Source organism: Parendozoicomonas callyspongiae, from assembly GCF_023502345.1.
Taxonomy (GTDB): Bacteria; Pseudomonadota; Gammaproteobacteria; order Pseudomonadales; family Endozoicomonadaceae; genus Sansalvadorimonas; species Sansalvadorimonas callyspongiae.
On record NZ_JAMFLX010000009.1, the window covers coordinates 1 to 57,671 of the forward strand.

A 57,671-nucleotide genomic window follows, 5' to 3' on the forward strand; every position below is an offset into this window, starting at 1 on the left:
TTGTACTAATCAGGCTCGTTAGGCTCGGCTATCAATGTTTCACAGTTTTTTCAATCAAACCCTTGCCTACATCAGCGAACTGGTAGGGGTTCCAGACTTTCAAAGCCTCATCAATACATTGACTGAAAATTACCAACCCTTCAGAAGTGGTTGCTACACACCTGATTTGGTCTTTAAGCCCTGCCAAAGTGGCAGCACACATATCACCTAAAGCCCTGGTCGTGTCCCAGATTTTCAGGGTCTGGTCATTGGAACCAGAGATCGCCCGCCCATCGGGGGCAATGACCACACAGCTGACCAAACCTCTGTGCCCTGCCAGGGTGGCGATACACTCCTGACCGGGCTCCCCGGTCAGATCCCAGACTTTCAGGGTCTTATCATCAGAGCCTGAGATCACCTGCTCGTTGGCGGCGATGGTCAAACATGCAATCGTCCTGTCATGACCTTTAAGGGTGGCGATACACTCATGACCAGGCTCCCCGGTCAGATCCCAGCACTTTATGGGCTCATCAGTAGAGCCCGAGAACACTCGTCTATCTGAGGCGGCGGCTACGCACATGATCCACTCGTTAATATCCAGGGTGGCAATACACTCATGGCCTGGAATCTGGGTCAAGTCCCAGAGTTTCAGAGTATGATCATCAGAGCCAGAAATCACCCGCTCGTTGGAAGCGATGACCACACATCTGACCCGATCTCTGTGCCCTGTCAGGGTAGCGATACACTCCTGACCTGGCTCCCTGGTCAGATCCCAGATTTTCAGAGTATTATCACAAGAGCCAGAGACCACCTGCCCACCGGGGAGGATGGCCACACATAGCACCCAGCTACTGTGCCCTGTCAAGGTGGCGATACACTCTTGACCGGACTTCCTGGTTAGATCCCAGACTTTCAGAGTCTTATCATAAGAGCCTGAGAGCACCCGGCCGTCGAGGAAGGTGGCCAGGCATCTGATCATTCCTGTGTGCCCTTTCAGGGTGGTAATAGTTTCAACTCCCCCGGCCCTGTTGCTCAAATAGCGCAGCAGGGCACCTTGCCTGAGCACGTCCCGCATAACCCATGCCCGCTCTTTCTCAGTAAAATGCTTTTCCAGCCACCGCCCGAAAGGAGCCTCGGGCTGGCATTCGCGGGAAAATTTTGACGGCATGTTGTTACGGAATCGGGACTGAATTTTCGGGCTGCTGTGATAATATTTTTCCACCAGATCACTGGTCAGACATTGATTCTGGCTGATTCCAAACGGATTCTCTTCAGTGTCATTCAAATAAAAATATTTGCAGACCTGCCGGAGTTCTCGTACATCTCTGGCGGTCAGGTATGTCAGTATGTGTTGCCAGCAGTCATAACCGAGCAGGTTAAAGAACTGCTCGCCTTTTATCTTGTCGCTCTCTTCGCCTGGCTCCATCACCCTGATAGCTTTGCGACCATTACTGGAACAGGGAACAGGAGATTCGGTTCGTTTGCTTTCTGGCTGGTCAGGCGATGGGCCTGCCACTCTGGCAGGCTCTCTAACTGGTCCCATAGCACTGTTTTCCCGTTTTCTTTATCGTTGGTTTTATTGGATACAAAAAACAGTCTTACAGTCTCTTTTTGGTAACCTGTCTAACTGTCTGGTTATGGGACAGGTTTGAAACCGGACCCTCTTGCAATCAACTTCGTACAGAATAATTTCACGACTGGTTTTGTTTATTCAGAGAGTTTGACAATTGTACTAATCAGGCTCGTTAGGCTCGGCTATCAATGTTTCACAGTTTTTTCAATCAAACCCTTGTCTACATCAGCGAACTGGTAGGGGTTCCAGACTTTTAAAGTCATATCAATATAATGACTGAAAATTACCAACCCTTCATAAGTAGTTGCTACACACCTGACCTGGTCGTCTTTAAGCCCTGCAAAAGTGGCAACACACATATTACCTAAAGCCCTGGTCGTGTCCCAGATTTTCAGGGTCTGGTCATTAGAACCAGAGATCGCCCGCCCATCGGGGGCGATGACCACACATTTGATGATATCGCTGTGCCCTGCCAGGGTGGCGATACACTCCTGGCCCGGCTCCTGGGTCAGATTCCAGACTTTCAGGGTCTTATCATCAGAGCCTGAGATCACCTGCTCGTTGGCGGCAATGGCCAAACATGCAATCCTCCTGTCATGACCTTTAAGGGTGGCGATACACTCATGACCAGGCTCCCCAGTCAGATCCCAGCACTTTATGGATTCACCAGTAGTGCTCGAGAACACTCGCCTATCGGAGGCAGCGGCTACGCACATGATCCCCCCGTTAAGATCCAGGGTGGCAATACATTCATGGCCTGGAGTCTGGGTCAAGTCCCAGAGTTTCAGAGTATGATCATCAGAGCCAGAAATCACCCGCTCGTTGGAAGCGATGGCCACACATAGCACCCAGTCATTGTGCCCCATCAGGGTGGCGATACACTCTTGACCGGACTTCCTGGCCAGGTCCCAGACTTTCAGAGTCTTATCACAAGAGCCAGAGATCACCTGCCCACCGGGGAGGATGGCCGCACATAGCACCCAGCTACTGTGCCCTGTCAAGGTGGCGATACACTCTTGACCGGACTTCCTGGTCAGGTCCCAGACTTTCAGAGTCTTATCATAAGAGCCTGAGAGCACCCGGCCGTCGGGGAAGGTGGCCAGGCATCTGATCATTCCTGTGTGCCCTTTCAGGGTGGTAATAGTTCCAACTTCCCCGGCCCTGTTGCTCAAATAGCGCAGCAGGGCACCTTGCCTGAGCACGTCTCGCATAACCCATGCCCGCTCTTTCTCAGTAAAATGCTTTTCCAGCCACCGCCCGAAAGGAGCCTCGGGCTGGCATTCGCGGGAAAATTTTGACGGCATGTTGTTACGGAATCGGGACTGAATTTTCGGGCTGCTGTGATAATATTTTTCCACCAGATCACTGGTCAGACATTGATTCTGGCTGATTCTAAACGGATTCTCTTCAGTGTCATTCAAATAAAAATATTTGCAGACCTGCCGGAGTTCTCGTACATCTCTGGCGGTCAGGTATGTCAGTATGTGTTCCCAGCAGTCATAATCGAGACAGTTAAGGAATTGCTCGCCTTTTATCTTGTCGCTCTCTTCGTTTGGCTCCATCACCCTGATAGTTTTGCGACCATTACTGGAACAGGGAACAGGAGATTCGGTTCGTTTGCTTTCTGGCTGGTCAGGCGATGGGGCTGCCACTCTGGCAGGCTCTCTAACTGGTTCCATAGCACTGTTTTCCCGTTTTCTTTATCGTTGGTTTTATTGGACACAAAAAAACAGTCTTACAGTCTCTTTTTGGTAACCTGTCTAACTGTCTGGTTATGGGGTGGGTGATAACGAAGGCCTGTTTATGAAATGAAATTTAATCCAGAAAATGACGGCTGAGTTGTTTTCCGGGGCCGGAAAAATATTCTGAAAGCTTCGCCTGACCCGGCTTCCACAATGTCCATTCACCACTATTGAGTGTAAACAGCTTTCCGGTAGGCATACTGTGCTGATCAAGTTCCATAAGAATAGCCGGACACTCTGGATCAAAAATACTGAGAACTTCTTGCCCTGATTCGCTGATCTCATCCTCAGCATGGATCAGGGTCACATCATCGGGAACTTCAATTGTGACGGGGAAGACCAGTTGCAGGCTGGCCGTTTCATGATGGATATAGAAGTTAACAGGCCACTCTGTAGAACGACCACTGAACGTTAAGTTTTCCTCTGAAAGGCTTCCAATGAAAGGGGCTTTTAAGACTGGCAGCCAGTTTTGGCGCTGAAGCTGGTAAGGGTCTGGCAAAACTTCTTCAGCCACAGAGAACCCGAAAAGACCTTTATCAGAGACAGACAAAACCTCTTCCATCAGTTCAGCCCAGGCTGTTTGCAACGGATTATCAAGCTGGTCTTCAGGAACATACCCCGACACCAGTTTCAGAATATCTCTCTGCTGAACCAGTGCAAGAGCCTTCCGGTCTTTATGTTTGATAACAAGCTGAAGAGAGACACCAAGATTGGCAAAGATCTGGGTGTTTCCCTTTCTTTCAATCTTGCCGGTTTGACGCAGCGCCTGTAACTCTGAGAATGTCAGTGCCTGCCCGACAGGCTGGATATTCCAGCCATCAACGGTTTGCTCAAGGCTAACCCGCCGTGTCCGGAAGTGGTCTGCAGGCTCCCTGCGCAGGCACTTCTTTTTCATCTATGAAATTTTTTCCTGTCTACTGTTAACTGTCTACAGAACATGCAGCCTGAACAGCGGTAATATTCTGGCGCATATGGTTCGGGTTAATTGTTCCAAGTACGGCACTGGTCACACCCTGGTGGGAGAAGACAAAGTTCATGCTCTGCTGAACAGGGTCTTCACCACTGGTACAGAGATGTCCGCTTGCCAGAGCCTTCTTCACCAGAATAGCTTTGCCATGTTCAGCCGCATAATCCAGAACAGCCTTTTCACCCTGTTCGTTCAGATTCCAGGTCACCATGGCGCAGTCAGACTGCTCCAGAACCATAATGCCGCCATCCACAGTTTTGGTGGACATACCGGTAGCTCGGATCAAGCCCTGTTGCTTCATCTCTTTCAGGACTTCCAGTGCACCGTACTGCTTTAGAATCTCAACATCATGACCGTCCGAATGAACCAGAACCATATCCAGATAGTCCGTGTTCAAGCGCTTGAGGCTGCGTTCAATGCTGAAGCGAATATGCTCGGGAGTGAAAATGTACTTTGATTCACCATTCTCGAACTCTTCCCCAACCTTGGTGCAGATCACCCAGCGGTCACGCTGCCCGGCCAGCAAAGAGCCAAGACGCTCTTCGCTGTTGCCATAGGCAGGAGCAGTATCCAGCAGATTGATACCAAGATCATGGGCCAGAGACAGCAGATCAGCCGCCTCACGATCATCAGGAATACGAAAAGACGATGAATATTTAACCTTCTCGTTCCGGCCCAGCTTAACGGTACCAAACCCTACCGGGGAAACCTTCAAACCTGTTTGTGCAACCGGACGAAACCAGTTATCCATGCTCATGCCCATAGCCAAATGGCCCATAATTAAAAATTCTTGAATCAATCTTCCAGATGGCCTTCCCAGAAAGGACGGGTCACTTCAGGGCGGGGCAGGTTCTCGGCAACAAAACCTTCATTTCCTTCCGGCTTGATACCCTGCTCTTCAAGGTTTTTGATTACCTCGTCAGACAGGTTTGGTGCCAAGGCCAATTTAGTTGGCCAGGTGACCATGCCGTTCTTAATAACTTTGCAGTAGGCCGCATCAGGACGAAGCAACTTGTTCTGCTTGGGTTCTGCACGGTTTACCCGCAGGGTTCCCCAGCGAGCTCCGCCCAGATCAACCCAAGGCATCAGCTTCTTCAGCTCTTTCTTGGCCTTTTCGATCAGATCTTTCGGGTCGCGCTTAACACCAGACTCAGCCAGATCAGCGCCCATATACCAGACCCAGCGGCCATTTTCAGAAGGATGACTGGTCAGGGTCAGGCGGGGAACGATATCGGTGCTGACACAGTGGGCGTAAACAGGGTGAGGATAATCATGCTCAACCATCACCATATGCAGCGGACGCAGCTGCATTTTGGGAGATTCAAGGCCCCAGCGGTCCAACAGATCTCCGGTACCTTCACCGGCAGTAAAGACAAAGTTCCTGGCTTCAATCAGGCAATGATCATCACCACGAGCAATCTCAATACCGACAATGGATTTATCATCATTTAATTTCAGGGTGGTATCGTTTTCCCAATCGACCTTGATAAGACGATCTTCCAGACCATCAATCAAAGCACGAACAACGGACTCAATATCCACCACGCTCTCATTCAGCTTGTAAAGCTTGCCCTTGAATGCCGAAGTATTAAACGCTTCTGGCAGCTCACTCTTGGAAACAGGGTCAACCCGGCCTCGCAGGGCCTTACTTCCGAAGAAAGCAGCCATGCGGGAACCGAAGCCACCAGGGGTCCACATAAACTGGTGATCAGACAACACTTTTACCGAAGTCAGATCCAGCTCACCTTCACCCTGCATACTGGACAGCCAGCGGGCAGGCATACCGGCAATGCATTCGGAAGCTTTGGTCAGATTACCTGACAGGGCATATTTGATACCACCATGGATAATGCCCTGGGATTTGACCGTCTGACCGCCTCCAAGCGTTTCATTTTCCAGCAACAGGGCTTTGTAACCCATGTTGTTCAGACGTCGGAATAACCAAAGACCGGCGATACCACCTCCAATGATGGTGACGTCGGCTGTGATGACACGTTTCATAGTTGCCTGTCAGGTAAAGAATTTTCGCTGTATATATAAGGGCGAAGGGGGTGATATACAAGGAAAAGAGAACCGCAACCACCCTGATAGCCGTTTTTCACGAGAAAATGCCTTCTATCCAGAAGGCATCTGAAAGGGCCTCACCAGAATGCCACAGTCAATGATCACCAAAGCCAATAACATCATTCCTCGCCACGAGTGCTTACACGCACAGATCCTTCTGGGGCCAGGAGCCTGTCGGACTTAACCGACCGTAGCGAGAAAAAGTCCGACAGGCTCCTAGACGAAAACGGACCAGCCCTGAGTGAAATAGAGGTGGCCGAGGTTTGTGCAACCTCAAAGAAGACCGTTCAAAGAACACGTAATCATGAAGGCCGCTCAAAGTGGACTATGGAACTGTTGGCTGGCAAGTTGGTTAATTTGCCTGTTTCGATATCTTCAGCCACAAAACTTTCAGACAAATCATTGTTATGGGGACTCCTGGAGTGATGACCCTGATCAACAGTCACCATATTTCTTCACTTCCAGAGTCTGTTGACATTTTTCCCCATTCCCCTCCTTCGTAAGGCGGGTATAATCCCGCCTTTGATTTTTTCCTGCTCGAGAGGAGCCATGTCAGACTTTATCCAGGAAGTGGGCAGACGCCGAACTTTCGCGATTATCTCGCACCCGGACGCCGGTAAAACCACTATCACCGAGAAGCTGCTTCTGTTCGGAAATGCCATCCAGATGGCAGGCACCGTGAAGGGCAAGAAATCCGGACGTATGGCCACCTCTGACTGGATGACCATGGAGAAGGATCGTGGTATCTCCATTACCACCTCCGTAATGCAGTTCCCCTACAACGACCGTATGGTCAACCTGCTGGATACTCCCGGACACGAAGACTTCTCCGAGGATACCTACCGAACCCTAACGGCCGTAGACAGCTGCCTGATGGTGATCGACGGGGCCAAGGGTGTCGAGGATCGTACCATCAAACTGATGGATGTCTGCCGGATGCGTGAGACTCCCATCTTTACCTTCGTCAACAAGATGGACCGTGAAGTTCGGGATCAGATCGAGGTGATGGATGAAATTGAGTCCATCCTGAAAATCGACTGCGCACCCATTACCTGGCCCATTAGCATGGGTAAGAACTTTAAGGGCGTGTACAACCTGTACACCGATACTATCCATGTCTTCCAGCCTGGTATGGGGCACACCATTCCTGACGATGTCCGGATCAAGGGTCTGGAATCCGATGAAGCCAAAGAGCTTCTGGGCGAGATCCACGAAGAGTTCGTTGATGAGATTGAACTGGTTCGCGGCGCCAGCCATGAGTTCGATATGGAAGAATTTATGGCCGGTCAGCAGACTCCGGTATTCTTCGGCACCGCACTGGCCAACTTTGGTGTGCGGGAAATGCTGTACTACTTCACCGAGTGGGCACCAGCACCTCTGAAGCGCCCGACTGATGCACGTGAAGTGGAACCCACCGAAGAGAAGTTCTCCGGCTTTATTTTCAAAATCCAGGCCAATATGGATCCGAAACACCGGGACCGTATTGCTTTTATGCGGGTCTGCTCCGGCAAATACACCCGTAATATGAAGATGAAACATGTGCGGATTGGCAAGGATGTGAAAGTTGCTGACGCAGTAACCTTCCTGGCTGGTGACCGCTCTCAGGTTGAAGAGGCGGTCTCAGGCGATATTATCGGTCTGCATAACCACGGTACCATCCAGATCGGTGATACTTTCACCCAGGGTGAGAGCCTGAAATTCACCGGCATTCCTCACTTCGCACCGGAACTGTTCAAGCGCGTACGCCTGAAAGATCCGCTGAAGCTGAAGCAGTTGCAGAAAGGCCTGAAGCAGCTCTCTGAAGAAGGTGCTACTCAGCTGTTTATGCCCCGTCGCAACAATGACCTGATTCTGGGTGCTGTGGGTGTGCTGCAGTTTGATGTGGTTCTGCAGCGCCTGAAGGATGAGTATAAAGTTGATGCCATCTATGAGGCGGTCAACGTCAATACGGCCCGCTGGATTGAGTGTGACGATCCGAAAATGCTGGATGACTTCAAGCGCAAGAACCAGGAAAACCTTGCTATCGATGGCGGTGGTCACCTGACTTACCTTGCACCGACACGAGTGAACCTTTCTCTCGCGCAGGAACGCTGGCCTGATGTTGCTTTCCGGAATACCCGGGAACACTAAGCTGGATTACAGCCTGTGATAAATAGAAAGAGCCGCAAACTGCGGCTCTTCTCTTATTGTTTTTGTTTAGAGCCACTCTTCCTTCAGCCCGAAAGGTTTCCCTTTTCCAGTACTTGCTTTTTTACCGGAGCTTTCACAGTGATGACTTCACCATTGCTGAAATGAAGATCCAGTGAAACCTTCTCACCGGTTACCAGTGTTTTGCTCACTTTCATTATCATGACATGAAGGCTGCGGGGCTGAAGCTTAACTCTCTTCCCGGCAGGAATAATAATTGATTCCTGCTCCACCATACTCATTTTTCCATCTTTCTTAATGGTATCGTGCAGCTGAATATTGTTAGAAATGGAGGATGTCACCTTTTGCAGCGAAATATTGGTCTTGCCAGTATTTTTGATATTCATATAGGCAGCAGTATTGCTGGTTCCGGGAGGCATGGCACGAACTCTTGGCTCAGTCACCATAATATTACTCTGTGCTGCACTTGCTATTACGGAGCCAAGAAAAAGCCCCAAAAAAAACACTCCGGTAATAAATCTTTTGATCATTGACATACCCTTGTAATCCCCGGCTCAATACCGATGTTGTAGTTTAGGCGGCGAAATCCATGCCGCGCACAAAACTATAACCAAGTACCCAGTCATGTGAAAATATATATTTGTGACCGGGCACTCAAAAGTACCCAGGCAGAAATGTAGACAGGTAAAAGCATGCTTTTTGACAGCCATTGCCATCTTGATTTCCCGGCCTTCAACGAAGACAGGGATGATCTGCTGCAACAATGTTTTGCAGGTGGCATTGGTCATATCTGTATTCCTGCAACAGAACAGAAACACTGGAACCGTCTTGAGAACTTACTTGGATCACACTCCAGCGGAGTCAATATCTGGGGGGCAATGGGGTTGCACCCGTATTTTCTTGCATCGCACAAAGATGAATACCTGGAAGAGTTAGATAACAGGCTGGATAACAAACCTGACAACATTGTCGCTGTGGGTGAAGCAGGCCTTGACCTCCATATAGACAACCCCAACCTCCCCCGGCAGCAAGAATTACTGGCTGCACAGATTCTTATAGCCGCTCACCATAACCTTCCCCTGATCCTTCATGTCAGAAAAGCCCATGACCAGACAGCCAGTCTTTTACGACGTTTAAAGTTCCAGGAAGGCGGCATTGTTCATGCCTGGTCAGGCAGTGATCAGCAAGCTGAAGCTTTTGCTCGTCTGGGATTTAAGCTGGGTATTGGCGGAAGTCTGACTTATGAAAGGGCAAAGCGGCTGCGTCGCCAGGTTACAGAGCTACCGCTTGATTACTTTGTTCTGGAAACAGATGCCCCGGATATTCCCCTGGCAGGGCTGCAGGGTCAACGCAATTCTCCACTTACAGTACAGGAAGTCTTTTCAGTTATGGCCAGCCTGCGCAATATAGGTCCTGAGGAACTGAAACAATCCCTGTTTAAAAACACTCTGGATGCTTTACATATTGCCAACCCCTGATAAGGGGTGGTGGTTAAAAGCCTGGGAAACAAACCCCAAATGGACCTTCAGTTATCATAATAAAGATCCATTATCCCTTGCAGGATAGAGACTCTATTACTCCCCAGGTAACTGTTCTCTTATGTGTTCTGGGTAACAGAGCTGTTGGTGATTATTATTACCATATCCTGAACAGTTACCTGTTCCAATACAGGCAACTACACTGACTGCTTACCTGACTGTCATGAAACTTTTTCACCTCTCCCCCATTCCAATTACCGAACTCAATAACCCAGCCGGATCTTGGAACCGAAAGGTATCCTGAAACCGACAATTTAATAACAGGTGGGAGCATGCCAGAGCTTGAGGCACATTATTCCTTCCGTCACACCCGGGATTATCGTGTGGCTCAAACCTGCAACCGGATTGTTTGGATAGACTACAAAACTGGACAGCATGAACTCTTTGTCCAGGATATTCCTGATGGCAAGCGCCGCCTGCTTCATACCAGCCATGGCGATGATGGTGAACCCTTAAGGCTGGTTACACTCTCACCATCAGGGCGCTATCTTCTGATTACCCAGGGAGACTTCTCTGGCGTAAACAGCTGTACCAACCCACGCAGGAAAACCACTCCGCCAGCTGGTTTTTTGCAGCTGGTTGATACTGATGGAGAAACACCACCCAGACCAATTGCCAATACCCTGGTCGCTGCGATCAACCCGAATGAGTCCAGTATTACCTGGGCCCGTCATGGCTGTGTTTATTCTCAGACGATTGAAGACTCTCCAGTTAAAGAGCTGTTTCGAATCAGAGGTGATATCACTGATATCAACTGGAGGCCTGATGGATCCCGCTTGGCTTTTGTCTGCGAACGTGATGAGCATGCCCTGCTGGGTATTTATCAGCCCGGGATATCTGCTATTTCCTGGATATCACCTGACTTTGACCGCAAAATGAATCCGGTCTGGTCGAAAGATGGGCAGCATCTTGCGTTCTTGCGCTTCAACGGTCCCAAACCCGATATCGCCGAACAACTGTTTTCAAACAAGTCAGATAGCTTTGCCGTTATGGTAACTAATATCTCAACAGGCGAAACCAGAGCCGCCTGGGAGAGCAGCCTTGAAGAAGGTGCAGGTTTTTCCCTGCAATACGGAAACCGGCCCTTAACCTGGCTTGATGGACAGAGATTGATTTTTTCCCACGATGCCAGTGGCTGGGATCACATCTACCAGTACGATATCGCTGACAACTCCTGTACTGCCCTGACAGAAGGCTACTGGCTGATTCAGGATTATTGCAACAGCAGCGATGGCAAACTCGTTGTCGCCAGTCACAATGGTCGAAGGCGCTATCTGTATCGTCTGAGCGTACTGGATACTGAAACCAAAGAAAAAAATGACCTGCCTCTTTGTCAGGACAGCCAGTTCTGGCGACCGAGTTTTTCAGCTGATGATAAATATGTCTTCTTTGTGATGGGAAGTGAAACATCGCCCTGTCATATAGCTTATCTTGACCGTGCATCAGGAAAAACCATAAGACTCTCCCAGCAGACACAAAGATTCAGCGATACATCCAGACATTTCACCACTCCGAAAATCCACACTCTGAAGTCACTTGATTCCCGCCTTTTCCACAGCCAGATTTTTATGCCCGAAGGCCCGGGTCCATTCCCTGCAGTTCTGAATATTCACGGCGGCCCTTTCGTACAAAGCCTGCCGGGGTTTCATCCTCATCTGGGTATGAGCTTTCAATATGCCTTCTGCCAGCTGCTGGCTAAATGTGGTTTCCTGGTTATGGATATTAATTACCGAGGCTCCAGCGGCTTCGGCAAAACATTCCGCCAGGCTCCGGAGAGAGGCTGGGATGGCGCAAGCGATTACCAGGATGTACAGACGGCAGCACAATGGCTGACCCGTCACCCCAATGTTGACCGCAGGCGTATTGGCGTAATCGGAGAATCCTGGGGAGGTTATCTTGGTTCGCTGGCCCTGGCCCGTGACAGTGGACTGATACGAGCCGGTGTCGTTATCAACGGCTGCCATAACTTCCCAAGAGAGCTGAGTCGCCCACACTGGGGATCCAAATTGTTTACCAGTGATAAGGGAGAAACAGCAACAGAAACTATTGCCCGAGCAAAAATTGCCGAAGATTCATCGCCTTGGGGCTGGCTTGATCAATGGATGAGCCCGGTATTGATTGTCCATGGAGATGATGATCACTGCGTTGCTTTTGCTGAAAGTCTGCATCTGGCCCATGCACTCAGATACCGATCTGTCGAAGTGGAAAGTCTTGTCCTTCCTGATGAGGGCCATGAGTTTCTGCTGCATGAGTCCTGGCTGACCATTGGAAACCGGGCTCTGGCGTTTCTTAAAAGGCAGCTGGAAAGCTAACCGCTGCCTACGTTGCCATTTAATCCAGCTTGTTCTTTTTACGAAACTTCCTTGATTTGGTCTGCAGCATTTTCTTTTTCAGTGGCTGCAGATGATCAATAAACAGCTTGCCCCGAAGGTGATCAATCTCATGCTGAAGACATTCAGACAAGACACCCTCGCCTTCCACTTCAAATGGCTTACCATGGCGATCCAGAGCCCGAACCTTGACCCAGGCGGCCCTCTTCACCTTGCCATAAGAGCCGGGAACAGACAGACAACCGGCTGTCATTTCATGAGTTCCGCGTGTTTCAATGATTTCTGGATTAACAATCACGAATTGCCCGGATTTGTCAGCAGAGACATCAATCACTGATAAAGTCAGGGAAATACCAATCTGAGGAGCTGCCAGACCACACCCCTGGTTGGCATACATGGTTTCGAACATATCGTCGACTAGAACCTGGAAATCTTCCCCAAAATCCGTAACCGGCTTGGCTTCAGTCCGCAGTACCGGATCAGGTTCATAGACCATTGGTCTTATCGCCATGGCTTATTCTCTTGCTTTGCGATAACCCTAAAGATAGAACAAGGGTGAATCTAAAAGCGGCCATCTGCTGCGTCGGGCCGCTTTTAAAGTCACTGAGTCGATGTTTAATTGAGAACGCCCCCTAGTTCTGCCGTAAAAGCATGGTGTCCAGTCCCTGGGAGGCCAGGGTAGTCTTGGCCTTATCCACAGCACTGCGGGTGTCATAGGGCCCAACCTGAACCCTGTGCCACTCTTCTCCGCCTCGCACGGAAACCCTGGCAATCTTGGCCTCATAACCAGAGAGAATCAGACGAACACGAAGTCTTTCCGCGTCCTGACTGCTGCGAAACGAGCCTGCCTGCAATAAAAAGAGTTCACCACCTTTGGATGCCGAAATGACCGGTGGTCCATTCTGGGCAGGTTTACTGGGAACAGGAGCTTCCTTTTTGGCCACCTGAGATGCGTTCGACCCTGATTTTTGATTAACGGGTTTAGGCTTGGGTACAGATTTTGGTTTTGCCGGAGTGGATTTCTCGCCTGGAGTCAGGACTTCAGATTCTGGCAAAAGCGTATAAAAGTCGAAAACCGGCTCATTATTTTTGGGTTTCTGGCTTGAGCTTGCCACGTTCTTTTTACTGGGCGCTGCAACATCAGGCTTTTCATCAAGATGCGGTAACAGATTGTTTAATCCAAAAATCAGTGCACTGATAGCCACACCTGCGGCCAGCCATAACCTTGCTGGTACCCTGTTTGCTGCCCTGGTTTTTTTGCGTCTTGCTCCGGTTCTCTTTTTACGACTGCCAGCCATGTTTCCCTCAAAGGCCAATCAAATCCAATCATATTCCAATAATCGACCATCCTGCCATAATCCAAAATCTTCTGCACAGCTTACTGCACAAAGAAAAACAGGATTTTTCCCGTCTTGTCGCTTCGCTGGATTTCCGATAGCATGCAAGCCATGATGACGGAATTTACCAGCGTGACCGAATACCAGGCTGTATCCGGTACCTCTGGTACTGGCACCGTTTCTCTTGCTCGTAAAAACAGTACCCGCAAAATCGCCCTCTCCCAGCGACGACGATCCTGCTGATCAAGTTCGCCCTGGTTTGTAATTACAACTTGTAACTGCAACCCCCAAACACAGCAAACAACTGTAAACTTACTCTCATCATCAGAGCCTGATTGTTTTTAAGGATTGCCCCAAATGAACGTGCTCAAGTTCCTTGACCAGAAGATTACTGCCGCATTGGTAGCCGCCGGTGCCCCGGAAGGCAGCCCCGCGATGATGCGCCCAAGCGCCCGCGCCCAGTTCGGTGATTACCAGTCCAACGGTGTAATGCCTGTGGCCAAGAAACTGGGCATGAATCCTCGTGAAATGGCGCAAAAGGTTATCGACAGCCTGGATCTGTCCGAAGTGGCTGACAAGGTTGAAATCGCTGGCCCTGGTTTTATCAACATCTTCCTGAAGCCTGAGTGGCTGACCCAGGTTCTGAGTGGCTACGTTCAGGACGAGCGTGCCGGTGTTGCCAAGGTAGAAAAGCCTCAGACCATCGTTGTTGACCTGTCTGCTCCCAACGTAGCCAAAGAAATGCACGTGGCTCACCTGCGTTCCACTGTTATCGGCGACGCGGTTTCCCAGACTCTGGAATTCCTGGGTAACAAGGTCGTGCGTGCCAACCATATCGGCGACTGGGGTACCCAGTTCGGTATGCTGATTGCTCACCTGGAAGAGCTGCAGAAGACCAACCCTGAGGTTATGAACTCCGAGCTGGGTGACCTCGAAAACTTCTACCGTCAGTCCAAGAAGCACTACGATGAAAACCCTGAGTTTGCTGAGCGTGCCCGTAACTACGTAGTAAAACTGCAGGGCGGTGACGAATGGTGCCGTGAACAGTGGCAAAAGCTGGTTGACGTAACCATGGAACAGAACCTGAACACCTACAAGCGTCTGGGTGTAAAGATCACTGCTGAAAACACTATGGGCGAGAGCATGTACAACGACATGCTGCCCGGTATCGTTGCCGATATGAAAGAGAAAGGCCTGGCCGTAGAAGACGACGGTGCGATGGTTGTTTATCTGAATGAGTTCCAGAACAAAGACGGTGACCCCATGGGTGTTATCGTTCAAAAACGCGATGGCGGTTTCCTCTACACCACCACCGATATTGCCTGTGCCAAGTATCGCTACGAAACTCTGGGTGCTGACCGTGTCCTGTACTACATCGATAAGCGTCAGTCTGATCACCTGAAGCAGGCATGGACTATCGTTCGCAAGGCTGGCTATGTTCCCGTGAACGTCTCTCTTGAGCACCACTCTTTCGGTATGATGCTGGGCAAAGACAACAAGCCGTTCAAGACCCGTGCCGGTGGTGTTGTAAAACTGGCTACCCTGCTGGACGAAGCAACTGCACGTTCCGAGAAACTGATCAATGAGAAAGGCGCAGATATGACTGCCGAGCAGAAGGCTCAGGTAGTTAACGCTGTGGCTATGGGTTCCGTGAAGTACTCCGACCTGTCCAAGAACCGTACCAGCGATTACGTGTTCGACTGGGACAACATGCTGTCCTTCGAAGGCAACACAGCTCCTTACATGATGTACGCCTACACCCGTGTACAGAGCATCTTCCGTAAGGCTGGTGTTGATGCTGTGTCTCTGTCTGGTGAAATCAAGATCACTGAACAGCCTGAGCGTGAACTGGCCATGAAACTGATGCAGTTTAGCGAGGCGGTTGACGGCGTTGCCCGTGAAGGTATGCCTCACATTCTGTGTGCCTACCTGTTTGAACTGGCTGGTGCCTTTATGAAGTTCTACGAGTTCTGCCCTGTGAACAAGGACGACGTAGCTGCTGATGTAAAAAACAGCCGTCTACAGCTGTGCGCACTGACTGCCCGTATTCTGAAGCTGGGTCTTGGCTGCCTGACTATTGAAACAGTTGAACAGATGTAATTCTGTTTCAGATATTTATCGCTGTCCTGTTACAGGGCAGCGATACTAAACCTTCCTATACCTCTCTTTTTCAGCCACTGAAAAACAGGCCTCAGGTACACTTGTTCAAATAGGTAATAGATATTTGTGCCAGGTAATCGGTTACTGGCCAACTGTCTAGGAGCCTGTCGGACTTAACCGACCGTAGCGAGAAAAAGTCCGGTTTGAGCCAGTTTTTAGAAGCACTTGAGGATAATAGTGGTTCTATTTGACGAAAGTGGTTCTAAAAACTGGCCAAATCCGGCTTTTTCGCAGTAGGTGCGCGTTAAGTCCGACAGGCTCCTAGCATGGAGTAAGACTTAATAACTGAAGAAAAACCCGGTTAAGGGTAAGAAGCAATAAGCCTTTGTTCAGCAGGAGTGAGCGCCAACCTCGCAGCCTCGCTTGGAGAAAACATGCTGACATCAGTCTCTCCACGCAGGCTGTAGATAACTCTGAAGGCCAGCACATTCTGTACATAGCGACGGGTTTCATCGTAAGGGATCGTTTCTATCCAGATATCAAGCGGCAGGTGTCCACGATCTCGCAGCCAGCGTCTTACTGCTGTTCCACCTGCATTGTAGGCAGCTGTCGCAAACACCTTGTTCCCCTCAAACTGGTTGGAAAGCCATGCCAGATGCGCTGTGCCGATAGCGATATTGGTTTCAGGTTTATACAGTTCGGAAGTGCGCTTATAGGGAACCCTGCTTTTTCGGGCAGCCTGTTTGGCTGTAGCTGGCATTAACTGCATTAAGCCCCGCGCCCCGGCATGGGATCTCGCCGACGGATTAAACGCACTCTCCTGACGGGCTACGGAAATAACCCAGGGGTAATCAATCTTGCGCCTTTCAGCATACTGATGGAAAAGATGCCCTTGTGGAGCAGGAAAACGCAGCTCCAGATCATTCCACATTGCTTCACGTGCTGCTGACATAATGGCCTGATGATGCCAGCCAAAGCTTCGAGCCACATAAGGAAGAAGCTTGCGCTCTTTCCCCGTCAATTTGGGTTTAATTAAATTCAGTTCAGACTGAGCACTGCTGACACGCTTAAGCTTCAGCCACTCTTTGATCCGGGCAAAACCGTCATGTTTAGCGATTAACTTACCCAGCTCAGAAACATGATGGGCTGGTGTTTCATGATTCAACTGAAATGGTCTGTTACTCAGATCGGCAACCAGGAACCCATAAAAGCTTCGCTGCTGGCTAAGCCGGCTCAGGATATTATTTTCCAGTGTCTGCTGAGGTCTGCTGTTCAGTTTCAGAAGAGCGACTGCATTCCAGTAGCTCCAGCGGTTACTTTTGCGTTCATGCATTGGCAGTTTGTGAATACGGTACAGCACCTCTGCCCAGCTTTGTTCAGCAAGAGCGAGGCGGATACGCCACTTGGTAATATCCGGGTACTTGTAATCAGGGTCGATTCGAGCAATCTGGTTCTCTGCATTCTCCGTGAAGTTTTTTGCAAACTTCATGGCCAGCCGTTTATCAATACTGGCTACCTGTTTTTGCTCGAATGGGTATTTATTCCTTAGCTTCAGCCAGATATCGAGAGCTTTACCACGATCCCGCGAAACCAGACGCTTGATACCGTGTAACATAATCTGTCGATGGGTTTTCCTGTTGCCATCCAGTGAGGCTGTTGCATCCAGAAGGTATGGCCCACTGTGAATACGCCAGAACAGTTTGGTAGAGTTCTTATACAAAGGCTTGGAGATGCTGCGGTCTATATACCGGGCCAGGGAAATCTTGCCATTGGCGACAGCCATCCAGAACCTTTGAGCCGCCAGGCTTTGAGTAAACTGCCCTGCCTTTTTCCAGCTGCTGAAAAGCGGATCACAGGCTTTATCCTGGGATTTACCAACCAGCCACAGGCTCTTTGCTTCCTGCCAAGCCGCTTTTGTATGACCAGTTGCCAGCAGGGCTCGACCATTCAGACACTGATAACGCCCGCCACTAATATCTATCCCGGCATAGGCCTGAAGATAGTGGGTCCAGCGCTGTTTTCGGGCCAGCCAGCTAAGCCACTTGTATTGCAGCTGAGAAGCCTGGGGCAAGTCTGGATGAGAGGAGACAAACCGATTAATATCTTTCTGGTTAATCGAATTGAACCGGGTACTTAAATAAAGGTATTCGAGATATCCACTCAATGGATAATCTTCCAACTCGGCCCGGTTCTGGAGGTATACCTTGATGTCGCCTCGTTTTAATGACTTCTCTACAGACAGAAATAGCGACTGCTGATCACTGGCCTCAGCAAGAGTAATACCCGGAAGCAACAGGCTGAGAATCAACCCGAAACAAATAGAAAGGTGGCGTAACTGGTTAAGCATCATAAAACTGACGTTTTTGAATCCCTGTCAATCAAAAGCATCCCGACAATCACTGCATACTGGCTTCTTTCATTATGATTTTTCTTAAAGCCGAAGCCAATTCATCGACATTATGAATTATTTTTTGAGCAATGATTTAAGCGTAGTAGTCAGTATGCCAAGATGGCTCCATATCTCAACCGAATTCAGATTGTCGGCGTCAGTTACCTGAAACACGTCCAGAATTGGAGAATATGCCGGTACATCTGCCTTTTTAACGCCTGTAAAAAAACCTCCAGTTGAATAACCGGAGGCTTAGTATGTGAAGGGAAGCAGGGCTGTCGGCTTGGGGAGAGGACAGGAAAACCCCAATCAACTGTTCAGTTGCTTCCGGTCAGCCCTGCAAAAATCAACAATCAAATCACTGACAGCAGCATAGAAACCAAAGCTGTCGCATTTCTCAACCCCCTGGCTCCAGTCATCCAGCCAGCTCAGGAGACAAGTATCCAGACAATTCAGCTGCTCCTCTGCAGAAGCACCCTGAACCGCAAGATTACCCATAAAATCCAGAATCACCGCCAGGTGATCAGCAGGTTCCTTGTATTCCTTAGTCTGGGCAAAGCCGTGCTTTTTGAGCAGAGCCACCATGTTATGGTGAGGCTCCTGCATCATCAGGCCATCTTCACTCAAATAGACGGATGCATAAGGCTGAACTCCGCTTCGGCCGGCTCCCAGAAACAGTCCTGCATAGTCAGCGGCCAGTTCCAGCTGCAGATCTTCCCGCAGCCTGAGTTTGCTGACGGCTCCCATCAGTTTTTCCGCAGACTGCTTCAGCTCAGGCTCCTGAGCCAGAGACCCCATAAACTGGTTCATTTTGTCGCTGAACAGAGCTTCCAGCTGCTGCTCATCGAACTCCATGGCAACCAGACTGGAGAGCCACCAGTACATCTGGGCACGATTCTGGGATGTGATATCACTCATGGTAACTGCTCTTGAAAACGAAGGTATGGCTATTGCCATACCTTCTGGGTTGCATGCATGTCAGAGACTGATTATCAGGCCTTAACCATTTCTGGACCGTCGAAAGCGGTAACCTTCAGGGCAGGACCAGTGTACTTCTCAACCTGAACCAGTGCAGTGTGAGCTGTGGTCGCCTGAGCCAGCTTTGAGCTGCGCAGGTCGCGAGTCAGCACGTTAGGATCACCATTCTTACACAGTGTACCGATCTTGCCGCCTTCGGCAGGGTTATACCAAGCGCCTTCAAAGATACGGATTACGCCATCCTTGTAGCGATCGCTGACCACTGCACCAGCCAGTACCTGACCACGGTCGTTGAATACACGAACCACATCACCGTTTTTGATACCACGGGCCTTGGCATCTGCAGGGCTCATGTAGACAGGCTCACGACCAGCTACTTCATAGCTCTCACGCAGACCCTTGGCACCACTCAGCTGAGAGTGGATACGGTCTTTCGGGTGACAGGACTGCATGTGCAGCGGGAACTTCTTGGAGCCGGCACCACCATGGGAACGCTCAACAGGTTCCATCCAGGTTGGGTGTGCAGGGCAGTCTTCGTAGCCCAGCTTGGCAATCTCTTCGGAATAAATTTCGATCAGGCCGGAAGGAGTACCCAGCGCTTCCAGTTCAGGTTCTTTACGGAAGGCTTCGTGACGAACCCACAGTTTCTCAGAAGCCTTGTCGAATTCGAAGTAGCCTTCGCCACCCCAGAATTCTGCGAAGGATGGCATCTTGATGCCCTTGTCCTTGGCGCCTTTCTGAGCCTGAGTGTACAGGTGCTCCAGCCATTCCATTTCGTTACGACCTTCGGTGAAGGTCTTCTCCTGACCAAAGCGCTTGCACAGGTCAGCAAAGATTTCGATATCGTTGCGCGCTTCGAACAGAGGCTCAACAATCTTGCGGTTCGCCAGGATACCGCGGCGGGAGTGGTTACCGAAACCGTCGATATCATTACGCTCGTAAGAAGTCGTTGCAGGCAGAACGATGTCAGCGAAACGGCAGGTTGCAGTCCAGTGGTGATCAATGGCAATAGCGGTTTCCAGCTTCTGCCAGCCCTGGATCATACGGTTACGATCCTGGTGGTGGTGGAATGGATTACAACCAGTGAAGATCGCCATCTTGATAGCTGGCAGAGTCACTTTACGACCATTGAAGTCGATAGTCTTGCCTGGCTCCAGCATGGAGTCAACAAAGCGGGCAACAGGGATGGTCTTGGAGAACTTGCCGAAGTCACCATTGTACTTGGGCTTGCCATTCGGTGCAGAACCGGTGAAGCCTGGAACCTTTACGTAGTTACGGGTTGGAACACCTGCGCCATTGTAGTGCCAGCCGAAACCGAAGCCGCCACCTGGCAGGCCAACCTGTCCAGTCATGGCAGACAGGACAACCAGCATCCACGCCCACTGCTCACCGTGGTGCATACGCTGCACACACCAGCCACCGATGAACTGTGTACGCTCTTTCGCGCAGGTACGGGCCAGAGACTTGATGGTATCGGCAGAAACGCCACAGATCTTGCTTGCCCATTCAGCGGTCTTTGGCTGACCGTCGGACTCACCAGTCAGATAAGGAACAAACTTGTCGAAGCCTTCACAGTAATCATATACAAAGTCTTCGTCGTACAGTTCTTCAGTGTACATGGTGTGAGCCATACCCAGCATCATAGGTACGTCAGTCTGTGGGTTAACAGAGATCTGCTCACAGCCCAGGTAAGCCTGAGTATCAGAAACAACTGGGTCAATGCTGATCGCGCGGATCTTTCCAGCACCAACCATATCTTTCAGCTGTTTGTAGTAGCCATATACGTCATGAGCAGGAGTGCTCCAGCCAGCCTGCAGGTTCTTGATAGGATCAGAACCCCAGAACACGATGTTCTTGGCATTCTTCATTACCAGCGGCCAGGAAGTCTGCTGTGCATACACTTCGGTGGAGCCAACAACGCGAGGCAGGATAACCTGGGCAGCACCAGTGGAGTAGTCGCCTACTTTCTTGACGAAGGTACCGTGCAGGCCAACAGCACGCTGCATGGCAGCAATACAGTTGTGGTAAACACCGTTGGCTTTCCAGCCGGTGTGACCAGCGTACAGGCCAGCAGGACCGTAAGTTTTCTGAACGCGTTCCAGTTCTTCGTAGAAGAAGTCCAGAGCCTGATCCCAGCTTACACGGACGAAGCGGTTGTCACCGCGCTGAGTAGTATCGCTGTTGTGACGCTTCTTCAGCCAGTCCAGGCGAACCATTGGGTAGCGGACACGGGCAGGAGAGTACAGATCATCACGGATACCCATAAGCATATCGCTGGGGAAGATGTCTTTTTCAAACGGCTTGACTTCAGTCAGCTTACCATCGACAACGCGGGCACGGAATGCCCCCCAATGGGTGACGCCAGTCAGGTCAGCAGCCTTAGTCTCAGCGGCAAAAGCCTTGCCGGTGATCAGGCTGGGGCCGATCATACCTGCAGCGGCGCTAGTCAACATGCCGCCCAGGAAACGGCGACGGCTCAGGGATACGGTCTTTTCACTCACAGTTTGACTCCATTATTCCCATTGGGGAATACAACATTGGATTGTGTGTTGCTGTTTAAGACTGATCCGGCTTTATTTCTCGGAGGCAAGCCGGATCATCTGGGCATCAGTGATTCTGACTGCCATTTGCCGAATCAGAGGCATGGGTTTGCAGATACTTCAACAGTGTGCGTTCTTCACGCTTATCAAGATCAACAAATCCCATCATGCCTTTGAGCTGGGCAATCCATTCAGTAGAACTGAAGTGGTTGATATCAGGCGCACCATGACATTCAGAGCAAGAGGCCTTATAGAGCTCATCGGTGTAATCCCAGATGGGCTTCAACTCGGGAAGGAGGTTCTCGTTACGAATCCAGGCCTTGCTGGACACCTTCTGCCACTCTTTGTTTTTATCGCCGATCTGTGTCGTTTCAAGAACTTCAACTTTGCGGGAAAAAGAGCCTTTCAGAGTCGCAGCAAAAATACGCTTACCGGCTTCCTGAGTCAGTACACGTCCACGGCCAGATTTTTCTTTCCAACCCTGCACTTCGACTTTCAGCATATCGCCTTTGCTTTCCAGCACTTTGACTTCAGTGGCAGGAAGAAGTTTGCCTGCTTCTTTCTTGGCACTTTCTGTTTTAAACAGTGGCATTTCAGTCAAAGCATAAAGAATTTCTGCGTCTGCCGGTTTGGCAGCAAGCTTTTCCAGTTTCTTGAAGGATTTGCGATAACCACCACTCATGTCAGGCATTTTGTGCGCAACACCTTTGTGACAAGAGATACAAGTCTGGTCAGACTTGGCAGCTTCCAGCATCTGCTTGGCAGCCTGAACAGGCTGTTTACTGTGGTCCATCGCTTCGTAGCTGTGACAGCTGCGGCAGCCAGAAGAATCATTCTCTTCCATACGTGCCCAGACGGTCTGCGCCATATGAAGACGCTGCTCTTCATACAGTTCCGGGGTATCAATGGATTTCCCGATATACTGTTCATAAACATCGTTGGCAGCCTGCAGTTTGCGTTCCATCTGGCCAGCAAAATCCTGAGGCATATGGCAGTCAACACACTCAGCGCGAACGCCACTGGCATTGGTGAAATGAATAGATTGTTTGTACTCTTCCAGTGGCTGCTTCATGGTATGACAACTGGTACAGAACTCAGTTGTACCGGTCAGTTCCATAGTTTTATGCCCGGTAAAAACCAGAGCCACTCCAATAATAATTCCCACGACCACCAGAGCCAGTACCGAGTACCTCCCTGTCGGACTGGTTAGAAAACGCCAAGCATTCTTCATAGACATCACAAACAGCAATAATTTTTAGATGCTGCAACTCTATGGAGATGTTGTGAACATATCTGCTTGCACGAGTGAACAACTCAAGACAAAATGTGAATAGATGTGAATAGAAAAGATCTTTGCCTAATATTCACCTCGATATACCGAACGAATCGCGCCACAACCCTTTACAATACTGCGCGATTACGCAACTTTCATTATGAAGAACCAGAGTCAAAACCTGTTTAATGAGTTATCACGTTCTTGTTGTTGAAGATGAGCCTGTCACCAGAGCCAGATTATCTGGTTACTTTCGCAAGGAAGGCTACCAAGTCAGTGAAGCCGAGGATGGCGAGCAGATGATGACAATCTTCCAGCAGGAGAATATTGATTTGGTCATGCTGGATATCAACCTGCCAGGTGAAGATGGAATATCCCTGACCCGACAGCTTCGGAGCCAGTCCCACGTTGGCATTATTCTTGTGACTGGCCGAACCGATATGGTCGATCGCGTCGTCGGCCTGGAGATGGGGGCTGATGACTATGTGGTGAAACCATTTGAGCTGCGGGAACTGCTGGTTCGTGTCAAAAACCTTCTATGGCGTATCTCACTTGCACAGCAGCCAGTTGAAGACGTTCAGGAGGAAAAAGAAGATTACATCCTGCAGTTTGACGAATGGCAGCTGGATACCCGCCGTCGCGAACTCAGCAGGGATGGGCAACAAGTCACTCTCACTGGTGGAGAGTATGAACTGTTGCTGGCGTTTACCATGAATGCAGGAACTGTTCTGAGCAGGGAACGATTGCTGAATTCAATCAGCCATCGTCGTGAAACCCGCGGAGACAGGACCATTGATACACTCGTTCGCCGCCTGCGCCATAAACTGGAAGAACATCCCGGGCAACCAACGCTGCTGAAAACCGTACACGGCGAAGGCTACTTATTTACCGAGGAGGTTTTCTGAACAACTTCATACACTGGTCGCCAGTTAGCAGGTGAAAGACTCTGGGTCATATCCAGCCCCTGGTTGATAAGTGCCGGACAGAGTTCCACAATACCCGGCCCCAGATCTTGAACCCATGCTTTACCCTCAAGGTATTTCACCGCCTGATCAACAGACAGGCGCCCCTGCAGCACCATATGATCATCATTGGCCAGATCAATTTTATTGCGAAGCAGGCCACGATAAACACCATGACTAAGATAGGTTGAGACCAGCTTGACCTTGTCAGTCAGCCTCCTGCGTTTCAACTCTCCAATGGCCACCTCGGTCATCACCGCCCCGCCTATCAGATAGTTAACGTCAGGGTATTGCTCAAGCACTTTTTGAATAAGATCCCGCTTAACTGCGTGGTCATTATCACCATAGGATTCTTTAACCACGACAACAGAGCTATTGTGCAAAGCATCCCGCAGCCCCCTCAGACTAACATCACTCCCCCCACGCCCGGTGGGTGATGAGAACCACGCAGCAGTTACTCTCTGACTCTCTTTCGGGTGCCGTTTTGCAAGCACCCGCCCAACACGAAACCCCATTTGGTACCAGTCAACGCCAACCTTGCCTGTGACTCCTTTCGGAGAGATATTATTCACCAGACCAAAAACGGGTATATCTTGTGAAAGCAGCGCAACTTTCTGTTCCAGCAGGTTATAACCAACGCCTCCGAGCAGGATGGCATCAGCTTTCCAGGCCTGACAGACATCAAGCTGGGCTTCCTGTCGACTTGCATCTACATAGCCATCAGCCGCCAGAACCTTAAGATCAATACCCAGCTTTCTGGCCTGGTCAACCATTCCATAATTGACACTCAACCAGTAAGAATCTTTCAAATGGGGATAGAGAGCACAGAGTCTCCATGACCTGGAAACCTGTTTCACAGGGGTGATCTGCGCTTCTTTCTGTACCGAAAAATCAAACGGAGTCACTGCCTCTTCAACCATCCAGGCAGCATTGGCAACAGAAGAAGACATAACAACAGGCGCGATAAAAGGCACTGCAAAAAGGAGCGATAGAAAAGGTCTGGCCAGTGTATGAATCACTCTCCATAACTCCTTATGGACTATGGTGACAGGAGTCGCCATAGTAGCGGCTCTTAAAGCTGTTGCAATAGATGAAACCTCGTGTCACTACGATCCAGGCTGTTTCCAACCGGTTTTCCATGCCCTTCCATTGGTCTCGGGGGAAAGCTACTGTTGTCGTTTGGTGTTATGGCCGGACTTGCAGTCACGATGGGTCTGGTGGCATGGAATGGATTTTCCCAGCTCGCTTCCAGGGAAGAACAGGTGACCAGTCGAACCCTTCCCGATCTGGTTACAGCCCGGCAGCTCTCGGAAATATCATCAGATATAATTTTTTCTGCCCAGGATCTTTCAAACGCCAGAACTGAACTCGAACGTCTGAAAAAAGGCCAGGAACTAACAGTTTCCGGACAGGTTCTTGCTGATATGCTTTCACGCTTCAGCCAGCGCCCTGTCAGTATGAAAGAGCTGGATGGTCTGCGGGCTATTACCCTGAAAATTATTGCCAACCTTGCCATTCTTGGAAGACAGGTTGGTGAAAGAATTGAGCTCCAGCAGAGCCTATCTCTTCAGCGGGAAGCTTTATTGAAAGCCATCACGGAATTCACCCGCCTGTCCCGCTCTCAGGTTGCTAACGCCAACACCATCGTTATGGCCAATATTGCCAGACTTTATGACCTGGCTCCTGATAACGACTCCCGGCAACTTTATTCTGTACTGGATCAGCTAGTTGATACCGATATTGATCAACTGCAGCGGGTCAGCAATCTGGAGCTTCGTGCTTATCGCATTCACAGCCTCCTGACTCACCTGGAAAAAGTTGAAACCAGAACGGAACTGATAAAGCTGCGGCAGCAGTACAACACCATGCTGGATGGTATCCGCTATCTTGCTGACAGTGTTGAAGATCCAGACAGACGACAGAAACTTGTTACCGAACTCAGTATGCTGGAAAAAGCAAATACGGCATTTGAAGCAACATCCCGGCTGTTTGATGTTAATAATGAAATTGCCCAGTTGAATGAAGGTAACGTCTTTCTTCTGGCTCACCTGAATCAATATGCTGACAACATTGTCAAAGAGTCTGAAGGACTTGCAGTCGAAGCAGGAGAACAGCTGCGTACCAGCCTTAACTACGGTCGGTCACTGGTCATGATTATGACTGCCATCACTCTTGTTGTGATGGTGTTGATACTCTGGCTGGTTGTCTATCGTCATCTGATAAGCCGCCTTGCCCGCCACACTGAAGTTATGGAGCACCTTGCCCTCGGTGATTTAACAGCACAACCGGAAGACTCCAGTGAAGATGAACTGGCCAAGATGGCATCCGCTATTGAGGTTTTCCGCCAGAACGCTATTGCCAAATCCCGACTTGAACAGGAGCAGATTGCCAGCCAGCAGGAGCTTAAGAACCACAGAGACAACCTGGCACACATGGTTCAGGAGAAAACCGAGCAGTTACACATAGCCAATGAAGAGTTAATCAAGAAAGCAGCCATGCACCGGCAGGCACGAGCCGAAGCCGAGCAGGCCAGCCAGGCCAAAACCCGTTTCCTGGCCCATATGAGCCATGAAATCCGAACGCCTATGAATGGTGTACTGGGTATGCTCACACTTCTGAAACAGACAACGCTTGATAAGCACCAGAAAGAGTATGTTAATGCCATCGGTTACTCCGGCGAGATTCTGCTGGATATCCTGAATGACATACTTGATTACTCAAAAATCGAAGCGGGTGTTCTGGAACACAGGCCCATCAGTTTTTCTCCCCGTACTCTGCTGAACGAGCTGATCCAGTTAATGTCGGGCCGTGCTCAAAACAATAAGCTTTCCCTTGATTTATTGATAGACAACAGCATCCCGGAGTGGCTCTGCGGTGATGCGGTCAAAATACGACAGATTTTGCTTAACCTGATTGGCAATGCCATTAAATTTACCAAATGTGGCGGCATTACCGTTTTAATGAGCAGAAGCGTCGACGCTGACGAATACTGTTTCCAGGTTCTGGATACCGGCTCCGGTATTGCGGAAGACAAGATCCAGCAGATATTTGAAGCCTTTTCCCAGGCCAGTCCGAACCTCAGGCAGCCGGGAACAGGGCTGGGCCTGACCATCAGCCAGAAGCTGGTTGATGTTATGGGTGGTGAGCTGGAAGTCAGCAGCACAGTTGGAAAAGGCAGTATGTTTCAGTTCACCCTGACCATGCCTGAAGGTGAAGAGGTGCAACCTGAAATCGCGGCCACCTGTCCGATCAGAAAATACAATATCCTGCTGGTTGAAGATAACCCTCTCAACCGGACCGTGGCCGAAGGGTATCTGTCCCACCTTGGGCAGTCGGTGACATCCGCACCATCCTGTGAAGACGCCAGAAAGGCCGTGCAGGAACAATCCTTCGATCTGGTGCTTATGGATATTAACCTGCCGGACGGTGACGGTGTCAGCCTGACCAGAGAACTGCGCCAGATAACCTCTGACGACCTGCCCGTCATCGCCATTTCCGCCCATGCCTTCCGGGAAGACCAGGAGCGTTTTCTGGCCAGCGGAATGAGCGCCTGTCTGGGCAAACCGTTACGCCTGAACGAGCTGTCCCATAAAATTTCAGACGTTATGGCTTCCGGGAGCCATGCCAGCCTATCCTGCGCTGCGGAACCTGATGAAAGCCTTATTAATCTGGCGCAACTGGAAAGCGACAGGGAGATTCTCGGAAACGATGCCGTAGACAGGATGATCCAGCTGTTTATAGACACCTCACAAAAGACGGTTTTGTCTATTGTCAGCGTTCTCAAGAATCCTGCAGATTCGCCAGAGACAACGGATTTTGACACACTTCAGAACAGGGCTCACGAGCTAAAAGGTGCTGCCGCAAGCATGGCTCTGCCCCGGTTGCACAAGCTGGCTTCGGATATTGAAATCCAGGCCGGAAACCGCAAGCTGGCTGGCCTGAAGGCCGGGCAATTGAAGGGGGTTTATTCCGAGTCAGTCAAAGCCCTGTCCAGGAATCTTATAAAGAAAGAGGGGGCTGCCTAACCCCCCCTCTTCCACAATTTACCCGCAACGCTCATGGCTGTTTGATAAGATGATTCTGCCGTTACCGAATTCCCGTACAGAATTCATTCAGATGTCGTCTTAATTTCTGAATCTCGCCGATACGGTACTGCTTGCCACACTTTGTGCAGACCAGGTTAGGGTCGTATGGGCGATCATCATTTTCATCGTCTTCATTGAAGATAACTTCTTCCGTTGAAGGGCCTTGGGAGGCTTTCCTGGCTGCGTCTGCAAAGTATTTGATTTCGGTACTAAGCCCCTTCATGAGTACGTTCTCAGGAATTTCACCGCTGTCATGCTTATGACGCCCTCTACTATCTCTACCAGCATACGCGTCTGGACGTGTGTCATCTTTCTGAGTAGCTTTAGATTCTAACGTTTTCCGTTTACACTCATCATAAAAATCAAGATCTGCTTTACATTTCTCCTTAACCCTTTTAATTATTGCCAGCCCTTCAATAGTGAGAGATGAGCAATCCACGTCTGCTTGATCCAGCCGTCGGAATTTATTTTCCGCAACTGTAAGCGCTGCATCCTTTTCTTGCACTTGCTGAGCAAGATTCTGGGCGCCAACAGTGACTTCTTGAACCTCTTTGTTCAATTTTTCAACCTGATTTCTCAACATTAAATTGATTTTACCTAAGCCTGCAGCATTATCTGTTGCAACTTTCAATTCCTCGCCAGCTTTATCTAATTTCTCAGATAAATAATTATTGTCTTTTCTTACTTTAGACACGCGCTCTTGAAACTCCATGTTACTTCTTTTCAACTGTTCATTAAATGTGTCTTTAGCATTACTCTCTTGTTGTAATTGTTGTATTGTATCTTGGGCTTTACAAAGTTCGGCATTCGCCTCCCTAAGTTTTCTCATCAATTCTCTATTTGCTTTGAACAAACCTTCATTTCTTTCAATTTGATGTTGTAATTTCTCTCCCATTTTCTGGCAACAAACCAATTGTTCATTATATTCAGCAGTGGCTTGTTTTGATTTTTCCTGTTCCTTCTCTACAAGTCCTTTCTGTCTTTCAACCTCTCTTGAATACGCATTCACTTGTGCCGTTAAAACATCCAAGGCTTCAACTATGGCTTTTTCATTACTTTTGCCTTCTTCAGAATCAATATTATGCGCCTTCATTGCATCAATAAGGACACACTTGATATTGTCCAGTTCATCTCTTGTATCCTGATGTCGTTTACTATCCTGTTCAACACGAGCTTTTAACGTATGGATTTCTTGTTGCGCTTTGCAGATGCTTTCATCTTTTTTTCCAGAAGTGGCGATAATTTGCTCAAGGAGTTCTTGATGTTCACCCTCCATTTTCTTAATGGCCTTTTCATGTTCAGACTTCATTACCTCAAGCTGTCTCTCAAGTTTCTCAACCTTGCTGGTACTGCGATCAAAGATTCTTTTTCCCAGGTTTTTAGCAGCCTGGTAGCAATTGCTGATAACACCAGACGCCAACCTGACAACCACTACTGCGGCTATTGTAACAACAGTTCCTACAAAAAGTTTTTTTACAACGACGGGGTCAAAAGGGAGGTTGCTGCCCTGCGATGAGCCTGAAAGTGCTGACATAATCATCTATATGCTCTCCATAACATCCATGTATGACTATATGGAGATATATTGTGCAGAAAAGTTCCACCTGTTTCGGAAGCACTTTCACCCTGAACACTTAACCATTTGATTTTAAAGGATTTAATAACATGAGCCTGTTGTATTACTCGAATTCAGCTTAAACCGGCTGTACATCACGATATTTGGTTGGATTCACTTTCACATGGGAATTCGGTTGTAAAATCGGCCGGGCAATAATCGGCTCATAGCCGCCATGCTGCATAAGCCTTTCATTAATCAGAGAAGCCAGCTCCAGCTTCTGATAAGAGCCTGGGGATATTACCCACGAGCCTTTATTCGCATCATCAACGTAATAAAACGCCTTTGATTCATCATGAGACCACTCCCGATGGACAGCGATGAAATGGCCACCATGACCAAGAAGGGCCAGGCCACACGTGGAAATGAACGCTTCAAACTTATCTATGCACAGTTCAGGTAACCCATTTTCTATGCGGGAAACTTCAGATTTTTCGCCCAGAAATATTTCACAGTTCCTCTGTAAGAAATCCAGCTTTTCCAGCCGATTTGTATTCTCCTGCTGCCCGGCTCCCTGAAGTTTTTCGGCCAATTCCTTGCGCAGTCTCATGGGATGTTTATCCAAATGCTTGAATCGGCAGTGACTGATATATATTGCCCACCCAGAGCAGATTCCCCCCAGGCGGGCACGCCAGCCGAGAACATCACCCTGGTTCCATGGAATATAATCGGGCCAATCGTGCCTGAAGGGCGTTTTGACCAGGTCGTAATACTTCTTAAGAAAATCACTCTGATTCTCCAGTGAGCCAGAGTCATCCGGAGAGACACAAGGGGTCAAATAAACTTCATTAGTCTCCTGGGGATTATCAACACGTTCTGACTGCTGGTCATGCTTCTTATCAGAAAAAAATGGATATTTCTCCTGCAGTTCCTGCCGCTGCTCAGGAGTAAACCGGGCAAAGACATCTGGTTTCTCACCCAAGGCTTCAGCAAATAATGGCTGGGCAACAGCCAGTTTGAACAGGCTTTCATTAGAGAATTGATCCAGTTTTCCCAATCTGAATTGCTTTACAGCATTGTATTTTTGATGGGGATACAGCAGTAGAGACAGTAATGTTTGCTCTTGAAATAAGTTGGATGATTCCTTGAGATATGTTTCCGGTTTTTCTAAAAGCTCCCTCAAGGTTTCGACAAATAAACCCGCGACTTTCAGTTTTGTTTCATCGCTGTATTGCTTGAGCCCCATAACTTTTTTGCATCCTGCCGCGCTTCGCTGGAAAGATGCCTGCAGCAAATCATCGGAAAGAACGTTGTCTTCCTGGTCTCTTCGATCCATATATTGCATCAGGATGGCAGGATAGGTCTTGAGTATCCGAAGCTGTTCAGGAGTCATATTGTCCTGAGAGTCAGGCAATGTCATTTGCATGGCCCTGGCATCCTCCCATGCAGGTTGCTGCTGATGAACCAGAAACTGGCCTGTTCTTTCCCTTAAATGTCTTTTTGCCCAGGGGCTTACCAGATCATATTCCAGGCGGCTCTTTTGATCTGTTTGCTGCTCTGGCTGCTCTGGCTGCTGTTCTTCCGGATAAAGGCATTGAAAATAATAGTTTGAAAATTCTGCGTATTGATTGCAAAGGTCTGCCAGCTCTGGTTTGTTGTTTATCAAACCGTTATTCTCTGGTTTTATCAAGGCACTGACATAACGAGGAAACCGGCAGGCAAGCTCAGCCAGGTGCTGGGGTGTGAATCCCTGCAAAATTGTCTGTATGGTATTGCATATAGCCGGATACTGACGTTTGATAAGCTTTGTGGCACAAATCTGCTTTGTTTCCTCATGGCAAAGCCATTCGAAATTTCCATAGGTATACAGCAGAAAGTCAGGATGCCAGGAGTATATTTCCAGCAGAATGCCCGCCATTTGATCGCCATTTCTGGTCTTAAATAATGTATTGGCCAGCTCAACATCATTATAAAGCACACGATTCGCACAGCCCTTGTTTTTCACCAGCACCATCATGGCCAGCAGATCATCTTCCTGGCACTCTTTGGTGCTAATGATTTTATTGCGAATATCCTCATATAAGGCCTCTACCAGCTCCGGGTGATAACTGGCAATAGCCGCCATATGGGCAAGATGAATAGCTGGATGAAAATTTTCTCGATTGTTTAAAACCTCTTTTGCATTTCTGATGGATTTCCAGCACAAGGGAATCAAAAGGGACATGGGGTCCTGACTCCGAAAACCATCTTTACTTTTCATGGTGTCAAACACCAGCTCCGGGTGAGAATCCGCAATGGCGAGAAAATCACTCTCCTGCAGTTTATTCTGATGAGTCAACAGGATATTCTCTGCTGTTTCCGGTTGGGAGTGACGGGCGATATAAACGAAATCTGCCAACTGAAGTGAATCCTGATACAGGTAAAGCTGTTCCAGTCGTTTTTTATCATCAACCAGCATGGCAATCAGCCGTCCTCTGCGAAATGCCTGGGCACGTTTGCTATCACCTTTCATACTGTTGATATTTCGAATCAGGAATTGATCAAAATCCTCCACACTTGCAACAGTGACAATGGGGCCATGGCCACTCGGCCATGTTTCAGAAAGCCAGTGGCAGTTGCGCAGAAATTGACTGTAAGTCTGGGAAAGCTGCTGACAGAGCCTGCCTACTACAGGCTTCTGAACAATCTGACCCGGCAGGTTCTGTTTGTTATAGACATTCACCTGAATCCGAAGATCATCCCGAATCCAGGCAACAGCGCCCCGCTCCCTGAATTTCCCCCAGTTTTTCGGATCACATATCTGATTCGGAGCTAAACCAGAAATCTGACCTGTTGAACCAGGCCCTTTACTCGCTGCAACCTGCATAAAAATCCCCCCTTGTCATTCCGGCAAGAATAAGGATTTAAAGCGGCAGACAACATAACATTGCTGTTAGAAGGAGTATTGGGATGGGTAACGAGAATACGGGTCTAAGTCTCCAGAAGAAACGTGACAGGGCCATCGTTGAGGAGACTGACTTTCATATCAGCACCAAAGCGACCACAGGCCACCGGCCGGTGCCTTTGCCGGGCCTCCTCAACGAACTTGTCATACAGCGCGTTCCCCTGCTCCGGTGAGGCCCCCGAGCTGAAGCTGGGGCGCAGGCCCTTGCGGGTATCAGCAACAAGTGTGAACTGGGAGACAATCAGCAAACCACCGCCAGTATCAGTCAGACTGCGGTTCATCCTGTCGTTTTCATCGGGAAAAATCCGGTAACGCAGAACCTTGTCCAGAAGTCTGCCTGCCTTTTCCGGGTTATCGTCTTTCTCTACTCCCAGAAGAAGCAGAATACCGTTTCCAATCTCGCCAACGGTTTCTTCATTGACAACAATACTTGCCTGGCTGACTCTTTGAATCAGTCCTTTCATTCATTTCTCCAGCACACGGCGAGCCGCCTGTTATTTTCCTAATTGGAAGCTTCTAAAGAATCTAGTTACGCGGTGAACAAGCGCCTGTGATTGATCATACTGCCTGCAGCCATCACCCAAAGTCTCACGCAGGGAAACATCATCTCGAAACATGTCACCGAGGGTGGCACCTGATTGCTTCTCTACACACCCCCGACAGCGGGCTCCTGGCCCCACTGGCCCCAGAGCCGACAGGGGTACAAAGTACGTCGCATTTTTGTCTGGGATATGAGATGAGAACAGTTTTTTACACGTATTACACGTGGCGTATTCCCTATCGACTGGCATTGGATTTTGAGCCGCTGCAGAGGAAGGCACTGATTGAGCACCACCGTCAGGTTTAACAATCAGATTACTTAATTCATTTATCTGCGATTTAATAGAGGCAATGCTGGTATCTCCCTTCATCAGCTCAATCGCATGAGATAACAACCTGTTCTTCAACCACGATTGAAATGAGCCCAGCAGATCTTGCTTCTGCTGTTCTTCAGCTGCACGCAGCGCAGCCTGATAATCTTCCTGCTCCTGTCGCAGAAGACACTCAATCATCAACCTTCCAAAGGAGAGACCGTCAGCTTGTTTTTCTTCATCCCAGTTTTTTCCCTGGGTGTGTAACAAACTGTTGCCCGATTGAGCATGGATGAAGGATGTGCATACCGCTTTTCCCCGCCCATTAATGCGGATATTGGCAGGTTTCAGAGCGGTTTCCACATTGAAAGCTTTATACGTGCTGAAAACAATATTCCTTTTATGGGCCCAGGTGATGTCGCTTGCGATCTGTTTAAAGATTTCAATTATTTGCAATAGGCTCTTTTCATCATTAAGAATCATGGCTTCCTTGAGAGATAAACCAACAGCTGGCAAAATCAGGCCTGTCAGTTCATAATCCCTGTCGCCGCCGATGTCCAACAGTATATGTTCGACAGCAGGTATGAACGCTTGCGCAACCCACCCACGGCCTCTCGCAAAAATAGCTTTATCAATACTCCGATAGAAGGCAAGCTCCTCTTGTCGCTGACTCTGGGTGATCTCTTGGTGCCAAAGTTTTAAAGTGACCGTTTCCCGAAGCGGAGACAGATGTGCCTCTTTGTAAACGGAAAAAGTATCCACACTGGTATTCCCACTACGAGCATCTGTTATTTCATGAAAATACATCTTATCGTAAGGGAAATCCCGGGGGAGCATGACCTGTCTTCTGGCCCCACCTTTGCTGTCAAGCTCCCACCAATCTGATAACTCTTTGACATTTTTGTTCAGATCTTCCTGTCTTGGGATAGCTGGCGGGTGCCTGTGACCATAAAGATCATGAAGCAATTTCCGGGTGAACCTTCCTTTAGGTATCAAATATTCACTGATTGCCATGAGCCAGCTGCCGTGACCCATACTGCTCGCAAAATCACTAGGGACCAATGAGTTGACATCTGGATTCCCTAAGTAGAAGAGTGCTCTTATACTACCATAATCACGAGTACTGGGACCTAAATCTATCAAAGCCTTAAAATCATCCCGACTGAGAAAATAATCTGGAACAGCACCCAGCCTGGTAGCTACTTGCCGATCAACGTATATTTTCAACAGATTTTCCCCGACCCAGGGGCCAGGTATTGTTCGTGCCGCACCTAAAGCACCTGCCTTAATCAACGCACCTTTGACAAGTGGCTTTGGCAGATCAGCCAGCAAATTTAGCAACACATCCAATCCTTTTTCTCGTTCACCTTTACTCTTTTGAAGGTCTCCGTAAAAATATTGTTCGATAACGTTCCAACCCAGGCCAGAATGAAACCACCAACGTAAATGGTAATATGAACCTAACTCTAGAGATGCCTTGGCATATTCAGCAATCCTCTGCTGTCGCGCTGCTACATCATCGGCACCCAGGTTAAGAGGCCCTGACTCCGCCCCCCTGTCATGATCACGAAAGTCACGAAGGCTGTGATAAAAATCTCTTAATAGATATAGGTTATTCGGCACTATGCTTTCTGCCGGTGATTCGCCACCTTCTGAGCTCTCGCTTCCCTGCTCCTTGATCTTTGCAATATCATCGTCTTGTAGAATATTCACATGCACTGCGTTCGCTTCAGACTGCAAGTCGAAGATGGTACAGGAAGGGGATTCAGGTACCTCCATTTTATTATCACTTTGCGTTTCGGGCATAACAAACAGCCACTGAAGCTGACCTGGCAGCGACTGCTCATTAGCGATCTTAAGATCCTGCCAGATTTGACCTGCCTTTAATTCTGGAACAGAAATAGTAAAGTGGCCGTTTGGCAACAACGATGGAGGCCTGTAATAGTAACGTCCATCTTCTTCTGCTTTTCTCTGAAGGTCGGTGAACTTTTCATCCACTGCATAAGGGAGGCTCAGCTTTTTTACCAGACTATGCACTGCGCTAAACTGCTGATAACCGTCTGGGGCAGACTCTGTGCCATCTGGCTTTTCCCTTGATAATACAAGCCCTTTAGCTTTTATCATGCCCAGAATTTCATCAGTAAAAAAATGGTTGTCTGGCAGACTGACTACAACCTGAGACCCGCCCTTTGCAATCAACACCGTATAGCCAGAGTAGGCAGGTTGTGCACACATCATAAGGGTGGCCAGTATACCGAGTGTTTTTACACACCACTGAGGACACAAAATGTACAGCGATTTCATAACGACAGTCCGATAAACGCAGCGTCATAATAACGCTTAAAAACTCTTAAAGAATCTTGCATAACGGTCATTGTCAGCACTCGTTTGCAAGAGCAGCGATAATTGTGAAGGGCTGAAGTTATAGCTGTGATTAAAAGCTTCAACAACTTTGCCAACAGCTTTGTCAGCAAAAATAACAGCACCCTGACCATATTCTGATGTCTAATACGTCAGGATTTGGAGAGGGTTGTCTATATGCCTACAGTTTTCGGCCCAGGCCCCAACTACAGCAGGCCCGAGCCAAGAAGCAAAAAAGAGAAAAAGGCATTCAAAAAGCAGCGACAACAATCGCGACTGGCCGAAACTGTCACAGCTCAACATCGTTTTTTCCTGCGCAGGTGCTGCAAAGCATGCGTGAGTTCACTGAAACTGCTGGCCGTAAGTGAGCGAAGCGTGGAAGTTATCTCTGTCTCGGCTGGAGTCGTCGCAGGATGGGTGGGTTATTTTGGCTGCCGCTTCATCAACCCTCTCATCCACTCTCTATCAATATACCTGCCAGACGGGTACGAACAGCCTGTTACCAAGGTAGCCAAATACGCTGTCAGTATTTTATGCAGCTGTCTAACTTACCATTACACCCGGCATTGCCTGAGCCACTTTGTCCACCTGGCTTCTGGTGATGAAGATCACCAGAAGATTTACCACCAGAAGCTGCCCTCTCTGATTAAGATTTTTCAGGATCGCTTATATCAACAAGACAAAGTAGCTAATGCGCTCAAGCGTATGAAGGTCAGCCATCTACAAGCCCTGATAGCGGATTACCTGGGAAACATATACCAGAAATACACATATCTTCGTCAAGCTGATGAGGATCAGCAACTGGAAGCAATACAACTCCAACTTGATTATGACCTGATAATGATGTCGCAAAATAACAATCAAAAAGGTGAAGAGAGCCCCATTTTCGATAACTTAATCTCGCAGGTGTCCTTACGGCTTGAATCGATAAGGACCAAAGAGAAAGTAGCAGCTGCATTCATGGAGGCTTATCTACACCTCAAAGAAAATGATGTTGAATTTAACCGCGCATTTACAGCTCTGTTCGGAAATTTATCAAGTACTTCGCCAGCAGTTATTAGACACCTGGCCGAACAGATTGAGGACCCAGATCTCTTTGATCAACAAGCCAAACTGGCTACTATGATCAAAACACACCCACTTGTGAAAACAACACTAAAGGATGCAGTGATAAACCATATTAAAGCCAAAATGGCAAAAGCTAGAAAAATTGAACAGCGTCAGAAGGAGAAACAAGAGCAAAAACGCACCCAACAGCCTTTACTTCAATCCCAGCCTCCCGGTACTTTAAGCCCTCCCCAGGAACCAACTGAACCTAAACCTGTAAAAAAGAAACGTTCCAAAAAAGATATAAAAGTGGACGAGACAGAACTGGCAACACCAACACCACTTCAGCCTTCTCAGCCAAGACCTTTTATAGAGCAAGACAAAGATATGGAAAATAGAATTCTCGCCACTACGACTGAAGCTGAAAGAAAGCAACATCTTAAGAAATGCTTTGAACGAATTAACGACTGTGTTTACTGGGATTCCATAGCGCTTGTCAGTACAGCCGGCGATGGCTGGGAAGCCAGAGACAAGAATGGAAATATCAGGCAGATTTACCATATGTCCGCAGGATTCAAGGACAAAGGAGAGAGAAACAAGGCAACCTTGCTGTTTACACGCTCCGGTAACAAGGTTGAACCTATCGCTATCGCTGCCCATTTAGACCGCTCAACCATTGAGTATAAAATCATAAACTGCCTCGGTGGCTGGCAGTTAAATACAAAAACTGTCGACCTGACCCAAAGCCTTGTTGCCACAGGCCCCACCCTTGAATCACCTCCTGACATCTGATGGGGGCATTACTTATATCTAAAAAATCTCGTCACGCGGTTCCATAAGCCTTGAGGTGCAGGATCTCTCTCGCGGGATATTCGCAGGCCGCCCATGTCTATCGAGAGTTCATCTCCACCACAATTAAAATCAATCACCACCTCTTGGGCTGTTGCTGTTGCTCCTGTTCCAACAGCTCCTGAGTTTGCTGCATCTTGCTTCCTCAATGTGCCCCCCAACGCCTCAAAACCAGAAATATCATCTCGTAATACTTGATCGCCGGGATCTTGACTTCTACCTCTAAGGTCCGATAAACACGCCCGGCAATAAGAAAACTGGTATGCATTCATACCATTCGGAAACAATGGACGCATCGCATTTTTGTCACGATCTTCAGATGAATAAAGTGAGTCACATAAAGTACAACTCGCAGCCCTTTTTAAAACTGCTTTTGGATTCTGGAGCATCTTATGTTCTGGCAGGGTGAGTACATTACTACGCTGGTTGTGGTATTTCTCAACACTTAAATTCGACAGCCGATGAAGCATGATGTCAATTCTGTCCCCTCCCTCTATCAGCGTAACGCCAAGCGCTAACAACCTATCTCTCAGCCATACGCTAAACAACTTCTCTTCACTATCCTCCCCTTGATGGGGCTTTGCTGCTGTCAGCGCATCTTGAAAAGATTGAAATTCCCTCCCTAAAAGGCATTCAATCATCAACTTGCCAAGGAACATGCTGTCAAGTTCCTTCTCTTCATGCCACTCATTCTGATGAGAAGGACGTTGACTTCTGTTCCATTGCGCATGCTGGAAGGATGTACAAACAGGATTCCCCTCATCATCAATACGAATATTGGCCAGCTTCAGAGCTGTTTTTTCCTCAGACCTTTCGCTATGACTGAAAACAATATTCTCTTTATGAGCCCACTGTATAGCAGACGTAATCTGTTGGAAGAGACCAATTTTCTGCCAAAGGTTCAGTCTATTAGACAGGATTAAGACATCCCTGAGAGATAACCCCACTCTTGGTAAAACCAGGCCTGTCAGCTCGCTATCAACGCCTCTTTGAATGCTCAGCAGCCTGTTTTCAACAGTCGGTATGAAAGATTGTGCCAACATGGGGGGATTCATCGCAGAAATTAATTTTGCGATATTCCGGTAGAACGCAAGCTCCTCCTGCCGCTGGCTCTGGCTGACCTCTGGATGCCAACACTTTATGGTGGCTTCTGGTTTGCCTGCAATCGGTTTTGCCTTCACGTATGCTGAAAAATCATCACTTCCATATATAAAACCACTAACGGGCTCTATGGTATTGAAATAAATATTCTCGGAAGGGCAGTCTATGGGAAGCATGACCTCGTACTTGCTTGTGATCTCCCGGAGGAACAACCATTCAGTTATTCCTTTATGACTCTCGCGAAGGGCTGACTCACAGGGAATATCATATGGCCAGGTACTGAGATATTTTTTATAACAAGCCACGTTAAAGTTTCCGCGAGCCCTCAAAAATTCACTGGCTGCCATGGACCAGTGCTGCTTGCTTACTTTTTCAATATACTGCCTGGGAATATGCAAGTCGGCGCTGGGGAAGTTTGTGTAGAACTCTGTTCTTCTTTTTAAATCCCAGGCAGGACACCGATAACAATTAGTTCTATCAGTACAATAAGTCATATCATACCGGCTGATAAAAACATCTGGTAAAGCCCCCAACCGGTCAACCGTAAACCGGTCAACGTATTTCTTAACCAATTCTTTCTCGAAACAGGGCCCTTTGAGCCTGTCTCCATGGGCAGAAGATACTGACTTCAGCGCACCTTTGACAAGAGGCCTCGGCAGGGCAGCCAGGGCTCTTACCAAATGCTGCACCGCTGATTCTCTATTGCTTTGCTCCCTTTCAATCACTGCGTCAGAAAATGGTTGCATATCAGTCCAGGTCAGACCGGCGTAAAAACACCACTTCATAAGATCAAGATCACTTAGGTCATTAGCTAGCCTGGTATATTCATCAACCGTTTCATGATATTCAGTCTCAGAGACAAAGCTCCCATTTATTTCATTAACAATAACCTCAGGCCTGCCAAGAAGGGTACGATAAAAATCCACCAGCGGCATAAGATCGTCACAAAGCTGCACTTGATCATCCCCTTGTGCATTCTGACATCCTTTCTGCCTGATATTTGTAATTTCATCGTCTGTAACAGAGCTTGCCTGCACCGCCCTGGCCGTATCGGGCGTATTGGCCAATCTGACGTAAGAGGGGGCAGTTATCTCTTGCGTGCCGGTCACCTGCGCATCGCCTGTTGAAGGAGGGGCTACAAACAGCCAACGAAGCCTGCCAGCATATAGCGGCGCACGCTCAATAGACAGATCCTGCCAGATTCGGTCGACATTTGATTTTGTCACAGAAATCACAAATGAATGGTTTGGCAATAATGAAACTGGCTTGTAATGAAAACGCTCGCTCTGGCCTGGTATGTGCTCAAGATCACTGGCATGACTCGGTAACTCATAAGGGAGACTCAACTCTTTTACCAGACTGCTCACTATCTCAAGCTTCTGAAGTTCCACTTGAGACTCTTCCTGAAATTCTTGCTGGCGCTGTTCAAGTGCTGACAGAAGATCTCTAGCGCGCATCAAACCCAGAATTTCTTTGGTAAAAGGGTGACCTTTCGGCAACTTTACTGCAATCTGAACTCCGCCCTTATCAATGACCAAAGAATAAGAGCCGGAATAGGCGGATTGCGAACACACTATGAGAGCAAACAGCATAAAGAGTGTTTTTTTAAAACACCAATGCGCACACATAAAAAACAGTAATTTCATAACAACAGCTTCAAATCAACAGCTTCATAATAGTCGTTGCAAGAAGAATGGTTATTACAAATAATCAGATTTTAAAGTTGTGATTTTGGGTTTAAACAACTTTGCCAGAAAAGGAAAGGCTACCTTGATCGATATTCTTGTAGCAGCTACCTGGCAAAACTTCTCAAGCCGTTTATTATGACTGATGCGCAGGCACCTCCCTTGAAACGCCTCCTGACATTCGGCGCGAACATAACTACTTTTTATTAAAGAGCTTTTTATTAAAAGAGCTTTTTACGTGAGGTACAGTACCTTGCTGAACCTGCCCTGCTGCACCGGATATGTTTAAATCTCGAATAACGTCTGTTATATCTTCGTGGCTAGAGTTAGCCGTTGCACCTCCGGTTTGCGCCCTTCTTTGTAATTCCTGTTTTACCCTTAAGATATCACCCACATTCTCAAACCCAGAAATATCATCCCGTAATATTTTAGCGTCAGAATCTGCTGATGAATTTTCACGCTGCAACGCACATGTCCTGCAAAATGACTCTGTTACACTCAAACCATTCTGAGTGACTGCCCGCATTGCATTTCTGCCATTATCATCAAATGAATAGAGGCTGGAACAGAGACGACAACTGGCGGCTGCTTGTGTTGATGCTTGCGAGAGAATTTCAGACACTGACCGGGTGTGTAAGGCAACACTATCGGAATAAAAATTCATGGCGCTGAATGTCTTCAGCTGCTTTTCAACATCGGCAATGCTGGCACGTTCCTCTATCAGCGCAATCCCATAAAATATCAACCGATCTCTCAGCCATACGCTAAACAACTTCTCTTCACTATCCTCCCCCTGAGGGGACTTTGCTGCTGTCAGCGCATCTTGAAAAGATTGAAACTCCCTCCCCAGAAGACACTCAATCATCAACTTGCCAAAAGCCATGCGGTCAGCTTCCTTCTCTTCATGCCACTCATTCTGCTGAGAAGGGAGTAGACTGCTATTCGATCGCGCATGCTGGAAGGATGTACAAACAGCATGCCCCCGTTCATCAATACGAATATTGGCAGGCTCCAGAGCTGTTTTCACATCAGTACCATCACACCAACTGAACACAATATTCTTTGTATGGGCCCACTGTATGGCACCAGCAATCTCTTTAAAGAGGCTAATTTTCTGCCACAGGTTCAGCTTGTCAGACAGGATTGTGACATCCCTGAGAGATGAGCCGACCACTGGTAAAACCAGGCCTGCCAGCTCGTCCCCTCCGTTTCCTCCAGTGCGCAACAGTTTGTTTTCAACAGCAGGTATAAAAGCCGGAACAAAATAAAACCTATCCGTAGTAAAACTGGATTTTGCAAAATTTCGATAGAACACGAGTTCCTGTTGTCGTTGACTCTGGCTGATTTCTGCGTGCCATAGCTTGACAGTGACTTCTGGCTGGTCGGGGAGCAGTTTTGTCTTTATGTAACCTGAAAAATCGTCGGCCCCATATACCGGACCATTAACGGGATTTATAGCACTGAAATAAATATCCTTGAAAGGGCAGTCTCTGGGAAGCATGACCAGTTGCCTTTCTTCCATTTTCCTGAGAGTCCACCAGGCCGTTAATTCCTCATAATTCCTGTCCAAATCCATCTTTTGGGGGTAATGCGCTGGAAAGCGGTCGAAATGTTTTTGAATAAAATTCAGGTCAAATTGTTTTCTAGACCTCAAATATTCACTGTGTGCCATTATCCAGTGGGAGTGCGACATATTTTCGGCATAGCGCATGGGAACAAATGAGTAAGCCTCAGAAAAATTTTCGTAGAAAATAAATCTTATGGAGCGACTATCACCTTTAGAAATACAATTAATCATATATTCAAAGCCATATCGGCTGATAAAACCCTGAGGAACAGCCCCCAACCGGTCAACAGTAAGCCGGTCAACAAATGTCTTAACCATATTTTTATCAAACCAGGGCCCCTCAAGTCTATTTCCACGGCCAGCAGCTACAAGCATAATCGCCCCTTTGACATGTGGCTTCGGCAGATTAGCCAGTGATTCTAGTAAAAACTTAAGACCTAATTCTCTATTGCCCTGCCCCTTTTCGATAATGGCATCAGAAAATGGTTCTATATCAGCCCATGCCAAACCGGAGTAAAAACCCCACCGTATAATATCATGCACACTCAGCCCATTAGTCAGTTGGGTATATTCATCAATCGTTTCCCTGCGCTCAGCATCAGAGACAGTGCAGCCATTGGCTTCATTAACAGTTTCCGCTACCCTGCTACGGAGGCTGCGATAAAAATCCACCAATAGCTGAAGGTTAGCGTTAAGCGGCTCTAGCGCCCCATCTGCAATTTGCTTCCCCTTCTTGCTGATACAATCAAGTTCACTGTCTGTAACAGGGCATGCTTCCACCGGCTCATTCATATTGAGAACATTGGTCCAGCTGGCGTAGGAGGGACCAGTTATCTCTTGCGGCATCAACGGGTTATCACTGACTGAAAGAGGAATTACAAACAACCAGTTAAGCCTGTTTGCAGATGACTGCTCACGTTCAATAAACAGGTCCCGCCAGATTCGGCTGGCTTGTGATTCTGCAACAGAAATCACAAAAGAACTGTTTGTGAGTAATGAAGCAGGCTTGTAATAAAAGCGCCCATCCTGTTCTGATACTTGCTCAATATCGTTACCATGGATCACTAGTTCATAAGGGAGGCTAAACTCTCGTACCAGGCTGCGCACTATTTTAAACTTCTGCACATCACCTTGAGGCTCGTCCGGAAATTCTTCCTGATACTGTCCAATTGTTGCCCCCAGAACATCTCTATCTCGCATCAAACCCAGAATTTCTTCAGTAAAATGGTGTCCTCCCGGCAACTGTACTGCAACCTGATAATCACCCTTATTAATCACCAAAGAATAAACGACAGAGTAGGCTGGTTGTGAACACGTTATGAGAACAAACAACATGAATAGTGTTTTTTTTAAAAACCAATGAGTACACACAGAAAACAGGAATTTCATAGCAACAGTTTCAGATCAATAATTTCAAATCACCAATTCATAACAGTAGCGGCAAGAAAGGTGGTTACTGCAAAAGACAAGAAGTTATAGTTGTGATTTTCTGTTTAAACAACCCCGTCAACAAAAGTAACTGGCGCTGGATTCAAGCAATAAGTGCAAATTCCTGAGCTTTAATACATCATCAACCAAATCCAATTCACGGAATGTTCAAAACGTAGTTTCCTGTTCATCGACAGCACTCGCGGAATCGCTGGACTCATCCTCGATACCTTCAGTTTTTGGCTTACTTGAACCTCCCCACATCAGCTTACTCTCTGTCCACTCTCTATCTAAAGATATGTGGGAAAAACGATCAGTAGCGAGTTCAAGGTTATTTGCGACAGAATCTTCTTCTGATATATCCCCCTCTTTATGCTCAGAGCCTGCTATAGGTTCGCTCCTGGCATATTCCCCCATCGTTTGGCCGCCAAGGGATACCTTTTTATATTTTAGCGGGGCAGAGCATATGACTGATTTATTTTTAACAATCTTCTTGTTGATATAGCGACAAACACCAGTAGGGTAGCTTACGGGTACCGTCCCTCTTGTATCGATTTCTACTTCCAATACCATTCTCTGGTCAACAGGATCTCCCCGCCAGACCCATACCACCGTTTGTACGAGTTCCTTATAAGCGTTGTATGTCAGTTCCAAAAAAAACGTATCCTCTTGATACAGAAAATCCTGGGTTATGAAGGCGTTGTTATTGCCCGGCGATGGCTGGGTAATTTTTTCAGGAATGACATAACCTTTTGGCTCAATCTCTGCGGTTATCTTATTTCTCGAAACACTGATTTTACAGGTTATGGGGAAGGCGGTAATTTTCAAGGTGTCGTCACTGCTACTGTCTTTCAGTAAATCACGAAATACCAGCCAGTTTATCACTCCAGCGTTTATCATCTTGCTGTATTCATTTTTATTCTGGTGCACAAAATGCCACGATTGTCCAGCATAATTAATTACCACAGAAAAAAGCGTTGGCTTGATAGCTTCATTTCCGTCCAAAGCGACGTAATCAATATAGAAATTCAATACGTCTTCACTTCTGGAGAGACCAAACCGCATGTAGTTCCCCCCACTCTCAAACTCCTTACTTTCAAGATGAATGGATGGTAAATGTTTTTTGCCAGTCCATTGCCCCGGCACAAGAAAAGATTGACTGCAGTTTTCAACACGCCACTCAATTATATCCTTCTGTTTTATGGCTTTCGCCACTTGCTTTGAAATAACTCCCTTATCCGACACTGGAATCAACATAACCGAATCAATTGGAAAAATTAAATGTCTTTTACTGATGGTTTCATCTGGAGCCATCGCTGCTTTTAAGGTATATACACCTATTTCGCCAGACTGATTCATCAAAAGCATTGTTTTTAACATTCTTGATATTTCTTTTTTGGAATAGTTAAATTTAAAATGCGCAGCTCCCTCCCTCCCTTCAGGAGTCATGGTAATGCTCAGCTCACCACTAAAAAAGTCGGGAAGAGTCACTTTTACTAAGATACCACTATCTTTCTTTAACTCTTCACTGCCTATATCCACACTCCAGTAGTAAATCCCTCTATCGTATTCAATATATCCATTTTCAACATCGTATTCACCGGGAATAACGTCTTTACCAACAACCATGCTTAAGACAGAGTATTGATAGAGATCCTCGGGAGGAGCCATCCTCGCCGCCCGCTTTACTTCACCCTCGGTTGCACACCACGGACAAAGCAGCGAACCCCTTGGGCTGGTTATTTTTCTTCCAAAAGATTGCTTACTTTTTCGAACAACAGGCTTACGGCATGCTTTACAACCTGATATTTCATTTTTTTTATCAAGAGATAAAAAATGTGTGCGTTTATAGGCGGTATTACGCCCGAAATGCTGCTGTACCGGCTCCTGGTTCGCAAAAGCTTCACTAAAGGTTGGTTCCCCGGTAGATGACACTGCTGCTCCGCTCTCGCATAAACCATCATTGGCGATATTTTTTCCATCACAAAAGAATTTCAAATGTTGATAAAACTCTGGTGAATTAACCGTTTTACCACAAAACTGACAATCCAGATCTACGCCATGGGAACGATTATGCAACGCCTCATGTGTTTCCATATATTTACTGCCACAGGTATCACATGTCTTCTGTTTCTCCTGACATTCTGCAGTATGGGCTGCAAGATGCCCATACTCCCCCCGCCAGGTACAGCCGTATTTGAAATTCCCACATTTGACTATATTTGAAGCAAGTAATTTATTAAACCATTCTGGACGACCGGTTTGAAATGAGTATGTTTTCTGGAAAATCTCATCCTCTTTTTTTTCACTGCCTGAAGATTCTTCACTTCCTGGTTTTTTGGTACACCATTTACACAGATAATTTTCTCTATCACCTACCCGAAACATGTCTCCGTATGCAGGCAGACATTCATCACAAACCAGATGTGTATAGGGGCAAGATATCTGGCGAGGGTTTAGTGGGTAACTGCCACACTCCATGCATTGAAGCTGAATATTACTGGTGAGGAAGTAGGCTTTGTAGTGCTTTTCATAACTCGCCTGCAACCTCGTACATAACAATAATACGATAGTCACGAGCCATACCATGGCAAGTCGCTTTGTTCCTGTGCAGTATGGGACAAAATCAGAAAAAACCACGTATATCACGCTCCAAACAGGCTATAAGTTCGCGTTAATTCCGACAGGCTCCTAGATACGAGCTTCTTCTTGTTCTGGTCTTTCAAGGGCTGGCTTTTTCTTATTTGCCAAAGGAATATCCAAAGTTGATCTTTTAGTACCAGGCACATTCATACTTGGCAACTCGAATAGTTTTGAAAAAAAACTTCTCCATCCAGCAGCTCGGCTATCAGCAGAATGTCTTCCGTCAGGTGATATCGCTGCGGCATCCGATTTTTTTTTATTGTTGTCAAACGTATCTGCAGTTTGGTCTATTTGTTGTGTTAATTTAAATTCTCGTATTTTCAGTACTATTATCAGAAATTGATCTTTAACAGGCCATCCACTAGTGGAGAATGTTACACGACCCTCACCAGGAGGAACGACATCCCCCCGCTCCACGAATTTCAAAACCCTATCATCTCCTTTCCTTGCCTTCCAATGCCAAGCCCTCTCGCTAAGGGTTTTCGTATGAGCGTTGTAGCAGGCTCTCAGCTCAAACAATTCTCCCTTATACGTAATATGGGAGTATAAGTAGCGAAGATTACAAATATTGGGTTGAGTTATATCCACAGGTTGAATGTATTTTATCGGATAAAGTTCCCAAATCAGCTTCTCATCGGAAAAAGAGGTTTTCGATATCAACGGGTAAACAGAAACCAGCAAAGTATCATCACTAAAACCTGCTTTCATTAAATCACGTAATACCAGCCAACTGACAGCACCTGAGTTTAAAGTCACACCCTTCCCATTCAGATTTTGGTGAAATAGTTGCCATGACTCACCTGCATACTTGATCACCACAGAAAATAATGTTGCATTCACTACTGCTGATTCTTCTATCGGCACATAATCAATATAAAAATCCAACCAGTCCTTACCATTTTGAAATCCTAAACGCATATGGTTTCCACCACTTTCAAAAATGTCACTCTCTAACAAACGGGATTCAATATCACCCTTATACTCCAAATTTTCCAAAACCAGTAAATGCTGGCTTAAATTTTCAACTCTCCATTCAATAACTTCCCTGCTTTGATCATCATGACAGGGAGTTTTTTTTATCTCCCCTTTATCCGACAACGGAATAATCATAATGGAGCCATATAATGCATAAAGGGGTATGGTTTTTGACACCGATCTTAATTCATTTACAGGAAAGACAAATGAATTCAATACTTTACTATTGGCTGCTAATATCAAACACTTTTGCATTCTTGCTCCCGCACTGGGAATAAAATCAGATTTCAAGTATATCTTTTCTTTAAACACTAAATCACTGGTTATGGTTAGAATAATTTTACCGCCAAAGATATCATTAAGCGTAATGCTTTTTTTATTAACGTCATCCGAATCAATAGTCCAGTAGTATATCCCTCGATCAAATTCGAGCTCCCCATTAACAACAGTAAAATCCTCCCCTGCCACTTTTTTATTACCAGCTACCCGTATTAATACAGACAGTTGATAAGAATTCTCCGGTACATCTATTTTTGGCCCTATGGTCTTGTCCTGACACCAGGGGCATAATACTTGAAATGATTTGGATGTTCTGAGCAACCCCCCCCGAAAACTTCGCAACGCAGGTTTGTAACACTTTTTACAACCAGGCTCCATGCCTTTTTGAGGAGTGGATATAAAGTTTTCTCTCTTTCTTTTATTAGCAGAATTGCTCATAAAGTGTTCCTTTATGACTGCCTGACTGGTAAAAAAAGAATGGTAGTCAGCAGAAACTCTCCCCCTTTCTGAAGCACCCGCAACCACTCTTTGTTCATCATTGTTTTTTTTCCCGCTACAGATAAACCTGATGTGCTTATCGTACTTGGCCGAATTGATTTTCTCTCCGCAGAATTCACACTCTAGCTCATGGGAATGAGAAAGATCATGCAAAGCCTTCATCCTTTCAATATATTTTTGATCGCATTTACTGCATGATTGATACTTAAACTTGCAGGCATTAACATGATCAGCATATTTCTCAAATGCATTTAACCATGAGCAACTATTTTCAAAATAGTCACATCTAACATAACTTTTATTAATAGCTTCACGGAACCATTCAGGCTGGCCTGAACTAAACAAATAGAAACCCGGATTTATTTCATCTTCTGTTTTCTCACTCACCGCTTGCTTATATGTTATGACGGTTTCCATGCATCGCTTACATTGGAAATATTTATCCATAGCGTGGTATTTTTTTTTATATTCATCCATGCAATCTTGACAAACAATATGACAGGAAGGGCAAAGAATTTGCCGAGGCTTTAAGGCATATTGATCACACTCCATGCATGTAAGTGCAGGATCTCTAACGACAAAGTTAGCTTTGTAGTTATTTTCATACCCAGACTTTGACGTAGTACTATAGAGTAATAACATAAGACCGATAATGACTTTGATTAGCCGCACCACCTCCTGATGATGATAGGAAGTCAGGGTAAAAGAAAAGCATTCATCATCAAACATTGGATACTCATCCGACAACCTGAACAGCAACAGCAACAGCAACAGCTGTAGTGTAGGTGAGTTTGTAAAATGTTCAGGCTAAACTTCCCTACTCTCTCTTTGTCAGTATGTGAGATCGCAGCCATGCGTCATGACAGCCTCACTGGCACACTCAATGCCAGCAAAAACTGGATCAAGCACTTTAACTCTGGAGATGTTGACTACTGCGTTTCTGCTTATATGTCTGATGCTGAGATAAAAGCAGCCCCACTTGGTGAATACAATGGATGGGAAGAAATAGATAACTTCTGGCGTCCTTTTGTCCAGTCTGGTGCTACTGATCTTGTCTATTCAGAAATCTGGCTCAGGCAGATTAACGACGACACTGTACACTTGGGAGCCAACTGGATTATGAACGTTGGCAGAGGGGTTATTAACCTTGAAGAGTGGAAGAAAACAGAAAAGGGAGTCTGGAAGCTGAACAAGGATGACTTTGAGATTCAGGAGCAGTTCACCTGAACCTCAAAGCACAATGAACTATCAGGAAGTTCGTCCCAATCCAAATTCGGCTTTAAAACGACGAGCCATTTCATCAGTCGCCCTTACAAGGGCATCCCGTATTCCTGACTCATTCGCTGAATGCCCGGCATCCCTGACAATATGCAGTTTTGATCCTGGCCATTTCTCCTGCAGGGTCTGGGCATTCTCAAGGGGACAGATCATATCGTAACGGCCATGTACGATAATCCCTGGAATATTATCCAAACCAGTCAGCAGTGGCAGAATACCCTGGGAATCAAGAAACAGGTTATTGCTCATGTAATGCGAAGAAATTCGAGCCAGAGCCAGCGTGCGATGGGGATCAGCCAGACTGTCGAGCACTTCCTGATTTGGTCGAAGCGTTGAGCACTGTGCGCACCATGTACACAGGGCCTTGGCTGCTCCCATACGGGCGAGTTCGTCATTCCCGACTAGACGATCATGGCAGGCGGCAACCAGGTCAGCGTGATCTTTTTTAGGAAAATGACTGACAAGCTCCTGCCAGTAGTCCGGGAATACACGACCGGCACCTTCTTTACTGAAAAGCCAGCGGATATCGCTTTCCCTGCCAAGGAAGACCCCTCGCATCACCATGGCAAACACTTTGGCCGGATGGCGCGAGGCATAGATCAAACCAAGAGCAGCACCCCAGGAGCCACCAAATAACAGCCACTTGTCAATTTTCAGCTTCTTGCGGATGACCTCCATATCAGCAACAAGGTCATCTGTCGTATTGTTCTCAGTGCTTGCATGGGGCTCAGAGCGACCGCACCCGCGCTGATCCCAGATAATGATCCGGTACATCTGCGGATCAAAGTAACGGCGGCTGTGTTTGTCACAGGCAGCACCTGGCCCGCCATGAAGAAACAGAACAGGTATCCCCTCAGGGTTACCACTTTCATCAACATACAGTGAATGGTCGCCGGAAACTGCAATGTTATGGCGTGCGTACGGTTTAATGGGTGGATAAAGGGTCAGCATTCATGTGTCCTTGTCAGTTCCCGCCCGATCTGTGCAACAGCAATAAACAGATAACAGCTTTTCGTCAGGAAAGAAAATACCTTTCTACGTAGAAGTAACATTACCCTTATATGTTGGCTATATAAAGATCATATTAGGCATCAAGACCTGGGCACCCTTTACTCAGCAAAAAAAAAAGCCCTGAAGCTGTTCGCTTCAGGGCTTTTTCTTAAGCGGCTTATATATTAAGCCTGCTTGTTCTTCGCTGAACGGGCGCGCTTACGCTCGATCTCAGTCAGATGCTTCTTGCGCAGACGAATATGATTAGGCGTTACTTCCACCAGTTCATCGTCGTCAATAAACTCCAGAGCCTGTTCCAGTGTATGGCGGATAGGCGGAGTCAGAATAATATTCTCATCTGTACCGGCAGCACGCACGTTGGTCAGCTGCTTACCCTTGGTTGGGTTAACCATCAGGTCATTATCACGAATATGCAGTCCAATAATCTGGCCTTCATAAACGTCAATATTTGGATCAATAAACATGCGGCCACGGCTTTGCAGGTTGAACAGGGAGTAACCCAGCACCTTGCCTTTTACCATGGAAACCAGAACACCGTTGTTGCGACGGCCAACTTCACCTTCCTTGACCGGGCCATAGTGATCAAAGATGGAAGTGAGAATGCCGGAACCGGATGTCAGTGTCAGGAACAGAGAGCGGAAACCGATCAAACCACGAGATGGCATGATAAAGTCCAGACGAACCCGGCCCTTGCCATCAAGCACCATATCCTTCAGCTCAGCCTTACGCAGACCCAGCTCTTCCATGATGGCACCCTGATGCTCTTCTTCTACATCAACAACAACCTGCTCATAAGGTTCTTCTTTCACACCGTTGTTATTACGGATAACAACTTCCGGGCGGGAAACAGCCAGCTCATAACCTTCGCGACGCATGCTTTCGATCAGAACAGACAGGTGCAGTTCGCCACGACCTGCAACCTTGAACTTATCGGCATCCTCACCCGGCTCGACACGCAGAGCAACGTTGTGAATCAACTCACGTTCCAGGCGATCCTTCAGGTTTCGTGAAGTCACGTACTTACCATCCTGACCACAGAACGGAGAATCGTTGACCTGGAAGGTCATAGATACAGTTGGTTCGTCTACCGTCAGAGGAGGCAGTGCCTCAACAATATTGGGATCACACAGGGTATCGGAAATATTCAGGCCTTCAATACCTGTAATGCAGATGATATCACCAGCACGAGCATCTTCAGTCTCGACACGCTCCAGGCCCAGATGACCCATCACTTTCTGGATTTTTGCATTACGTTCGTCACCCTCACGCGTCACCAGACGTATCTGTGTACCAGGCTTAACGTGACCACGCTTGATACGACCGATACCAATAACGCCCACATAGCTGTTGTAGTCCAGAGCAGAAATCTGCATCTGGAAAGGCCCTTCCAGATCAACCTTGGGGCTGGGAACATTGTTAGTAATCATCTCAAACAGCGGAGTCATATCATCCGCCATCTGGTCTGGCTCAGTCCCGGCAATACCGTTCAGGGCAGAAGCGTAGATAACCGGGAAGTCCAGCTGTTCGTCAGTTGCACCCAGGTTGTCAAACAGATCAAATACCTGATCCATAACCCAGTCAGGACGGGCACCAGGACGGTCAATCTTGTTGATAACAACGATTGGACGCAAACCCTGTTCAAAGGCCTTGGATGTTACAAAACGGGTTTGAGGCATGGGGCCATCAACCGCATCCACCAGCAGCAGAACGGAATCCACCATGGACAGAACCCGCTCTACCTCACCGCCAAAGTCGGCGTGCCCCGGAGTGTCCACAATGTTGATGTGGTAATCCTGCCAGTTAATTGCAGTGTTCTTGGCAAGAATGGTGATACCGCGCTCTTTCTCCTGATCATTGGAGTCCATGATGCGCTCAGTACCCTGATCCTTGCGGCCAAGGGTACCGGACTGCTGCAGCAGTTTGTCGACCAGGGTGGTCTTACCGTGGTCAACGTGGGCGATAATCGCTACGTTCCTCAGCTTGTCAACAGATGACTCGATCACAGGAGATATGCCTCAATTCTATATAACCTGTCCGGGTTATCGGCCGGCCAGGATGTTATTCAGTTTCTGGCGGAACCCCTTTTGGGTTCCTGCCATATCGTTATAGCTTTCAGCCAGGATTGCTGCCGAATCTCCCAGCAACTTCATATCGTCCCGATAGCGGGCCATATGCCTGAAATTCCGCAGGCGGCTGTTCTGACCCAGGGCAAAGCAGCGACAGTTCATATCCGAAATATCAATCAGCCCTAAACGGCCATCCGGCATTTTCAGAATATTCCCCAGATGCAATGACCGGAAATAAACCCCGGAGCGATGCAGCCATGCAATAAAGCGCCCCAGCTCCCGGGCCAGTTGCTGCCGTTCCAGCTCATCACAGCTGGCCAGCCAGGAACGCAACGTGGTTCCCGGCAGGGGACGGTAGTGGACTGCTGTTCGCAGGATCTCAGGAATATTGTAGGTGTCCAGCATTTCAATGGTAGGAATACCACGCTGCACCAACTCCCGTGCGTTTTTTGCGAAACGCTGGGAATAAGGATAAACAAGCGCACTTGAGAACCAGCGCTTGCGACGGAATAACTTAAGAAAGTTTCCATCCCTCAGTTCTATAACCTTATCCCCAAAGCCATCCGCCTCAATAACGCATCCGCCTTCTCGCAATCTGTTATAGTCAGTGACAGTGAGAGTCCGCATTGAAATCCATCAGAGATCTGGTTGTGTGCCTGCAGGCAAAGGCGGGGTATTCTACCCGTGTGACAGGAAAAGGGGAAGCCAGCCAAAGACTCATGCGCCAGCTGCCCCTTGGTAAAACTCTGAGCCTTATTATTTCCAGACGGGCTTAAGAGGAAGAAGGTGAGGGAGCGGCCCTGTATTCAACGCCTTGACACCTTGATATTCATCAGTGGTTACCGTGTTATTCCGGCGGCGGAAATCATTTGAAGCCTTTAAAATCAGTGTGCTTACCTTCTCCCCTTTTTCCGGGTTGATTCCCTCGTGGCACGCCTTGTAACTTTCGGCAAGCTCCCGTGATGGATGCAGTTTCCTCTCTGCGAGCCTGTTTAGAATATTCCATGCGACAGAGCGCAACTCCATAGGAAGCGTACGATGGTTCAACCAGTGAACGAGCATCCCATAGTTAACATCACTCGCATTCAAATAAGCGGTGCTCTCATCCTTTGTTTTTTTCTTTAATTCCCAAAAATAATTCTCGACTGATTCAAGTAGAAAGCCTTGTTCATCAATTCTATCTCTGGTGAAATACTTCGCCCTATGAACACCAAAAAGCAGCTTCAGAAAATCTTCCAGCCGTTCTGTCTCGATTAAAGAAAAATCTTCTGAAAAGTCGCCATTGCTGTACTTTTTATATAGCCTTACCTGCATATTCAGGTCTTCAGGTATCGCAACAGTTGAAGCAGCGAAACCCTGCTCATCTTCCCCGGAATCATCCTCAGATATAAGCATTAACTCCTTAAGAATTTTCATTTGGGGGCTTTGCAGATCACCTAAAATGGCGTGATACTGACGTTCACGGAGCTGTCTGTAAACCTTGTTAAGCCTGTTCCTTTGTAAGGCCAGGGCCAGCAATTTGTACCCTTTTGTGGAAGTCGTCTCTCTTTTAACTTCCGCAACATCGTCTGCCTCCAATACCATGCTGGCCATTTTTTCAGCGACGCCGTTGAGTTGTATGCCCAGCTGCAGCATTTGCTGTTTAAGTTCCCGGTCTTTCTCCGAAAGACCTAGATTCCTTTCAAGTATACGTTGCGCATTTTTTACGTCACCAGCTCGCTTCAGTAATTCACTGAGATAGAGAGCAGAAGACCCGTTTTCCACCGTATCATCAATCCGCTGTAGCATTCCATATACCGTATTGGATGGCAGGGAATCGGCTTTTCCAATCAACGCATCGATTTCATAATCATTCACACCTGCCAATAGGGCCACTTGCTTGATCGTGCTAATATTGACTGTCAGGCTCAGCGCCAGCTTTTCCGTAACGCCCAGATTATAATCATCTCCCGATACCTTTCCCTGTTGTTTTTTCCCCTGCATTGTGTGGAGTGCTAACTTCGAGTGGCCTGCGCTATCGACGTAATGCATTATCAGCAAAAAATCATTCGGCACATCTCCGGGCTCATCATTCTGGCTGTTAAAAATCGCGGAACGGCCTTCTGTGAAAATTTGCGGCTTGCTGAACAGAATGCTTTCATGTGCGATATTCTCAACACTGAAGCCAAGGGCAACAGCGTAGTTCGGCGCTGTCAGGGTAAAGTCACCATGCGAGAAAGGAGCCTCCCCTATTTCAGCCTCGAGGGAGTTAGAGTGCATGCCCAACTTCCCATCCTGTGCTTCGCTGATGCTCAAATTTTCAAAAAGCGTATCAATATCTTCGAGTGATGGCGGGTTAGCACCCGACTTGACAAGATAATCAGTATCCAGGTATCGCAGTGAGTGCTGCGTCCCAACGGCAGCCTTATCCGCAGGAACCAGCACTATAACATTCAGGGAACCTGTTCCACTGGCTTCTGTTCTGTCGCTTACCAGCTGAATATACCTTTTTTGGTACCCAGGCATGCCCACATCGACCACATCCACCCTATTGGCTGGTACCGAACCCGAACCCGAATTGGCTAGCAGTCCGCTAAATGCCTTTGCTTTAAGGTCATCCCCAGAATATTCATAGCAAATACCAGAGCCGACAATATTAATTTTGACTGCCAGCGCACTCGGGCATAGCAGCATGTTAAAAAGAAGAACTGAAAAAAGAGCGAACGCAACTTTTGGAGACTTAACCCACATTTTCCATTCCTTAGCTCAATCTATTTACTTGGTTTGATTTGAAGAGGAAGAAGATGATTGAGAGGTTTCTGTATATCTATCGGATCAATACGGTTAAATTCGGCCGTAGATATGACTACCTCATTTTCATGAATTTTCTTAGTTGTCCTGAAACCTTGACACGAATTGCTTTGACATTTCACCCCCAGCTCATGAAAGACCTCACATTTCACTCTACCAAGCTCATCATCAGACAAGCTGCGTAAAATCCGCCTGCCTACTCTGATGCCTTTATCCTTATCAAATTTCTCCCAGGATTTGTAATAGTTAAAAGCGAGACTACCTGAAGGTTTTACTCTGGTTCCACTAATGACACTTGTAAGACAATTTATACCAACTGAACGTAAAACAACGGGAAGCTCCTCATGGTTTAACCAGTTAACCATATGCCCATGGCTGCGATAGCATGGCCTCCCTGTCATATAGGTTTGTTTTTTACTGGGTTTTTGCGGGAAATCATAGAAATGTGCAGACGGGGTTAATTTTAGCCTCTTCCCGTCTTCAGTTACCATGCCATGGCCATGGTTTATTCCATGAACAGCTGATAATTGTCTTATAGTATTTTCAAACTGCTTTTTCTCAATAATACGGAAATCATTCCCAAAATCGCGTGAGGTGTATTCTTCATGTAGTCGTATGTTCAGATCTTCATCATCCGGGATTATTATTGTTGCCGACTTGAGTTGCTCTGATTCAGGAGAGGCTTCTTTCCCGGGAGTCTGCATTAATGATGCAAGAATGCTAAACTCGGGATCCTGTAACTGAATGTCAACCACTGAATAATCAAGCGTCTGGCAGCTTTTATAAATGTCATGGAGCTTATTTTTTTGAAAAGCCAGGTTCAGCAGCTGGTAACCAGGCGAAAAATCTACTTTTATTTTTTCTAAATCATCATTTGAAAATACATTAGTGCTTACAGCCAATACGGGTGCCAACTCATTAAGCTCTCTCCCTAAAAATCTCATTTGGGTCTGAAGATCTCTATCATCCTGGGTAATTTCCAGCTGTTTTTTGCGCAGCCGTTCGGCTAATTGAGAGGCTCCCACCTTCTCCAGCAGTTGACTGATATAGAAGGCTGAATTACCTTCTTCCTTCATGTCAGCAATAAGTTCCAGTAATTTATAGACCTTTTCTGATTGCGGTTGGGATTGCAGCCCGAATAGTATTGGTTCTATTTGCATATCCTCAATACCCGCTTCGCGGACAACTTTGCGCATCGTTTCAAGAGGGAGTCGCTGGGCAAGCTGCAACCGTACGTCAACATTCAGCGTATAGTCTTCGTCATCAGCGGAAGTTCTTCCCGGCTGTTCTTGCCCCTGGACCATGTGAATGACCACTTTTGAATCGCCCTGGGTGTCATCTTCATAGTACATGACCAGAAGCAGAGCACTTGATGGCATGCCCGTTTCACTATGACCTTGAACATGGGATTTGTTAAAAACTACAGTATATTCATTTGACCCAATGACAGGTTGCCTGAACAGGATATTGTCCTTTGCGAGATCCTTGATGCGAAAACCCATCACAACCCTGTACCCGGGGGCCGTCAGGGTAAAATTCTCCCCCTGCAGAGAATTCTCTTCGGTTAACCAGGTGCCTGACTGGCCGGAATGCATACCTATTCTGCCTTCCTGCAATTCGGTAAGGGTCAGCCCTTCCATTAGCATGGTTATTGCGTCTTCATCCTGGAGTGCTGCGTCTGGCGCAGACAGTGATTCAGAGTCCAGGTAGCTCAGCGTGTGTTGCAACCCAGGGTTGCTGGCTTGTTGCGCAGGAGCCAGCACTACAACATTCAGCGTGCCTCTCGCGGAGTCGCTCCCCGGGTTTCCAACACCAATATCAATAAATCTTTTGGAACTATTTCCAACGGGAGATATCTTCAGATCTTCCCCGTCCTGAGAGGGCTTCAGCCCGCTGTACCCTCTTGCTTTCCAGGATAAATCCTGATGCAATTTAAGCTCAATCGTCCCCTTTTCAAAGGCAATTTTTATTGTTTGAATCGCCAGCACACTCGGGGATAGCAGAACAGTGACAATCACCAGAAGAAATGCTCTGGTGAGCTGGTACACAGAGAGAAAACAGTTCTCATTCTTCATGATAAAACACATCCTCTTGTACTCTTCTATTCGTTGTACTCTTCTATTCGCTGAGCACTTTTGCGCTCTGGTTGAGACCGCCCGCCAGCCTATTGAATAACGATTCAAACCCGGGTTATTTTGTGTTCAACGCTTGCACACTGCGAATTGGAAGGCCGAGGTCTCTTTGGAAGTCCAATGAGCTCAATTGTTCGAACCCATTATCATCGATTACGGCAGCAGCTGGCCTGCACCCCCTGCCATTATTCTTCCCCTTACACCATTTCCCCTGGCAGGCCAGCCCCAACTTCTCATACACATCACAACTGATCTCTTTTTGTGCACTTTCTTCCATGCTGCGTATAATTCTTGCGGCGTTTTTACGTCCTTTTTCGGGGTCTACCTTTTGGTAACTTACCCAGTAGTCGTGTGCAAGCTCCTTTGAGGGCCTGCCTCTTTCACCTTTTATTAGCCCTTCAAGAATATTTCTCGCCGTTGAGCGCAACTCAGGTTCTATGTCAGGATGATTGAATATACGAACGAGCATTCCCTGAGAAAAGTTATCTTTTGCGGAATAATCATAAGATCTCAGGGTGTATGGGAGTTGTTCATCCCTTGACGCCTCCCCGAGGGCGTGAAAATAGCTATATAGGTCGTTTTGAAGTCTCACCATCTCCGACCCCG

36 protein-coding genes (1 of these 36 running past the window's edge) are annotated in these 57,671 nt (G+C 47.5%); 9 read left to right on the top strand and 27 right to left on the bottom strand.

Annotation, left to right across the window (positions count from 1 at the left end):
* Window positions 1-31: 31 nt before the first annotated feature.
* The 5 genes from M3P05_RS08155 to M3P05_RS08175 form a co-directional block, all read right to left on the bottom strand.
* Window positions 32-1,522: an F-box/WD repeat-containing protein gene (locus M3P05_RS08155; protein WP_249699022.1), complete on the bottom strand. Its 1,491-nt coding sequence runs from the start codon at window positions 1,520-1,522 to the stop codon at window positions 32-34.
* A gap of 215 nt (window positions 1,523-1,737) precedes the next feature.
* Entirely contained in the window at window positions 1,738-3,231 is a 1,494-nt protein-coding gene (locus M3P05_RS08160; protein WP_249699023.1) for an F-box/WD repeat-containing protein, read from the bottom strand.
* A 136-nt stretch (window positions 3,232-3,367) separates the two neighbouring features.
* A complete protein-coding gene (locus M3P05_RS08165; protein ID WP_249699024.1) occupies window positions 3,368-4,189 on the bottom strand; it encodes a hypothetical protein in 822 nt (273 codons plus the stop codon).
* 25 nt (window positions 4,190-4,214) lie between these two features.
* The gene (locus tag M3P05_RS08170) at window positions 4,215-5,039 is read right to left on the bottom strand and encodes an aldo/keto reductase (RefSeq protein WP_249699025.1); all 825 of its coding nucleotides are present in this window, start codon (window positions 5,037-5,039) and stop codon (window positions 4,215-4,217) included.
* 17 nt (window positions 5,040-5,056) lie between these two features.
* Entirely contained in the window at window positions 5,057-6,262 is a 1,206-nt protein-coding gene (locus M3P05_RS08175; protein ID WP_249699026.1) for an FAD-dependent oxidoreductase, read from the bottom strand.
* A 612-nt stretch (window positions 6,263-6,874) separates the two neighbouring features.
* Between M3P05_RS08175 and M3P05_RS08180 the strand changes: the two genes are divergently transcribed.
* Window positions 6,875-8,455: a peptide chain release factor 3 gene (locus tag M3P05_RS08180; protein WP_249699027.1), complete on the top strand. Its 1,581-nt coding sequence runs from the start codon at window positions 6,875-6,877 to the stop codon at window positions 8,453-8,455.
* Between the two features lie 83 nt (window positions 8,456-8,538).
* Here M3P05_RS08180 and M3P05_RS08185 read toward each other — a convergent pair whose 3' ends face one another.
* Window positions 8,539-9,009, bottom strand: a complete 471-nt coding sequence (locus tag M3P05_RS08185) for a copper chaperone PCu(A)C (protein WP_249699028.1) — start codon at window positions 9,007-9,009, stop codon at window positions 8,539-8,541.
* Window positions 9,010-9,165: 156 nt separating this feature from the next.
* Here M3P05_RS08185 and M3P05_RS08190 point away from each other — a divergent pair, with 156 nt between their 5' ends.
* Together M3P05_RS08190 and M3P05_RS08195 are read left to right on the top strand one after the other, a co-directional pair.
* Window positions 9,166-9,951 carry a TatD family hydrolase gene (locus tag M3P05_RS08190; RefSeq protein ID WP_249699030.1) on the top strand — a complete coding sequence of 262 codons (786 nt, stop codon included), beginning with the start codon at window positions 9,166-9,168 and terminating at the stop codon, window positions 9,949-9,951.
* Between the two features lie 332 nt (window positions 9,952-10,283).
* Window positions 10,284-12,323: a S9 family peptidase gene (locus M3P05_RS08195; protein WP_249699032.1), complete on the top strand. Its 2,040-nt coding sequence runs from the start codon at window positions 10,284-10,286 to the stop codon at window positions 12,321-12,323.
* A 19-nt stretch (window positions 12,324-12,342) separates the two neighbouring features.
* Here M3P05_RS08195 and def read toward each other — a convergent pair whose 3' ends face one another.
* Window positions 12,343-12,852: a peptide deformylase gene (def, locus tag M3P05_RS08200; protein ID WP_249699033.1), complete on the bottom strand. Its 510-nt coding sequence runs from the start codon at window positions 12,850-12,852 to the stop codon at window positions 12,343-12,345.
* Between the two features lie 121 nt (window positions 12,853-12,973).
* On the bottom strand, window positions 12,974-13,639 hold the full coding sequence (locus M3P05_RS08205; protein ID WP_249699035.1) for an SPOR domain-containing protein: 666 nt from the start codon (window positions 13,637-13,639) through the stop codon (window positions 12,974-12,976).
* Window positions 13,640-13,789: 150 nt separating this feature from the next.
* Here M3P05_RS08205 and M3P05_RS20965 point away from each other — a divergent pair, with 150 nt between their 5' ends.
* Together M3P05_RS20965 and argS are read left to right on the top strand one after the other, a co-directional pair.
* Entirely contained in the window at window positions 13,790-13,921 is a 132-nt protein-coding gene (locus tag M3P05_RS20965; RefSeq protein WP_283777732.1) for a hypothetical protein, read from the top strand.
* A gap of 114 nt (window positions 13,922-14,035) precedes the next feature.
* Window positions 14,036-15,778 carry an arginine--tRNA ligase gene (argS, locus tag M3P05_RS08210; RefSeq protein WP_249699036.1) on the top strand — a complete coding sequence of 581 codons (1,743 nt, stop codon included), beginning with the start codon at window positions 14,036-14,038 and terminating at the stop codon, window positions 15,776-15,778.
* A 361-nt stretch (window positions 15,779-16,139) separates the two neighbouring features.
* Here the strand turns inward: argS and M3P05_RS08215 are convergent, their stop codons facing one another.
* From M3P05_RS08215 to torC, 4 genes are all read right to left on the bottom strand, one after another.
* On the bottom strand, window positions 16,140-18,125 hold the full coding sequence (locus M3P05_RS08215; protein ID WP_249699037.1) for a transglycosylase SLT domain-containing protein: 1,986 nt from the start codon (window positions 18,123-18,125) through the stop codon (window positions 16,140-16,142).
* A 351-nt stretch (window positions 18,126-18,476) separates the two neighbouring features.
* Window positions 18,477-19,085, bottom strand: coding sequence for a molecular chaperone TorD (torD, locus tag M3P05_RS08220; protein ID WP_249699038.1), 609 nt, complete (start codon window positions 19,083-19,085; stop codon window positions 18,477-18,479).
* Window positions 19,086-19,159: 74 nt separating this feature from the next.
* Complete coding sequence (torA, locus tag M3P05_RS08225) at window positions 19,160-21,646, bottom strand: trimethylamine-N-oxide reductase TorA (protein WP_249699039.1); 2,487 nt, start codon at window positions 21,644-21,646, stop codon at window positions 19,160-19,162.
* 106 nt (window positions 21,647-21,752) lie between these two features.
* Window positions 21,753-22,916 carry a pentaheme c-type cytochrome TorC gene (gene torC / locus M3P05_RS08230; RefSeq protein ID WP_249699040.1) on the bottom strand — a complete coding sequence of 388 codons (1,164 nt, stop codon included), beginning with the start codon at window positions 22,914-22,916 and terminating at the stop codon, window positions 21,753-21,755.
* Window positions 22,917-23,146: 230 nt separating this feature from the next.
* Between torC and torR the strand changes: the two genes are divergently transcribed.
* Window positions 23,147-23,863, top strand: a complete 717-nt coding sequence (torR, locus tag M3P05_RS08235) for a two-component system response regulator TorR (protein WP_249699041.1) — start codon at window positions 23,147-23,149, stop codon at window positions 23,861-23,863.
* On the opposite strand, the gene torT is transcribed toward torR, so the two are convergent.
* Entirely contained in the window at window positions 23,836-24,981 is a 1,146-nt protein-coding gene (gene torT / locus M3P05_RS08240; protein ID WP_249699042.1) for a TMAO reductase system periplasmic protein TorT, read from the bottom strand. The two genes, torR and torT, sit on opposite strands and share 28 nt — an antisense overlap.
* Before the next feature lie 39 nt (window positions 24,982-25,020).
* On the opposite strand from torT, the gene torS reads away from it, so the two are divergent.
* Window positions 25,021-27,945, top strand: coding sequence for a TMAO reductase system sensor histidine kinase/response regulator TorS (gene torS, locus M3P05_RS08245; protein WP_332842006.1), 2,925 nt, complete (start codon window positions 25,021-25,023; stop codon window positions 27,943-27,945).
* Between the two features lie 61 nt (window positions 27,946-28,006).
* Here torS and M3P05_RS08250 read toward each other — a convergent pair whose 3' ends face one another.
* From M3P05_RS08250 to M3P05_RS08265, 4 genes are all read right to left on the bottom strand, one after another.
* Window positions 28,007-29,545, bottom strand: a complete 1,539-nt coding sequence (locus M3P05_RS08250) for a coiled-coil domain-containing protein (protein ID WP_249699044.1) — start codon at window positions 29,543-29,545, stop codon at window positions 28,007-28,009.
* 154 nt (window positions 29,546-29,699) lie between these two features.
* The gene (locus tag M3P05_RS08255; protein ID WP_249699045.1) at window positions 29,700-32,426 is read right to left on the bottom strand and encodes a hypothetical protein; all 2,727 of its coding nucleotides are present in this window, start codon (window positions 32,424-32,426) and stop codon (window positions 29,700-29,702) included.
* A 104-nt stretch (window positions 32,427-32,530) separates the two neighbouring features.
* Window positions 32,531-32,968: a D-aminoacyl-tRNA deacylase gene (gene dtd / locus M3P05_RS08260; protein ID WP_249699047.1), complete on the bottom strand. Its 438-nt coding sequence runs from the start codon at window positions 32,966-32,968 to the stop codon at window positions 32,531-32,533.
* A gap of 30 nt (window positions 32,969-32,998) precedes the next feature.
* Window positions 32,999-35,659, bottom strand: coding sequence for a hypothetical protein (locus M3P05_RS08265; RefSeq protein WP_249699048.1), 2,661 nt, complete (start codon window positions 35,657-35,659; stop codon window positions 32,999-33,001).
* Between the two features lie 393 nt (window positions 35,660-36,052).
* Here M3P05_RS08265 and M3P05_RS08270 point away from each other — a divergent pair, with 393 nt between their 5' ends.
* A complete protein-coding gene (locus M3P05_RS08270; RefSeq protein WP_249699050.1) occupies window positions 36,053-37,555 on the top strand; it encodes a hypothetical protein in 1,503 nt (500 codons plus the stop codon).
* Between the two features lie 8 nt (window positions 37,556-37,563).
* Here the strand turns inward: M3P05_RS08270 and M3P05_RS08275 are convergent, their stop codons facing one another.
* The 4 genes from M3P05_RS08275 to M3P05_RS08290 form a co-directional block, all read right to left on the bottom strand.
* Entirely contained in the window at window positions 37,564-40,359 is a 2,796-nt protein-coding gene (locus M3P05_RS08275) for a serine/threonine-protein kinase (RefSeq protein WP_249699051.1), read from the bottom strand.
* A 235-nt stretch (window positions 40,360-40,594) separates the two neighbouring features.
* Window positions 40,595-43,300: a hypothetical protein gene (locus tag M3P05_RS08280; RefSeq protein WP_249699052.1), complete on the bottom strand. Its 2,706-nt coding sequence runs from the start codon at window positions 43,298-43,300 to the stop codon at window positions 40,595-40,597.
* A gap of 261 nt (window positions 43,301-43,561) precedes the next feature.
* Entirely contained in the window at window positions 43,562-45,970 is a 2,409-nt protein-coding gene (locus tag M3P05_RS08285) for a hypothetical protein (RefSeq protein ID WP_249699054.1), read from the bottom strand.
* 114 nt (window positions 45,971-46,084) lie between these two features.
* On the bottom strand, window positions 46,085-48,517 hold the full coding sequence (locus M3P05_RS08290; protein WP_249699055.1) for a hypothetical protein: 2,433 nt from the start codon (window positions 48,515-48,517) through the stop codon (window positions 46,085-46,087).
* A 69-nt stretch (window positions 48,518-48,586) separates the two neighbouring features.
* Between M3P05_RS08290 and M3P05_RS08295 the strand changes: the two genes are divergently transcribed.
* Entirely contained in the window at window positions 48,587-49,015 is a 429-nt protein-coding gene (locus M3P05_RS08295; RefSeq protein ID WP_249699056.1) for a nuclear transport factor 2 family protein, read from the top strand.
* Between the two features lie 21 nt (window positions 49,016-49,036).
* Here the strand turns inward: M3P05_RS08295 and pip are convergent, their stop codons facing one another.
* The 6 genes from pip to M3P05_RS08325 all read right to left on the bottom strand — a co-directional run.
* Window positions 49,037-50,017: a prolyl aminopeptidase gene (gene pip / locus M3P05_RS08300; RefSeq protein ID WP_249699057.1), complete on the bottom strand. Its 981-nt coding sequence runs from the start codon at window positions 50,015-50,017 to the stop codon at window positions 49,037-49,039.
* Between the two features lie 224 nt (window positions 50,018-50,241).
* Window positions 50,242-52,080, bottom strand: a complete 1,839-nt coding sequence (typA, locus tag M3P05_RS08305) for a translational GTPase TypA (RefSeq protein WP_249699058.1) — start codon at window positions 52,078-52,080, stop codon at window positions 50,242-50,244.
* Between the two features lie 36 nt (window positions 52,081-52,116).
* Window positions 52,117-52,770: a lipopolysaccharide kinase InaA family protein gene (locus M3P05_RS08310; protein WP_249699059.1), complete on the bottom strand. Its 654-nt coding sequence runs from the start codon at window positions 52,768-52,770 to the stop codon at window positions 52,117-52,119.
* Between the two features lie 129 nt (window positions 52,771-52,899).
* A complete protein-coding gene (locus tag M3P05_RS08315) occupies window positions 52,900-54,873 on the bottom strand; it encodes a hypothetical protein (protein ID WP_249699060.1) in 1,974 nt (657 codons plus the stop codon).
* Window positions 54,874-54,893: 20 nt separating this feature from the next.
* Window positions 54,894-57,008: a hypothetical protein gene (locus M3P05_RS08320; RefSeq protein WP_249699061.1), complete on the bottom strand. Its 2,115-nt coding sequence runs from the start codon at window positions 57,006-57,008 to the stop codon at window positions 54,894-54,896.
* Between the two features lie 115 nt (window positions 57,009-57,123).
* On the bottom strand, window positions 57,124-57,671 hold the 3' end of the coding sequence (locus M3P05_RS08325; RefSeq protein ID WP_249699062.1) for a hypothetical protein. 817 nt of this gene lie beyond the right edge of the window; the window shows 548 of its 1,365 coding nt (coding positions 818-1,365); its start codon lies off the right edge, out of view; it ends in the stop codon at window positions 57,124-57,126.

Bases quoted from the DNA above. Each gene is read 5' to 3' on its own strand.
- M3P05_RS08155 (WP_249699022.1), bottom strand. From the start codon at position 1,522: ATGGGACCAGTTAGAGAGCCTGCCAGAGTGGCAGGCCCATCGCCTGAC.
- M3P05_RS08160 (WP_249699023.1), bottom strand. From the start codon at position 3,231: ATGGAACCAGTTAGAGAGCCTGCCAGAGTGGCAGCCCCATCGCCTGAC.
- M3P05_RS08165 (WP_249699024.1), bottom strand. From the start codon at position 4,189: ATGAAAAAGAAGTGCCTGCGCAGGGAGCCTGCAGACCACTTCCGGACA.
- M3P05_RS08170 (WP_249699025.1), bottom strand. From the start codon at position 5,039: ATGGGCCATTTGGCTATGGGCATGAGCATGGATAACTGGTTTCGTCCG.
- M3P05_RS08175 (WP_249699026.1), bottom strand. From the start codon at position 6,262: ATGAAACGTGTCATCACAGCCGACGTCACCATCATTGGAGGTGGTATC.
- M3P05_RS08180 (WP_249699027.1), top strand. From the start codon at position 6,875: ATGTCAGACTTTATCCAGGAAGTGGGCAGACGCCGAACTTTCGCGATT.
- M3P05_RS08185 (WP_249699028.1), bottom strand. From the start codon at position 9,009: ATGTCAATGATCAAAAGATTTATTACCGGAGTGTTTTTTTTGGGGCTT.
- M3P05_RS08190 (WP_249699030.1), top strand. From the start codon at position 9,166: ATGCTTTTTGACAGCCATTGCCATCTTGATTTCCCGGCCTTCAACGAA.
- M3P05_RS08195 (WP_249699032.1), top strand. From the start codon at position 10,284: ATGCCAGAGCTTGAGGCACATTATTCCTTCCGTCACACCCGGGATTAT.
- def (WP_249699033.1), bottom strand. From the start codon at position 12,852: ATGGCGATAAGACCAATGGTCTATGAACCTGATCCGGTACTGCGGACT.
- M3P05_RS08205 (WP_249699035.1), bottom strand. From the start codon at position 13,639: ATGGCTGGCAGTCGTAAAAAGAGAACCGGAGCAAGACGCAAAAAAACC.
- M3P05_RS20965 (WP_283777732.1), top strand. From the start codon at position 13,790: ATGATGACGGAATTTACCAGCGTGACCGAATACCAGGCTGTATCCGGT.
- argS (WP_249699036.1), top strand. From the start codon at position 14,036: ATGAACGTGCTCAAGTTCCTTGACCAGAAGATTACTGCCGCATTGGTA.
- M3P05_RS08215 (WP_249699037.1), bottom strand. From the start codon at position 18,125: ATGCTTAACCAGTTACGCCACCTTTCTATTTGTTTCGGGTTGATTCTC.
- torD (WP_249699038.1), bottom strand. From the start codon at position 19,085: ATGAGTGATATCACATCCCAGAATCGTGCCCAGATGTACTGGTGGCTC.
- torC (WP_249699040.1), bottom strand. From the start codon at position 22,916: ATGAAGAATGCTTGGCGTTTTCTAACCAGTCCGACAGGGAGGTACTCG.
- torR (WP_249699041.1), top strand. From the start codon at position 23,147: ATGAGTTATCACGTTCTTGTTGTTGAAGATGAGCCTGTCACCAGAGCC.
- torT (WP_249699042.1), bottom strand. From the start codon at position 24,981: ATGGCGACTCCTGTCACCATAGTCCATAAGGAGTTATGGAGAGTGATT.
- M3P05_RS08250 (WP_249699044.1), bottom strand. From the start codon at position 29,545: ATGATTATGTCAGCACTTTCAGGCTCATCGCAGGGCAGCAACCTCCCT.
- M3P05_RS08255 (WP_249699045.1), bottom strand. From the start codon at position 32,426: ATGCAGGTTGCAGCGAGTAAAGGGCCTGGTTCAACAGGTCAGATTTCT.
- dtd (WP_249699047.1), bottom strand. From the start codon at position 32,968: ATGAAAGGACTGATTCAAAGAGTCAGCCAGGCAAGTATTGTTGTCAAT.
- M3P05_RS08265 (WP_249699048.1), bottom strand. From the start codon at position 35,659: ATGAAATCGCTGTACATTTTGTGTCCTCAGTGGTGTGTAAAAACACTC.
- M3P05_RS08275 (WP_249699051.1), bottom strand. From the start codon at position 40,359: ATGAAATTACTGTTTTTTATGTGTGCGCATTGGTGTTTTAAAAAAACA.
- M3P05_RS08280 (WP_249699052.1), bottom strand. From the start codon at position 43,300: ATGTTGTTTGTTCTCATAACGTGTTCACAACCAGCCTACTCTGTCGTT.
- M3P05_RS08290 (WP_249699055.1), bottom strand. From the start codon at position 48,517: ATGTTTGATGATGAATGCTTTTCTTTTACCCTGACTTCCTATCATCAT.
- M3P05_RS08295 (WP_249699056.1), top strand. From the start codon at position 48,587: ATGTTCAGGCTAAACTTCCCTACTCTCTCTTTGTCAGTATGTGAGATC.
- pip (WP_249699057.1), bottom strand. From the start codon at position 50,017: ATGCTGACCCTTTATCCACCCATTAAACCGTACGCACGCCATAACATT.
- M3P05_RS08310 (WP_249699059.1), bottom strand. From the start codon at position 52,770: ATGCGGACTCTCACTGTCACTGACTATAACAGATTGCGAGAAGGCGGA.
- M3P05_RS08315 (WP_249699060.1), bottom strand. From the start codon at position 54,873: ATGTGGGTTAAGTCTCCAAAAGTTGCGTTCGCTCTTTTTTCAGTTCTT.
- M3P05_RS08320 (WP_249699061.1), bottom strand. From the start codon at position 57,008: ATGAAGAATGAGAACTGTTTTCTCTCTGTGTACCAGCTCACCAGAGCA.